The sequence below is a fragment of the Streptomyces sp. NPDC004838 genome (genome assembly GCF_053600955.1).
Genome location: NZ_JBSGAW010000012.1, coordinates 52,352 through 110,022, shown reverse-complemented (window position 1 = coordinate 110,022; position 57,671 = coordinate 52,352). Strand labels below are relative to the sequence as shown.

The window sequence follows — 57,671 nt, the reverse complement described above, 5'->3', positions numbered from 1 at the left end:
CAACCGCAGGCGCGAGAAGCAGATCGCGTACAACACCGAGCGGGGCATCGACCCCCAGCCGCTCCGCAAGAAGATCAACGACATCGTCGCCACCATCGCGCGCGAGGAGATCGACACCGAAGAACTGCTCGGCACCGAGTACCGCAAGCCCAAGGGCGGGACAGCGGCCAAGGGCGGCAAGGGCGCCAAGGCCCCGGTTCCCTCGCTCGGCGCCAAGGGCACGGTCCTCACCGACCGGCCCGCAGCCGAACTGTCGGGAATCATCGAGGAGATGACCGAGCGGATGCGGGCCGCGGCGGCCGACCTCCAGTTCGAGGTGGCCGCGAGATTGCGGGACGAGGTCGGTGAACTGAAGAAGGAGTTGCGCCAGATGAAGGAGGCGGGTCTCGCCTGAGCCGGGTGCGCCCGATGTGATTCGGGACCCCGATCCGGTGTGCACAGGGCCGCACACCTGGTGTGTTGCAAGACCGACACAAAAACCAGCCAATCGTGCCGCAGCATTGACGTGACTGCGTAGGGTGCTGACCAGCCGCTCATATGGGCGCGGCACTTTCAGTGAGAAGGGGACAGCGCGTGACGGTCAATATGACCAAGGGTCAGGCCATCAGCCTGCAGAAGAGCGACGGGGGCACCCTCACGGCAGTGCGGATGGGGCTCGGCTGGCAGGCGGCTGCCCGCCGCGGTCTGTTCGGCTCGCGCACCAAGGAGATCGACCTGGACGCCTCGGCGGTGCTCTTCGCCGACAAGCAGCCCGTGGACGTGGTCTTCTTCCGCCACCTCGTCAGCGACGACGGCTCGGTGCGGCACACCGGTGACAACCTGGTCGGCGGCGCCGGCTCGGGCGGGGACGACGAGGCCATCCTGGTGGACCTCCAGCGAGTACCGGTCCACATCGACCAGATCGTCTTTACGGTGAACTCGTTCACCGGCCAGACGTTCCAGGAGGTGCAGAACGCCTTCTGCCGCATCGTCGACGAGACCAACGGCCAGGAACTGGCCCGCTACACCCTCGACGGCGGCGGCAAGTACACCGCGCAGATCATGGCGAAGGTACACCGCGTCGGCGATGGCTGGAAGATGACGGCCCTCGGCAACCCCGCCAACGGACGCACCTTCCAGGACCTGATGCCGGCGATCCTGCCGCACCTGTAGGCACGGCCGGGGTCACGGACGTACACGCAGCTCCCGGAGGCAGCCAGGCCGCCGGGAGCTGCACCACTACCACCATCGGGCACCGCGCGCCCCGAGTGTCGGCGGCGCGGCACCCGACCGACTACAGCATCGAGGGGACAAGGCGATGACGGCCGAGCTGGTCCGTGGGCAGAACCATCCGCTGCCCGACACCCGCCTGGAGATCCGGGTGTCCGCCGGTCATCCGGTCGTGGCCTGCGCCATCTGCTCCGACGAGCACAGGTCCGTACGCGACGACGGGCTCGCCCACCCCGGCGCACCGGTGCTGCCCGGCGTCGAGGTCCCCCGCGGGGCCACCGAAGCGCCCCGCTTCACCGTCGACCTCGACGCGGTTCCCGCCACGGTGCACCAGATCAGCATGGTGCTGGCCCTCCCCAGAGCCGCCGGCGGACCCGCCCACTTCGGGGCCACCGCCTCCCCGTTCCTCGCCGTCACCGACCGGGACGGCACCGAGGTCGCCAGCTTCACCATCACCGGCCTGGACAGCGAGACCGCGCTCGTCGCCTTCGAGCTGTACCGCCGCCAGAGCGCGTGGAAGGTACGCGCCGTCGGACAGGGATACGCGGGAGGACTCGCCCAGCTGCTCGGCGACCAGGGAGTCGCGCGGGCGGGGGAGCAGGCCGCCGAGATCCAGCGTTCGGTCGCCGTACGCCCGCCCAGGACGGAACCCGCCCAGCTGCGCACGGGAAGCGCCGCCGACGGCGCGTACATCCGCCCCTCGTCCGGCGCACGGCCCGGCCAGACGCCTTCCCCCGGCCCGGACAGCACGGTCCCGGACGGGCTCACCGGCTCGGGCGGAGCGCAGTCCGGACCCGCCGACACCCAGCAGGACGACACGGCCGGCGCCCCCACGGTGCCGGGCGGACCCATCGACTACGCGCACCCGCGCCGCAGCTCCGCACCGCCCCCGCCGCCCCCGGTCGCTCCCGCCGCCGAGCCGGGCCGGCCCGCGCGGCCCGTCGCGGGCGACGCCACCGGCTGGTCCATGGAAGAGCGGCTCTACAACCAGATCTGGGGCATGTTCGAGGACCTCGCCCGCACCGTCGCCGCCTACCGCAGCGCCGTGGAGTTCGCCGAGTCCCGGATGGACCAGGAGCTGGACCGGGCCCTGTCCGACCCGCGGAACCGGATCGGCCGGGCCGGCGACGCCGCGCGCGAGACGGCGCGCGCCAAGTGCGAGCAGCTCACCGCACAGGCCCGCCAGTCGCTCGACCGGGACCTCGCCCAGCTCTCCGCCGAGTCCGATGTGGTCGAACCCGCCCTGCCGCCCTCGTTCGCCCGCTGGGACAACCCCGTCTGGCACGCCTACCGGGTGCCCATGGAGACCCCGATGGCACTGCGCCTGGGCGATCTCCAGCTGCCCGAGAGCCCGGAGCTGCGCATTCCGTTCCTGATCAGGCTGCCGCTGGAGCGCGGTCTGTGGGTGGACGCCGGACGTGCCGGCTCCGAGGCCGCGATCATGCTGGACGAGGCACAGCTGCGGAAGCTCGCCATGGACTGCGCGGTCACCCACGCGGCCCGGCTGCTCGCCGTCTACCCGCCCGGCGACTTCACGGTCCATGTGATCGATCCGGCGGGCACGGCGGCCGCCTCACTCGCACCGCTGGTCCAGTCCGGTGTCCTGGCAGCACCGCCCGCGGCAGGAGCCCGAGGTGTGAGCGAGACCCTCGCCAAACTGACCCAGCGGGTGGACCTGGTGACCATGGCGGTACGCGGCGGCGCGCCCGACGCCCTGCCGCCCGACCTGGACACCTCCGAGCAACTGCTCATCGTCAACGACTTCCCGCACGGCTTCGACGACCGTGCGGTCACCCAGCTGCGCTACCTCGCCGACGAGGGCCCCTCGGTCGGCGTCCACCTGATGATGGTCGCCGACCGCGAGGACGCGAGCGCGTACGGGCCGGTGCTCGACCCGCTGTGGCGCTCGCTGCTGCGGATCACCCCGGTCCCCGACGACCATCTGGCCGATCCCTGGGTCAGGCACTCCTGGACCTATCAGCCGCCTTCGGTGCCGCCGGGCAGTGACATCCTGCGCCAGGTGCTGGACCGGGTGACCGCCGCCCGCAGGACCTGGGGGCGTTGACCTAAGTAGGCCGCTGACCTGCATATTTGAATAGCTCTTTACCTTGCCCTTTACCTTTCCTTGGGCTGTCCTGTACGCTCCTTGCGAGCGGAGGGGAGTACTCCCGGATGCGGCGTGCCCGTCAATACGGACCAGAAGGTCCCGGGGCGCCGGCCCGCGGTGGCAAGGCCACCCGGGTGGAGGAGACCTCCGGCAGCGACGACGCTGATCAAGTAGCCGTACGACGCCGGAGGCGCAGTGGACGTTTCATTGACCCTGTGGGTGCTGACCGTTCTCGGTCTGTGTGCCCTGATCGCAGTCGACTTCCTCATCGGGCGCAAGCCCCATGACGTGTCGATCAAAGAAGCCGGAATCTGGACGATCGTCTGGATTGTTCTGGCCGTGCTCTTCGGCATCGGTCTGCTGATCTTCGGGAGCAGCCAGTCGTCCGGGGAGTTCTTCGCGGGCTTCATCACCGAGAAGTCGCTCAGCGTCGACAACCTGTTCGTCTTCGTGCTGATCATGGCGAAGTTCTCGGTGCCGTCCCACCTCCAGCAGCGGGTGCTGCTCGTCGGTGTGCTGATCGCCCTGGTCCTGCGGGCCATCTTCATCGCCGCGGGCGCCGCGATCATCGCCAGCTTCTCGTGGGTCTTCTACATCTTCGGCGCGTTCCTGATCTACACCGCCTGGAAGCTCATCCAGGAGGCGCGCTCCGACGAGGAGGAGGAAGACTTCGAGGAGAACCGTCTCCTCAAGTCCATCGAGAAGAAGTTCGGCGTCGCGGACAGGTACCACGGCACCAAGCTCTTCATCCGGAACAACGGAAAGCGCATTCTGACCCCGCTGATGGTGGTCATGCTCGCCATCGGCACCACGGACGTCCTGTTCGCGCTGGACTCCATCCCCGCGATCTTCGGCCTGACCCAGGACCCGTACATCGTCTTCACGGCCAACGCCTTCGCGCTGATGGGTCTGCGACAGCTGTACTTCCTCATCGGCGGACTGCTCAGGAAGCTGGTCCACCTCAGCTACGGTCTGTCGGTGATCCTCGGCTTCATCGGCGTCAAGCTGGTGCTGCACGCCCTGCACGAGAGCGGGGTGAGCGTCCCCGAGATCTCGATCCCGTTCTCGCTGACGGTCATCTGCGGTGTGCTGATCGTCACCACGATCACCAGCCTCATCGCCTCCAAGAAGCAGTCCGAGCGTGAACTGGCCGAGGCCGCCGCCGGCGAAGGGGCGACCGGCAAGGGCGAGGGCAAGGACGGCGGGACGTCCGAGAAGGACAAGGACAGCGTGGAAGCCTGACGCTGTCGACGACGGTGGGTGCGACGGCTCGAAGCCGTCGCACCCACCGTTTCGTTCTTTCCGCTCCTCGTGGGGCCTCCTCCGCTCCTCGCGGGGCGGTGAACGATCGCGGTCACGGCGTCAGGGCGTGGCCAGTGCCTCGGTGGGGGAGAGGCGGGAGGCGCGTACGGCCGGATAGAGACCGGCCAGCGCGCCGATCGCCAGCGTCGCCCCGACGCCGCCGAACACCGCCCACGCCGGGACCACCGACGGCCAGCCCTGATAGACGGCGTAACCGGCTGTCACACCGGACCCCAGCACCGCCCCGCCGAACCCGCCGAGGGCGGAGAGCAGCAGGGACTCGGCCAGGAACTGCGTACGGATCTGACCTCGGGTGGCCCCCAGCGAGCGTCGCAGCCCGATCTCCGCACGCCGCTCCAGCACCGAGATGACCATGGTGTTGGCCACTCCGACACCGCCCACGAGCAGCGCGACCGCTCCCAGGCCCAGCAGCAGGCCCGTGAATGCCTCGCCCGCCGCCTGCTGGGCGGCCAGCGCGTCCGAGGGACGGGACACATCGGCCTCATTGGGCGATTCCGGGCTGGCGGTCGCCCCCAGCACATCCCGTACGCTCTCCACCGCGGACTCCTCGGACCGGGTGTAGACGGTCGTCGGATGTCCGTCGAAGCCCAGCTCGGACCTCGCTGCCGGCCAGCCCACCAACGCGGCCGAGTCCAGTTCCGGCGCCAGGGGAGCCGGCTTGAGGACGCCCACGACGGTGAACAGCTTGTCGCCGATCAGTACCCGGGTGTTCGGATCGACCCGTCCGATGCCGAGACGCTCGGCGGCGGACGCACCCAGGACCGTCGCCGGGTATGTGCCCGTCGCCGCGTTCAGCCAGGCGCCGGTGCGCAGTTCGGCGGCGACCGTTTCGCGCAGATCGGTACGGACGGCGAAGGCGGAGAGACCGTTCGTCTCCACCTTCGGGATCTTCGTGCTGCGGAAGACGTTCGTGTCGGGGATCTCGCCGATCGCCGACACCGACTCCACGGGGCCGATCCGGCCGACCATGGACTCGGACTCGAAGGGCAGCTTGGCCTTCTCGCCGGTGAAGGTCGAACCCGCCGAGACCGTCAGCAGATTGGTGCCCAGTGCGTCGAGCGTACGGTCGAGCTCGGCGCGGGACGAGGACGAGATCCCCACCACCGCGACCATCGCGGCGATGCCGATCGCGATGCCCAGCGCGGAGAGAAAGGCCCGCAGCGGACGAGTGCGCAGCCCCACCGCACCGACCTTGAGCACATCGCGCGGCCTCATGCGCGCCGGCCGGAGAGCGCGGGCGTCCGCCTCTGCCGAGTGCCGCACATCCGGCGGCTGCACCAGAGTGCCGGAAGTCATCGGCGTACCCCCTGCGCTCCCGTGCCCGCCCCCGCCGTGCCGCTCGCGACCGTGCCTGCCTCGGCCGTGCCGCTTCCGGCTGTGCCCGCCCCCGCCATGCCGCTTGCGTCCGTGCCCGCCCCCGCAGTCCCGCCTGCGGCCGTGCCCGCCGCGTCCTCGACTATGAGGCCGTCCCGCATCCGTACCTGCCGCGGGAGCGACCCCGCGATCTCCCGGTCATGCGTGATGATCAGCACGGTGGTCCCCGTCGCGTTCAGCTCGCGCAGCAGCCCCATCACGCCTTCCCCTGATACGGAGTCGAGTGCTCCGGTCGGCTCGTCGGCGAGCAGCAGCGGCGGATCACCCGCTACCGCACGGGCGATGGCCACGCGTTGCTTCTCACCGCCGGACAGCTCATGGGGCTCGTGGTCCACCCGGTGGCCCAGCCCGACCCGCTCCAGCGCGGCCGTGGCCCGCCGCCGGCGCTCAGCCGGGCGGAGCCCGCAGTACAGAAGCCCGTCGGCCACGTTGTCCAGGGCCGTGGTACCGGACGACAGATGGAACTGCTGGAACACAAAGCCGATCCGGCTCGCCCGCAGCGCGGACAGCTTGACGTCGGAGAGCGCGCCCACGTCGTACCCGTCGATGCGCACCATGCCCGAGGTCGGCCGGTCCAGCGTGCCCAGCACATGGAGCATGGTCGACTTCCCCGAGCCGGACGGGCCGACGATCCCGACGAGTTCACCCCGTGCGATCCGGAGCGAGACGCCTCCGAGCGCGGCCACCCCGCCCGCGTAGACCTTGGTCACATCCGTCAGGGAGATCACTTGGGCATCCCCACGATCGTGCCCTCGGAGACGCCGTCGCCGGAGATCTCGACCCGTCCGTCGGCGAACAGACCTGTCTTCACCGGGACGTACGAGGTCGTGGTGCCCTCGACGACCTCCAGACCGAACCCTCCCTCGGAGAGCGCCAGCAGCGCGGCGACCGGCACGGTCAGCACGTCCTCGCGCGTCTCCGCGGTGAAGTTCACGTTCACCGCGGCCAGGGCGTACGGTTCGGCGGCCTGCTGGGCCTTCTTGTCCTTGAGGCCGACGACCACCTCGACCTTGGTCGACGCCTCCTCGTCCTGCCCGCCGGCCGGTTTGATGATCGTGGAGACCTTGTTGATCACGCCGTCGACCACCGTGTCGTCGGGCAGGGTGACGGTGACCGCCCTGCCCACCTTCGCCAGCCGCTGATCGGCCGCGTCGAGCTCCACCGTGACGGCTTTCGAGGTCCCCGTGTACGAGAGCAGCTTCGCGCCCATCTGGACCGCGCTGCCCTTCACCGCCTCCAGGGCGTCCACCCGTACCTCGGCGGGCGCGAACACGACCCGGCCCAGATCCACGGTCCCGGTCTCCTCCAGACCGATGTCCTCCTGCCACTCCCTCACCGCGTCCGCCGTCGCGTCGGTGAACTCCTCGTCGACGGTGAAGCCGGTGTAACCGAGCGCCCGGAGATTCTGCTCAAGCTGTTTCACGTCGGGGCCCTCGACTCCTTCCGCGAGGGCGCGATACGCGGGCAGAGAGCCGTACATCAGCGTCACCGGCCGGTTGTCGACCTCGAACAGCGACTTGCCGCGGGTGACGCGCTGACCCGTCTCGGGTATCCCGGTGACCGTGCCGCCCAGGCGGCTGGAGACATCGGTGGAGGGGCCGTAACCCAACTCGCCGTCGGTGGTCTCCACATCCTCGAGGCTCTGCTTGGTCACCTCGGTCGTGTTCGGCGGCAGGCCGTCCGCCGCCTTGCCGTCGGCCGAGTCCCCGTCACCGCCGAGGCCGAGCGTGGTGGCGGCTACGGCACCGCCCGCGGCCAGTACGGCGAGGGCGACGGCCACTTTACGGCCGCGCCTTCTGCGGCGGCGCGAACCACGTGCCGGGGCGGTCGCCGGGTCGGTCGTCCCGGCCCCGGCTGCGATTCCCTCCCCGGCCATGGCTCCGGTTCCCTCGCCGGCTCCGCTCATGGCCCCGATCCCGGCGGCGTCTTCGGGTCCGGTCTCCGCCGGGGCCCCGGAGGCCGCCTCCGCGTGCGCGTGGGCACGCGGGCCGAAGGGCGATGTGCTCGTCCGACTGTCGGCGGCCGATGTACTGGCTGATGCACCGGCCGACGCACCGGTCGGCCCTCCTGTCGGCGTGACCGGCGCATCGGCGTGCGACTCGCTCGGCAGCCCATTCCTCAGCTGTCCCATGGACGGTTCATCCCTTTTCATTGAGGCTGCCGTCGGGCCTCTTGGGCATGGAGTCCTTGCACTTCTGCTCGGCATCCTTGAAGTTGGGATCGTCGCGCATGCTCCCGTCGATCCTGATGCCGCCGGCGTGCGGGTCGGGGAACTCCTCCACGCCGTTCTCCCGCATGCACTTGGCGTAGTTCCGCATGCCTTCCATGATCTTCGGGTCGGCCTTGCCCTTTCCCATGCCCTGGGGCTGGTACTGCTGGCACGCCTTCATGGCCTTGTCCATCTTGGCCTTGTCGCCGCCCTGGATGGTGATCCTGCCGTCCTTGGGATCCTCCATGTCGATCCCGTTCTCCCGCATGCACTGCGCGAACTTGATGATCTTCTCGTCGCCGTCCGCATCTGTGCCCGAACTCCCACCGTCCTTGCCGGTGCCGCCGGTCTTCGCGTCGCCGTCCTTGCTGCTGTTGGCAGAGGCCACCTGTTTGTCGTCGTTGCCTGATCCGCATCCGGTCAGCGCGAAGGCCATCGCCAGCGGCAGGACCGCCACAGCGGCCCGTATCCCGCGGGTCCTCGTTCGCATCGGGTCGTCTCCTCATGCTGCGAGCCGGTGAAGTCCCGGCCGTTTGAGAAGTGATGGAACGCCGCGCCGCGTTTCCTCCCCGTTTCCTTGTGGCCGCGGTCCGCGCGGGGCGCACAGCTAACGCCGGGGAAACGCGGCAGGCGTCACCATGGCCTCCAGGGGGTGCTGCGTCGCGGCGCGGCACCTGTACCGGAGGCCGTGTGCCGGACGACCTCACGGGAGCCCGACGCAGTCCCCTCCGAGTCCCCTCCGAGTCCCGTCCGAATCCCCTCCGAACCCCGTCCGAGTCCCCTCCGGGAACGCCGGGATGGAACAGCCGAACGAAGGAAGGCCGCAGATGCGAGTGCTGGTGGTGGAGGACGAGCCGATGCTCGCCGACGCGATCGCCGAGTGGCTGCGCGGTGAGACGCACGCCGTCGACGTGACCCACGACGGCGCGGCGGCGCTGGAGCGCATCGGCGTCAACGACTACGACGTGATCGTCCTGGACCGGGATCTGCCGACCGTGCACGGCGATGACATCTGCCGCCGACTGGCGGCGTCCGACGCCGTCGCCCGCGTGCTGATGCTGACCGCGTCGGCCGAGATCGCCGACCGCGTCGACGGGCTGGGCCTGGGCGCCGACGACTACCTCACCAAGCCGTTCGCCTTCGCCGAACTCGCCGCCCGCGTCCAGGCACTCGGTCGGCGCGCCCGTCCCGCCGCCCCGCCCGTGCTGCGCCGTGCGGGCATCACCCTGGACCCCGCCCGACGCGAGGTGTTCCGGGAAGGACGGTACGTACCGCTGTCGCGGAAGGAGTTCGCCGTACTCGCCGAACTGCTGCGTGCCGACGGGGCGGCGGTCTCGGCCGAGCATCTGCTGGAGAAGGCGTGGGACGAGCACGCCGACCCGTTCACCGGCGCCGTCCGGCTCGCCGTGCTCAAGCTGCGCCGCAAGCTCGGCGGCCCGCCCGTCGTCCAGACCGTCACGGGAGTGGGGTACCGGATTCCATGAGTCGCGCCATGACCAGGAGGAGAAACCGTTCGAAGCCGGGCACCCCGTCGAAGCCCAGGGCCCGATGGCTGCGGCTGCTGCTGCCGAGCAATCTCCCCCTGCGCGCCAGGCTCACCTTCATCTACGGCGGGCTCTTCATGGCCGCCGGGGTGGTGCTGCTCGGCGTGACGTACGTCCTGTTCAACAAGCAGGTCGGCACAGGAGCCGCCGCCAAGCTCATCGAGGTGCAGAAGGCGCCGGACAACGCGCCGAAGGGAACCGCCGCGACGGCCACCCCGTCCCCGCTCCCCCCGACACCGCCGACCGGCGTCTACACGACGATCGACGGCAAACGGGTCGCCGTCAGCGACACCAGCAAACTCCTGCAGGCGCAGCGTGAGGCGCTGAACGAAGCCGCGTCCACCTCCCTGCTCAGGCAGGGCGGCGCGGTGCTGGTGGTCGTGGGCGGGGTCGCCGCCGGCTTCGGCTGGCTCGTCGCGGGGCGAGTGCTGGCCCCGCTGCACCGGGTGACGGAGACCGCCCGGCGCATCGCCGCGGCTCCGGCCGCGGGCAGGGGACTGCACGAACGCATCGCGCTCGCGGGCCCCAACGACGAGGTCAAGGACCTCGCCGACACCTTCGACACCATGGTCGAACGGCTGGACCGCTCCTTCGACGGCCAGCGGCGCTTCGTCGCCAACGCCTCCCATGAACTACGTACCCCGCTCACCCTGGGCCGCGCCCTGGTCGAAGTGGCCATGCACCGCAAGTCGGCCTCCGATGATCTCCGCCACCTCGGCGAGAACCTTCTGGAGATCAACCTCCGTCATGAACGGCTGATCAGCGGGCTCTTGCTGCTCGCCGACTCGGAGAACGAGATCACCGACCGGCTGCCGGTCGATCTGGCCGATGTCGTCTCGCATGTCGTCGCCCAGACCGGACAGGAGGCGAAACTGGCCGGGATCACCGTCCATGAGCAGGCGGCCGAGGCCCCGACCACGGGCAACGCCCTGCTGCTGGAACGCCTGGTCCACAACCTCGTCGAGAACGGCATCCGCCACAACTCCGGCGAGGGCGGCTTCCTCTTCGTCACCTCCCGTACCCGCCCCGACGGCGTCGCCGAGGTCGAGGTCAGCAACTCCGGGCCCGCCGTGCCCCCGTACGACATCCCCTCCCTCTTCGAACCGTTCCGCCGGCTCGGCACCGACCGGCTGGTCAGCGCGAAGGGCGCGGGCCTCGGGCTGTCGATCGTCCGAGCCGTGGCCCGCGCCCACGGAGGCACGGTCGTCGCCAGCCCCCGCGAGGGGGGCGGGCTGGTGGTGACGGCGGCACTGCCGTCGTGACGCGGCCGTCGCGACACCCCGGACCGAGGGCCGGCAGCCCGCGCCCCGCCCCGCCCGGTGACACGACGCGCTGTGCCCCACAACGCCCCGGACGTACGACGTCGGCCGCACGGCCTCGATGCGGTACCGCCCCGATCCGTCGCGGCTTCCGCCGGTGATCCGGTACGACGCCGATCCGCCGTGGGCGTGGCGACGCGGCGTACGGCAACGGATCCGGTACGGCTCCTACGGCTCCGATGGGGCACCGGCGACCCGCCAGAGCCGACCGGCGGAGCGCGCCGACCCGGTACGCCTTCCAGGCGGGCCAGGCGGGCCAGGCGGGCCAGGCAGGCCAGGCGGGCCAGGCGGGCCAGGCGAGTAGGCACCCGGCCCGGTACGCACACGGCGACAATGGACGGTGCCGGACACGGGCCCCGCGCAGGGGCCGTACGCGACCCGAAAAGGACGTGACCCCATACGTACCCCCGCACCGGAGTCATCGGCGCTCCCCGCACTCCGGCTCGACCGGGCCCCTGAGCAGATCAGGGCGGCCGTACTCCTGCTGCACGGAGGCCGCGCCGACGCCCTGGAACCGCCGCCGCTGCTGAACCTCCCCGGCGCCCGGATGCGTCCCTTCGCCCGTGCGATCGCCCGCGCCACCGAGAACGGGGGCGTGGCGCTCGGCGCGGTCCGCTACCGCCGTCGCGGCTGGAACGGAGAGCTGGCCGACGCGGCCGCGGACGCCCTGCGTGCCCTGGACGAACTGGGCCTGCGGACCGGACCCGTCCCCGTCGTCCTGGTGGGCCATTCGATGGGCGGCCGTGCCGCCCTGCGCGCCGCGGCCCACCCCTTGGTGCGCGGCGTCGTCGGACTCGCTCCGTGGTGCCCGGAGGGAGAGCCGGTCGAGCACCTCGCGGGCAAGCGGATCGTCCTCGTCCACGGCGACCTCGACCGGGTGACCGACCCGGACGACTCGTGGGCGCTCGTCGAAAGGGCCCGCGGCGCGGGCGCGAAGTCCTGTGGGCTGCGCATGCCGGGCGGCGATCACGCCTTGATGCGCCGAGCCTCGGCCTGGCACAGGCTCACCACGAGCCTGGTCACCGGGCTGCTGGAGCTGGGCCCTCTGCCGGCCACAGTGACACTGAGCTTCGACGCGAGCCCCGAGGAGGGCGCCCCGACGCCTGCCGACGCGCCGTCCGCGGAGGGCGGGTGAGCCGCGTCACCAGCCGCGTTCGCGCCACTCGGGCAGATGCGGACGTTCGGCGCCGAGCGTCGTGTCCCTGCCGTGGCCGGGATAGACCCAGGTCTCGTCCGGCAGCCGGTCGAAGAGCTTGGCCTCCACATCGCCGATGAGGTCGGCGAAGGCATCCGGGTCCTTGCGGGTGTTCCCGACCCCGCCCGGGAAGAGGCAGTCGCCCGTGAACACATGTGGATGCCCGTGCGGATCGTCGTACACGAGGGCGATCGAACCGGGGGTGTGACCGACCAGACGGCGGGCGGTCAGCTCGACCCGGCCGACGCGGATGACGTCACCGTCTTCCAAGGGCACATCGGTCGGGACCGGGATGCCCTCGGCGTCGTACCTCCCCGCGTACGTACGCGCTCCGGTCGCGGCGACGACCGCGGCGAGCGCCTGCCAGTGGTCGGCGTGGCGGTGGGTGGTGACCAGCGACGCGATCGAGTCGTCCCCGATCAGCCGGAGCAGGGTCTCAGGGTCGTTGGCGGCGTCGATCAGCAACTGCTCGCCGGTGGCCCGGCAGCGGAGCAGATAGCTGTTGTTGTCCATCGGGCCGACCGCGACCTTGGAGATCACCAGGTCCTTCAGCTCATGCGCGTCCGCGGGTCCGCCGACCTTCACCACTCCGCTGTACGTCATGAGGGAAGCCTATCCCCGAGGTCCGACACCGGGCGGCGAGGACGTCGCCCGGTGGGCACGGCAGGCTGGTCAGTGCGGTCTGGTTGCGGGGGTCTGGTTACGCGGGCGTTCGGCCCCGGCGTCGTACCGCCTCGTTCGCGGTCGTCGCACTGCCCCTCGGCCACGGCGCGGGCCGCGCGGGACTCACAGCGGGGGCAGCGTCGGCAGCGGGCCGCCCGAGACCCGGAGCGCGGAGCCGTCGCGGCGTCCGGCGAGCCAGCCCATGAGGTCGGGCCCAGGGCCCTCGACCCCGATCGGACCGCCCCCGGCGCCGCCACCCGTCGTCCAGGTCCGTCCCGCGTCGGTCCTCAGCCCGGTCGACGGCACGCCCCGGTGGCCGCCGAACCGCTCCGCGAGGAAATCGATCTCGCGGAGCACGAACTCCTCCGGCAGATCCTCCAGCTCATAGCCGATGTCGAGGTCGACATGGTGCAGCTCGACCTCGACGAGCCTGCGGAAGGGCAGCCGCGCGGCCCGGTCGGTGACGCCGTTGCGCAGCTCGATGGTGCGGCTCCAGTCCGCGGGGAGTGAGGCCACGGCCCGCAGCCGGGCCGCGCTGTCGCGGAGGTCGGCGAGCTGGACGTCGACGGGCCGGTGCGCGTCCCGCTCGATGTCCGCGTCCCGCGCCTCGGCGTTCGCGTACATCGGGCGGCCGTCGAGAACATTCACGAGCGCGTCGGCGTTACGGGAGAGATGGGCCAGCACATGACCGCGGCTCCAGCCGGGCAGCCGTGACGGCCCGGCGGCACGGGCGTTGTCCATGGCGTCGGCTGCGGTGAGCAGCCGCTCGGTGGCTTCATGCAGTGATGCCAGGTCGCGCGATGGATCGATCATGGGCTCGACGATAGTCGTGCCACACGTTCGGGTGAAGGTGGCTTTCACCGGCCGTAAATCGAATGCGCGTGCTATAGCCTGGGGCGAGGCATCCTTGGTTGTCGGGCACTCTTCGGTCGCCCGGCATTCATCGCCCAGGCCCTCATCGGCCTGGCGGCTCCGCGGTCCGGATGGTCCGGGTCGCGGGCGGTGCACCATCTCCGCCAGAACCTCTTCAAGATCTTTTCGACACCTCCCAGGAAAGACAACCAAGACCTCTCAGGACAGAAAGGTGCGGACCCGGCGTGGCCGACCGTCTCATCGTTCGTGGCGCTCGCGAGCACAACCTCAAGAACGTCTCGCTCGACCTTCCCCGTGACTCCCTCATCGTGTTCACAGGGCTCTCCGGGTCGGGCAAGTCCTCGCTCGCCTTCGACACGATCTTCGCCGAGGGCCAGCGCCGCTATGTGGAATCCCTGTCGTCGTACGCCCGCCAGTTCCTGGGGCAGATGGACAAGCCGGACGTCGACTTCATCGAGGGCCTCTCCCCGGCCGTCTCCATCGACCAGAAGTCGACTTCGCGCAACCCCCGCTCGACGGTCGGCACGATCACCGAGGTGTACGACTACCTCAGGCTGCTCTTCGCCCGCATCGGCAAGCCGCACTGCCCCGAGTGCCGCCGGCCGATCTCCCGGCAGTCCCCGCAGGCCATCGTCGACAGGGTGCTCGAACTGCCCGAAGGCAGCCGCTTCCAGGTCCTGTCTCCGCTGGTGCGCGAGCGCAAGGGCGAGTTCGTCGACCTCTTCGCCGATCTGCAGACCAAGGGATACAGCCGGGCGCGCGTCGACGGGAAGACCATCCAGCTCGCCGAGCCGCCCACGCTGAAGAAGCAGGAGAAGCACACCATCGAGGTGGTGGTGGACCGCCTCACGGTGAAGGAGGGCGCCAAGCGGCGGCTCACCGATTCGGTCGAGACCGCCCTCGGGCTCTCCGGCGGCATGGTCGTGCTCGACTTCGTCGACCTCCCCGAGGACGACCCCGAGCGCGAGCGGATGTACTCCGAACATCTGTACTGCCCGTACGACGACCTGTCGTTCGAGGAGTTGGAGCCGCGCTCCTTCTCCTTCAACTCTCCCTTCGGCGCCTGCCCCGACTGCACCGGCATCGGCACCCGTATGGAGGTCGACCCCGAGCTGATCGTCCCGGACCCGGAGAAGTCCCTCGACGAGGGCGCGATCCACCCCTGGTCCCACGGTCACACCAAGGAGTACTTCGGACGGCTGATCGGCGGGCTCTCCCAAGCGCTCGGCTTCTCCACCGACATGGCCTGGGCCGGGCTGCCGCAGCGCGCCAGGAAGGCCCTGCTGCACGGTCACAAGACCCAGGTCGAGGTCCGCTACCGGAACAGGTACGGGCGGGAGCGCGCGTACACCACGCCCGCGTTCGAAGGGGCGGTCCAGTTCGTCCGGAGGCGGCACCAGGAGGCCGAGAGCGACGCGAGCAGGGAGCGCTTCGAGGGCTATATGCGCGAGGTGCCGTGCCCGACGTGCGAGGGCACCCGGCTGAAGCCGATCGTCCTCGCGGTCACGGTGATGGAGCGGTCCATCGCCGAAGTCTCCGCGATGTCGATCAGCGACTGCGCCGACTTCCTCGGCCGGCTGAAGCTCAACGCGCGGGACAAGAAGATCGCCGAACGGGTGCTCAAGGAGGTCAACGAACGGCTGAAGTTCCTGGTCGACGTCGGCCTCGACTACCTCTCGCTGAACCGCGCGGCGGGCACGCTCTCCGGCGGCGAGGCCCAGCGCATCCGGCTCGCCACCCAGATCGGCTCCGGCCTCGTGGGCGTTCTGTACGTCCTGGACGAGCCGTCCATCGGCCTGCACCAGCGGGACAACCACCGGCTCATCGAGACCCTCGTCCGTCTGCGCGACATGGGGAACACCCTGATCGTCGTCGAGCACGACGAGGACACCATCAAGGTGGCCGACTGGATCGTCGACATCGGCCCCGGCGCGGGGGAGCACGGCGGCAAGGTCGTGCACTCCGGTCCCTTGAAGGGGCTGCTGGCCAACAAGGAGTCGACGACCGGGCAGTATCTCGCCCGGAAGAAGTCCATCCCGACGCCCGACATCCGCCGCCCCTCGGATCCGGGACGCCGGCTCACCGTCCACGGGGCCCGGGAGAACAACCTCCGGGACATCGACGTCTCCTTCCCGCTCGGAGTCTTCACCGCCGTCACCGGCGTCTCCGGCTCGGGCAAGTCGACCCTGGTCAACGACATCCTCTACACGCACCTGGCGCGCGAGCTGAACGGCGCGAAGTCGGTGCCCGGCCGCCACACCCGGGTGGACGGGGACGACCTCGTCGACAAGGTCGTCCATGTCGACCAGTCGCCCATCGGCCGTACGCCCCGCTCCAACCCCGCCACGTACACCGGTGTCTTCGACCATGTGCGCAGGCTCTTCGCGGAGACGATGGAGGCCAAGGTCCGGGGCTACCTCCCCGGCCGGTTCTCCTTCAACGTCAAGGGCGGCCGGTGTGAGAACTGCTCCGGTGACGGCACGATCAAGATCGAGATGAACTTCCTTCCCGATGTGTACGTTCCGTGCGAGGTCTGCCACGGAGCGCGCTACAACCGGGAGACCCTGGAGGTGCACTACAAGGGCAGGTCCATCGCCGAGGTGCTGGACATGCCGATCGAGGAGGCGCTGGACTTCTTCGAGGCGGTCCCGACGATCGCCCGGCATCTCAAGACGCTCAACGAGGTGGGGCTCGGCTATGTGCGGCTCGGCCAGTCCGCGCCGACGCTCTCCGGCGGTGAGGCACAGCGGGTGAAGCTGGCCTCCGAGCTTCAGAAGCGTTCCACCGGGCGCACGGTGTACGTGCTGGACGAACCGACGACGGGACTGCACTTCGAGGACATCAGCAAGCTCATCACGGTGCTGGCCGGTCTGGTCGACAAGGGCAACACGGTCATCGTCATCGAGCACAACCTTGATGTGATCAAGACCGCCGACTGGGTCGTCGACATGGGTCCGGAGGGCGGCAGCGGCGGCGGTCTCGTCATCGCCGAGGGCACCCCCGAGCAGATCGCGGGCGTCCCCGCGAGCCACACCGGCAAGTTCCTGAGGGAGATCCTCGACCCGGAGCTCATCAGCGACGCGGTGGTGCCGAGGGCCCGGTCGGCGGCGAAGCGGGCCGCCGCGAAGAAGAAGGCGGTCGCGGCGAAGGGCGCTGTGGCCGAGGGCACCGCGGCGAAGGCCACGACATCCCGAGCCCGGAAGGCGTAGCGACCGCGTCCCGGCTCCCCTCGGGTCCGGCGGCTCTCCGGCCGCCGGACCCGAGCATGCCCCGCACTGCGGCACGCCCTCCGCTGAGCGGGCGGCCCCGCACCGCCGAGCCGTCCGGGCCCGCCCGGCGAGCGGGCGTTCCTCAGCGGGCTCGGTGAGGTGCGCCTCCGTTGCGACGCCGCTGGTGCTCGTCGCGGGCGTGGCCCGGCAGAGGGAAGCGGACGCCGGATCCGCCGTAACCGCTCAGACCTCCAGTTCCCAGGCGTACGGGGGTTCCGCGCCCGTCCGGGAGCAAGTGACCGCCGCCGCGCGGGAGGCGAAGCGGAGGATGTCGTGCCAGGCGTCGGTGCCCAGGTCCGCCATTCCGTCCGGTGAGAGGGCGTCGCGGGCCGCGAGGGCGTGGAGGAGGGCCGCGTTCACCGTGTCGCCCGCGCCGATGGTGTCGGCGACGGTCACCGCGGTGGCCGGGACCGAGACCGCCGCCCCGGCGCGGGTGCGTACCGTCATACCGCGCGCGCCCCGGGTCAGGACCACCGCCGCGGGACCCTCGGGGACGCCGCCTCCCAGCCAGGCCGCGTCGTCCTCCGACAGCTTCAGCAGCGAGACATACGGCAGCCAGGCCGCGAACCGCTGACGGTAGGCGTCCGGGCCCGGGATGAGGCCCGGTCTGATGTTGGGGTCGAGAAGGGTGAGGAGCCCGCGTCCGGCCTCGCGGCGCAGCAGCTCCTCGTACGCGCTCGCGCCCGGTTCGAGGACCAGGGAGCAGGTGCCGAACGCCACCGCGCGCGCCTCGTCCGGCAACCGGGGCGGCAGAGTGAAGAGCCGGTCCGCGCTGCCCTGCGCGTAGAAGCCGTACCCCGCCGAGCCGTCCGCTCCGATGGACGCGACGGCCAGCGTCGTCGGCTCGGGTCCGCGTTCGACGAGAGAGGTCTCCACTCCGGCCTTGCGCAGTCCGGCCAGCAGCGCGTCCCCGAAGGCGTCCGTCGACATCCGCGAGCAGAAGGCCGCCCGTGCGCCCAGTCGCCCCAGGGCGACGGCGGTGTTGTACGGGCCGCCGCCGAGGCGGGGCAGCAGCGTCGGAAGAGGCTCGCCGTCCCCTTGGGGGACCAGGTCGATCAAGGACTCTCCGGCGACGACGATCATGGCCAGAACGTAGCCCATCACCTCACCCGACGGGAGGGAGCCCGCTCTCCGGGCACCGGATCTGCGCCGGTATCGTCGGGTCCGTCGCAGAAGACCGCACCCCGCCCCGACCAGTGGAGTTCCCATGTCCGGCCACCCCTCAGCCGCCCGCCGCACCATGCTGAAGGGCGCGGCGCTCGCCGGGGCCGCCGGCCTGGGGGTCGCCGCCTGTTCCACCGAGTCCAAGCTCGGCCGGGCCCAGAACCCCACCCCGACCGCGCCCGTCGACCTCGGCGCGGCCGACGCCGTACCGGTCGGCGGGGCCAAGCTCTACCGCGAACAGCGCCTCGTGGTGAGCTGCCCGGCAGCGGGCGAGTACAAGGCGTTCAGCGCCCAGTGCACGCACGCGGGCTGCGCGCTCGACAAGGTCGAGGGCACCGAGGCCAACTGTCCGTGTCACGGCAGCCGCTTCGACGTCACCACCGGCGAGGCGCTCCGGGGCCCGGCGACCGTGCCGCTTCCCGAGGTCCCGCTCACCCTGCGGGAAGGCAAGCTGGTGGCGGGCCCCGGAGCGTAACCGGACCGCCCGATGGGCGCGCGACCTGCACCGGTCCATCGGCCCCCGCCCCGGCTCCGTGCGGCCCTGTAGCCGGCACCGGCCCGTACGGCCCCCGCCCCGGCTCCGTGCGGCCCTGCAACCGGCCGCTCCGGCTCCGTGCGGTCTGCCTCACGCCCGCCGGTTCCGCTCGGTCCGCCCCACGCCGCTCCGGCTCCGCTCGGCCTCCTCACGGCCGTTCCGGCTCGGTCAGTCCCAGTCCCAGTCGATGCCCAGGATCCCCGGCCGTACCCCCTGCTCGACCAGATGGACCGTGCGGTGTCTGCCGCTCAGGGTCAGATCGGTCCGGGCGCCGCGCGGCGCACCCGTCGTGGCCTGCGCGAAGCGCCGGCATCTCACCGGCAGCGCGCCCTCGTCGAAGCGGACCTGCAGGACGTACTGGCCGCCCGCGTAGGTGAAGCCGCGCACATACTCGCTGCTCGGCCCTGCGGTGCCGTCCTCGATGCCGTAGCCGAAGAGATAGGTCTCCCCGGCGCGCAGCCGGGCGTCGAAGAGCAGCTCGGCGACGACCACCCCGCTCTCCCGCTGCCAGCGCACCCGTCCGGTACGGCAGTTCTCCCGCGCGCTCACCCGGACGCGTCCCGGGTCGCAGCCGGGATCCCCGTGATGGATGGCGAGATAGCGGTCGACGCCGTCGCGGTGGGCGCGTACGACATGCTGCGAATCGCGCCCCATCAGCTCACGGGCTGCTCCCACCCGTACCCGCTCGGTGTGTCCCACCGTGTGCAGCCCGCCGTCGGCGGGGGACTCCAGCTCCGCCAGCAGTTGCTCCACCGTGCCCGACACCTCCATCAGCGAGCGGTACGAGCGTGAGGCGGGGCGCTCGGCATCGGCGTTCGGGCTGCCCTCGCCGACGCCCAGCAGCCGGATGAGCGAGTTTCCGGGGAGTTCGAGTACGTCCTCCAGGGCGCGTACGGCCCGCAGGGACTCGGGACGCTGGGGCCGGCGCGCGCCCTGCTGCCAGTAACTCAGGCTGGTGACCCCGACCTTGATCCCCCGGTGGGCGAGATGGTGCTGGACGCGTTGGAGCGGCAGCCCGCGCACCGCCAGGGCCGCGCGCAGCGCCAGATGGAAGGGGCCGGTGTGCAGCACCTGCGCCAGATCGGCCTCGGTGTGACCCATGGGAACCTCCAGCGTCCGTGGGCTCCGTTCGCGCGTCGACCCGTACGGCCGCCGCCCGTACGCGTACGGGTCCGCACGCGACCCGCACGGCCCCGGTGAACGTTCACGACGGAATCCGGCCGTGCGGGCGGGTGGCGGCGGCCGTCCAGGTGGGGCCGGAAGGAGCCGTTCACATCCCGGCCGAGGCGTTCACAGCCCCGGATCCCCCGCATTGAAGCGTGTTGACCTGTCTACGACAAGGACTGATGCTCAACCAGCAGCGTCCGGACGCGCTCCTCCACCCCCACCACCCTTACGGGAGGAACGCAATGCGCGATACCAGGAGGCGGCTCGCCGGCACGGCGGCCGTTCTCGCCGCACTCGTCACCCTGCCCCTGTCCACGGCATCTGCCGCGCCCGCTGAAGACGACCGTACGTCGACTGCTCAGGCGGCACTCGCCTCGAAGCGTCTCAACATCACCATGCAGGCCCAGCTGAAGACCAACTGGTGCTGGGCGGCGGCCGGCAACACCATCGCCGCGCACTTCGGCCGCAACTACTCGCAGAACCAGTTCTGCAACGCCGCCTTCAACCGGCAGCAGGGCAGCGAGTGCCCCAACTCGCAGGCCACGCTGGCGGATGTGCAGAAGGGTCTGCGCTGGGCGGGCGTCAGTTCCGGTTCGTACATCGGCAACTGGCTGCGCTATCCAGCCGTGCAGACCGAGATCAACGCGAACCGTCCTGTCGAGACCCGTATCCAGTGGTCGAGCGGTGGTGGCCACATGCATGTCATCTACGGCTACGACACCGCCAACAACTGGGTCTACTGGGGCGACCCCTGGCCCTCCAGCCAGCGCTACAGCTGGGCCTCCCACGCCTGGTACGTGAACAACAACTCCTTCTCCTGGACCCACTCGCTCTACCGGATCGGAGCGTGAGCACGATGAGCAGGCTCCCCGGAAACACCCGAAACACCCGCAGCATCGGCACCACCGAAAGTGCCGCAGTCACGGCAGGGCCCGGAGCCGGAGCCCCGCTGCTGCGCCGGCTCCCGGCGACCGCGGCGGTCGCGGCCTGCCTCGCGCTCGGCTCCGTCGGCGCGCTCACCGGCTCGGCGGCCGCCGACACCGGCACACCGCGGCCGTCCGCCGCCGATCTGGCCGCCGCCCGTGGCGCGGCCACCGCCCCGGCGACCCTGGACACGCTCTCCCGCTTCTTCGCGAGGGACGGAGCCGTCGCCCGCTCGGCGGCCGAGCCCCGCGCCGAGGGAGCGACCGTGCCGGTGCTGACGCTGTCGCCGGACTTCGTGGCAGGAAAGGCCGGGGCGCCCGTGGCGCGTACGGAGTTCCTCGCCACGAAGGCGGTCGCGTCCGACGGCCGGTCCGCGTCGGTCTGGGCGGCCCGCCAGGGCGCGGGCTGGCAGGTGGTCAACATCGCCACCGGCGACGACGAGTTCCGGTACACGGATCTGGGCAGGAGCAAGCTCCCCGGCGGCACCGTCTTCCGTGAGCCGCAGGTCGACGCCTGGTACGTCAGCAAGGGCGACCGTGTGCTCCCGCTGGACGAGGACGCGATACGCGCGATCGGCGGCAAGGGCACCACGCTGACCGCGTACCGGGAGCGGGTCAGGGCCGCGTACGCGGACAAACTGCCCGGCTCGGGCTACGCCGAGAAGGGCATGGCGGGCGGCTACGACCGGAACGCCGGGGCAGGCGGCCCCGCCGCCCGCCCCGCGGCCGATCCCGCACCCCGCGGCCTCGCCGCCGGACAACCCGCGCAACAGGGCGGCGGCGCGGACGGCACGACCACCGCGGCCTCGGTCGCGGCGGGAGCGGGCGCGGTCCTCGCGGTCGCCCTCTGCGTCGTCGGAGCGGTCAGGCTGCGCCGCCGGGCCTGAGAAACACGGGCGCCCGCCGTTCTCCCCGGCGGCGGGCGCCCGCCGAGATCCCCCGGCCGGGGTGCCCCCTCACAGCCCCCGGCCGGGGCGCGCCCCCGACCGCGGCCCTACTGTCAGTCCCCGCCAGTAGGGTGGATGACATGGCAGACCCCTCCAGCTACCGCCCGAAGCCGGGAGAGATCCCCGACTCTCCGGGGGTCTACAGATTCCGCGACGACCACCGGCGGGTGATCTACGTCGGAAAGGCGAAGAACCTGCGCTCGCGGCTCGCCAACTACTTCCAGGACGTGTCGAGTCTGCACCCGCGCACGGCCACCATGGTCACCACGGCGGCCGGAGTCGAGTGGACGGTCGTCGCCACCGAGGTCGAGGCGCTCCAGCTGGAGTACACCTGGATCAAGGAGTTCGACCCCAGGTTCAACGTCAAATACCGCGACGACAAGAGCTATCCCTATCTCGCGGTCACCCTGAACGAGGAGTTCCCCCGCGTCCAGGTGATGCGCGGAGCCAAACGGAAGGGCGTGCGCTACTTCGGTCCGTACGGCCACGCCTGGGCGATCCGCGAGACCGTCGACCTGATGCTCCGCGTCTTTCCCGTCCGCACGTGCTCCGCCGGAGTTCTCAGGAACCATCAGCAGAAGGGCCGTCCCTGTCTCCTCGGGTACATCGGCAAGTGCTCGGCGCCCTGCGTGGGCCGGGTCACCCCCGAGGAACACCGCGAACTGGCCGAGGAGTTCTGCGACTTCATGGCCGGCCGCGCCGGCCCGTACATCCGCCGCCTGGAGAAGCAGATGACCGCGGCGGCCGACGAGATGGAGTACGAGCGGGCGGCCCGCCTCCGTGACGACATAGAGGCGCTCAAACGCGCCCTGGAGAAGAACGCCGTCGTGCTCTCCGACGGCACCGACGCCGATCTGATCGCCGTCGCCGAGGACGAGCTGGAGGCCGCCGTCCAGATCTTCCACGTCCGCGGCGGCCGGGTGCGCGGACAGCGTGGCTGGGTCACCGACAAGGTCGAGGCGGTCGACACCTCCGGCCTCGTCGAGCACGCGCTACGACAGCTGTACGGGGAGGAGCGCGGCGACGCCGTCCCCAAGGAGGTGCTCGTCCCGGCCCTTCCCGGCGATCCGGACGCGGTCAGCCAGTGGCTCGGCGAGCGCCGCGGCTCCCAGGTGTCCCTGCGCATCCCCCGCCGGGGTGACAAGAAGGACCTGATGGAGACGGTGGGGCGCAACGCACAGCAGGCGCTCGCCCTCCACAAGACCAAGCGCGCCGGCGATCTCACCACCCGGTCCCGCGCGCTGGAGGAGATCGCCGAGGCCCTGGGGCTGGACTCCGCGCCGCTGCGGATCGAGTGCTTCGACATCTCCCACCTCCAGGGAGAGGACGTGGTGGCCTCCATGGTCGTCTTCGAGGACGGCCTGCCGCGCAAGAGCGAGTACCGCCGCTTCCAGATCAAGACCTTCGAGGGGCAGGACGACGTCCGGTCCATGCACGAGGTCGTCGGCCGCCGCTTCCGCCGCTATCTGGCGGAGAAGGACAAGACGGGCGAGTGGATCGGCGCCGACACCCCCGCCGACACCCCTTCGGACCACACCGCTCCGGACCGCACCCCCTCGGACCACGCCGCCGACACCGACACCGCCGACACGCCCGGCGTCCGCGGGGACCACTCGCGGACCGCCATGGACGACGACGGCCGCCCCAAGCGCTTCGCCTACCCGCCCCAGCTCGTCGTCGTCGACGGCGGAGCGCCCCAGGTGGCCGCCGCCCGGCGCGCCCTCGACGAACTGGGCATCGACGACGTCGCCGTCTGCGGACTGGCCAAGCGGCTCGAAGAGATCTGGCTCCCCGGCGAGAGCGATCCGGTGATCCTGCCGCGCTCCAGCGAGGGCCTGTATCTGCTCCAGCGCGTGCGCGACACGGCCCACGACTTCGCCATCCGCTACCAGCGCTCCAAGCGGACCAAACGCATCCGGACCAGCCCCCTCGACGCGGTCCCCGGCCTCGGTGAAACCCGCAAACAGGCGCTGATCAAGCATTTCGGCTCGGTCAAGCGGCTGAAGCAGGCCACAATCGAGCAGATCTGCGAGGTACCCGGCATGGGCCGCAAAACCGCGGAGTCCGTCGTCGTGGCACTCGCCCGGACGGCTCCGGCCGCCCCTGCCGTGAACACGGCGACAGGAGAGATCATGGAAGAGAACGACGGGGGCGGCACGAGATGAACGAGCACGACGGAGACGGAGCAGCAGACGTGAGTACGGGCACCACGACCGAACCCGGCGGTGCCGCGGAGGCGGCCATCCCCGAACTGGTGATCATCTCCGGAATGTCCGGCGCGGGGCGCAGCACGGCCGCCAAGTGTCTGGAGGACCTCGGCTGGTTCGTCGTCGACAACCTGCCGCCCGCGCTGATCCCCACCATGGTGGAGCTGGGCGCGCGCTCACAGGGCAATGTCGCGCGGATCGCCGTCGTCGTCGACGTCCGTGGCCGGCGCTTCTTCGACAACCTCCGCGAGTCACTCGCGGACCTGGACGCCAAGCAGGTCACCCGCCGGATCGTCTTCCTGGAGTCGTCCGACGAGGCCCTGGTCAGGCGGTTCGAATCGGTCCGCAGACCGCATCCGCTACAGGGAGACGGCCGGATCGTCGACGGCATCGCCGCCGAGCGCGATCTGCTTCGCGAGCTGCGCGGCGACGCCGACCTGGTCATCGACACCTCCAGCCTGAACGTGCACGAGCTGCGCGCCAAGATGGACGCCCAGTTCGCGGGCGACGAGGAGCCCGAGCTGCGGGCCACGGTGATGTCGTTCGGATTCAAGTACGGACTGCCCGTCGACGCCGACCTCGTCGTCGACATGCGCTTCCTGCCCAACCCGCACTGGGTCCCCGAGCTGCGCCCCTTCACCGGACTGAACGAAGAGGTGTCGAACTACGTCTTCAACCAGCCCGGCGCGAAGGAGTTCCTCGACCGCTACACCGAGCTGCTCCAGCTGATCGCCGCGGGCTACCGGCGCGAGGGCAAGCGGTATGTGACCGTCGCCGTCGGCTGCACCGGCGGCAAGCACCGCTCGGTCGCCACCTCGGAGAAGCTCGCCGCCCGCCTGATCTCCGCCGGCTTCGAGACCGTCGTCGTCCACCGGGACATGGGGCGCGAGTGACCGGAAACTCCCTGCGTCTGCGGCGGCTGCGCAGGTCCGCGCACAGGCCCAGCGGACGTAAACGCGGCGCACAGCCCAAGGTCGTCGCCCTCGGCGGCGGAAGGGGCCTCTCCGCTTCCCTGACCGCCCTGCGCCGTATCACCGGGGACCTGACCGCCGTCGTCACCGTCGCCGACGACGGCGGCTCCAGCGGACGGCTCCGCGAGGAGCTGGGCGTGCTGCCGCCGGGCGATCTGCGGAAGGCGCTCGCCGCGCTGTGCGGTGACGACGACTGGGGCCAGACCTGGGCCAGGGTCATCCAGCACCGTTTCCACTCCAAGGGCGATCTGCACGACCACGCGGTCGGCAATGTGCTGATCGTGGCGCTGTGGGAACAGCTCGGCGACCCGGTCCAGGCGCTGGACCTGGTCGGCAGGCTCCTCGGGGCCCATGGCAGGGTGCTCCCGATGTCGGCCGTGCCGCTGGAGCTGCAGGCGCTCGTACGGGGCCATGACCCGGCGCGCCCGGACGAGGTGGACACCGTACGGGGGCAGGCGACCGTCGCGCTCACACCGGGGGAGGTGCAGTCCGTGCATCTGGTGCCGTCCGGTCCGCCGGCGGTCCCCGAAGCCGTCGCCGCGGTACTCGACGCCGACTGGGTGGTGCTGGGCCCCGGCTCCTGGTTCTCCTCCGTCATTCCCCATCTGCTGGTGCCCGAATTGCTGGACGCTCTGGTCCAGACGAAGGCCCGCCGGGTCCTCTCGCTCAATCTCGCCCCCCAGCCCGGAGAAACAGAAGGCTTCTCACCGCAGCGTCATTTGGAGGTTTTGGGACGACACGCGCCTAAACTCGCCCTGGACGTGGTGCTGGCCGATGAGGCCGCCGTGCCCGATCGCGACTCCCTCGCCGACGCCGCCAAGCGGCTCGGCGCCGCGGTCGAGCTGGCCCCCGTGGCCTACACCGGGGGGACTCCTTTCCGGGGCGACGCCGCCGGGGCAGGGGTTCCGAAGCACGACCCGGAGCTGCTGGCCGCCGCGTACGACCGTATTTTTCGGATGCATGGAAGGATCGGCCCATGGCGATGACGGCAGCGGTGAAGGACGAGATCTCCCGGCTTCCCGTCACCCGGACCTGCTGCAGGAAGGCGGAGGTCTCGTCGATCCTGCGGTTCGCGGGCGGGCTGCACCTGGTGAGCGGACGCATCGTGATCGAGGCGGAGCTGGACACCGGCATCGCGGCGCGCCGGCTCAAGCGGGACGTTCTCGAGATCTTCGGGCACGGCTCCGAGCTGATGGTGATGGCTCCCGGAGGACTGCGCCGCGGCTCCCGCTACGTCGTACGGGTGGTGGCGGGCGGTGATCAGCTGGCGAGGCAGACCGGCCTGGTCGACGGCCGGGGCCGCCCGATCCGGGGGCTGCCGCCACAGGTGGTCTCCGGTGCGACCTGTGACGCGGAAGCCGCCTGGCGCGGCGCGTTCCTCGCGCACGGCTCACTGACCGAGCCGGGGCGCTCCTCCTCACTGGAGGTCACCTGCCCCGGACCGGAGGCCGCCCTCGCCCTGGTGGGCGCGGCCCGCAGGCTCTCGATCGCGGCCAAGGCGCGCGAGGTGCGCGGAGTGGACCGGGTCGTCGTCCGCGACGGGGACGCGATCGGTGCACTGCTGACCCGCCTCGGGGCGCATGAGTCGGTGCTGGCCTGGGAGGAGCGGCGGATGCGGCGCGAGGTGCGCGCCACCGCCAACCGTCTGGCCAACTTCGACGACGCCAACCTCCGGCGCTCGGCCCGAGCCGCGGTCGCCGCGGGAGCCCGTGTGCAGCGCGCGCTGGAGATCCTGGCGGAGGAGGTGCCCGAGCACCTCGCCGCCGCGGGCAGGCTGCGCATGGAGCACAAGCAGGCGTCGCTGGAGGAGCTGGGCGCGCTCGCCGACCCGCCGCTGACGAAGGACGCGGTCGCGGGCCGTATCCGACGGCTGCTGGCGATGGCGGACAAGCGGGCGCAGGATCTGGGCATCCCGGGCACGGAGTCCAACCTCACCGAGGAGATGGCGGACGGCCTGGTCGGCTGATTCCACTCCAGGAACCCCGTCCGGACGGGCTGGTCGGCTGATTCCACGGCGGATCCCCGACCGGGCTCCGGTCGGGGATCCGCCGGGGCCGAAGGGCCGATCCGGACGCGGCCGAGTCGCGGGCGCCGTCCGCCGGGCGGGCCGTTTGGACGGACGACGGCGCCACGGCCCTTCCCCGCCCCTCGCGTCTCGGCCGCCTCATCGCGGTTTCCACCGCTCTCTCACCGCTGCCGGTGTCCCACGGACACCGGCAGCGGTCTTTCCGCGCGCTCATATACCCATGACCGGTGTCTTGACATGGCCATGGGGCGTGCACAGTCTGACTTCCGTTCACTTTCCTGGCAACACCCATTCCAGCAAGGGGGGCTTATGAGACGTAGAGCGAGATCGATCCTCGCCGCGGCTTCACTGCTGACCGCCACACTGGCGGCGGCACCGTTCGCCCAGGCCGACTCGGGAGAGGACGGCCGTGGGAACGGCGACGGACTCTCCGTATGGCACGCGAAAGTCACCAAGGAACAGGTACCGCTGCTGCTCGCCGCAGGGGCCGACGGTCATGAACTCAGCGAGCGGGTACCCGACAAGGGCACCGCCACCGTCGAGGTGTACCTCACCGATCAGCAGGCCGGTGAACTGCGTCAGCAGGGCGTCGGCGTCACCGAGCACACCCTCTCCGCCTCGGCGCAGAAGCGCGTGGCGGCCGCGGGCGACGGCGTCTACCGCCCGTACGGCGGCGAAGGCGGCCTCAAGAGCGAGATTCTCGCCACCGCCCAGGCCAATCCGGCCATCACCAAGGCCATCAGCATCGGCAAGACGGTCCAGGGCCAGGACATCCTCGCCCTCAAGGTCAGCAAGGACGCCAAGAAGTACCGCGACGGCTCCAAGCCCGCGACGCTCTACATGTCCAACCAGCACGCGCGCGAGTGGATCACCCCGGAGATGACCCGGCGGCTGATGCACCATTACCTCACGAACTACGGCAAGGATCCCCGTATCACCAAGATCATCGATACGACCGAACTGTGGTTCGTCATCTCCGCCAACCCCGACGGCTACGACTACACCTTCACCGGCACGGCCGAGCGGCAGTGGCGCAAGAACATGCGCGACAACAACCGCGACGGGAAGATAACCCCCGGCGACGGCGTGGACCTCAACCGCAACTTCTCGTACAAGTGGGGTTATGACAACGAGGGCTCGTCCCCCGACCCCTTCGACGAGACCTACCGCGGCGCCGGCCCCGGCTCCGAGCCCGAGACCAAGGCCATCGACGCCTTCCAGAAGCGCATCGGCTTCGAATACGGCATCAACTACCACTCCGCCGCGGAACTGATCCTGTACGGCGTCGGCTGGCAGGTCGCCACCTCCACACCCGACGACGTCATGTACAAGGCGCTCGCGGGCACGCCCCAGAACCCCGCGATCCCCGGCTACCGCCCGCAGGTCTCCTCCGAGCTGTACATCACCAACGGCGAGGCCGACGGTCACGCGGCCAACGTCAACGGCATGATGATGTACACCCCCGAGATGTCGACCTGCGCCACCGCCTCCCGGGTCGACCCCAACGACCCCTGGAACGCGGCCGACTGCGCCTCCGTCTTCACCTTCCCCGACGACGAGAAGCTGATCCAGCAGGAGTTCGCCAAGAACATCCCGTTCGCGCTCTCCATCGCCGAGACCTCCGCCACCCCCGACACGCCGGCCTCCTCGCTCGGCCTGAAGGCGGCGGACTTCACCCCCGACCCGTTCACCGTCTCCTACGCCCGCGGCGGTGACCAGGAGGTCTCCGTCATCGCGCTCAAGTCCCTGCGCGACAAGGAGTTGAAGTACCGCATCAACGGCGGCCGGGTCCAGGACGAGGACCTCGAACGCTGGAAGGGCGGCCAGACCTTCGGCGGCGAGGACAACATCCGCTTCGACGAGTACCGCGCCGAGGTGGAGGACGCCGACGTCGGCGACAAGGTCGAGGTGTGGTTCACCGGCCGTACCAAGGACGGGAAGACCACCTCCAGCGAACCCTTCACCTACACGGTCGCCGAACGGCCGCGCGCCGACACGCTGGTGATCGCCGAAGAGGGCGGTACGGCTCCGGCCCAGCACACCGCCGCGTACACCAAGGCCCTCGCCGACAACAAGAAGCGCGGCGCCGTCTGGGACGTGGCCACCCAGGGCCGCCCGCACCCGCTGGGCGTGCTCAGCCACTTCGACACGGCCGTCTGGTACACGGGCGCCGCCGCGCCGTCCTGGTCCACCACCCAGGCCGTGCGGGCGTACGTCAACGAGGGCGGAAAGCTCATCACCGCGGGTGAACGCGCGGGTGGAAGCGCCAACCTCGGCCGTGCGGTGAGCGACGACTTCGCCCAGTACTACCTGGGCGCGTCCGGCCGCGCCTCGCTCGGCGGCGTCAACGCCTTCTCCGGTTCGGGACGTCTCGCCGGCGCCTCGGCGGGCCTCGCCGACGCTCCGGGCAACCCGCTGAACGCGGCGGGGGCGTACACGATCACGTCGGACACGCTGCCGCCTGCGGAGTTCCCGCAGTTCCGCAGCGCGGCGGCGGGCGACTATCCGGGCGTCAAGATGCCGTTCTCGCCGTACGAGGGCCAGTGGTACGCGGTGGGAGCCCACCGCAACTCGTCCTGGATGCGGCTCGCCCGCACCCTCGACCTGACCGGGGTCACCGCGGCCGACAGCCCGAAGCTGAACTTCCAGCTCAGCTTCAACACCGAACCGGGCTACGACAACGCGGTCGTCGAGGTCCACACGGTCGGCCAGGACGACTGGACGACGCTCCCGGACGTCAACGGCGGTACCCGCACCACCGTGCCGACCGAGTGCGAGGCCGGGTTCTACGTCAACCAGCACCCGCATCTCAAGCGCTACCTCACCCTCGGGAACGACGGCTGCACCGCGACCGGCACCACCGGAACCTGGAACTCCTTCACCGGGGCCTCCGACGGCTGGCGGGCCACGTCGTTCGATCTGAGCGCCTACGCGGGCAAGCAGATCGAGGTCGCCGTCTCGTACATCACCGACCCCAGCGACGGCGGACGCGGCGTCTTCGTCGACGACACCAAGCTGGTGACCAGTGGGGGCGAGCAGGGGGCCGAGGGCTTCGAGACCTCTCTCGGGCCCTGGGCGGTGGCTCCGGCACCCGAGGGCAGCCCGGCCCCGCGCGGGAACTGGCTGCGCAGCCAGGACCTGTTCCCGTCCGCCTCCGCGGTCACCACGAAGGACACCGTGCTCCTCGGCTTCGGCCTGGAGCACGTGCCCGGCGCGGCCGACCGCAAGCAGCTCATCGGAAAGGCGCTGAGCGCTCTGCGGCGCTGACGCGCACCGGCCGCACGAGCGGCGGACGGTGATCGGCGGGCACGAATCGAACAGCCGGGAACAAGCGGCCGGAAACGGGCGTCCCGGCGGCGATCAGCCCGACGCGAGAAGGCCGACGGCGGCAGCCGGAGGCCGGATTCCCGGCCAATGGCGGCGGCTCGTACCCCCTACCGGGGGGTATGGGTCGCCGCCGCCGTGTACGCGCCCGCCGATGTCACTTCGGACCCTCTCGAGCGGTAGGGTCGTAAGCGGTCGGGGACATCCCATACAACTCGCCGGCAGTCAGTAAACCGGCGTACCAACGAGGAGATCGGTTCGTGACGATCCGCGTAGGCATCAACGGCTTTGGACGCATCGGGCGCAACTACTTCCGCGCGCTGCTGGAGCAGGGTGCGGACATCGAGATCGTGGCTGTCAACGACCTGGGTGACACCGCGACCACGGCCCACCTGCTGAAGTACGACACCATCCTCGGCCGTCTCAAGGCCGAGGTGTCCCACACCACCGACACCATCACGGTCGACGACCACACGATCAAGGTCCTCTCCGAGCGCGACCCCGCGGACATCCCGTGGGGCGAGCTGGGCGTGGACATCGTCATCGAGTCGACCGGCATCTTCACCAAGAAGGCCGACGCCGAGAAGCACATCGCGGGCGGCGCGAAGAAGGTCCTCATCTCGGCTCCGGCCAAGGACGAGGACATCACCATCGTGATGGGCGTCAACCAGGAGAAGTACGACGCGGCCAACCACCACATCATCTCCAACGCCTCCTGCACCACCAACTGCGTGGCACCGATGGCGAAGGTCCTCGACGAGAACTTCGGCATCGTCCGCGGTCTGATGACCACGGTCCACGCCTACACCAACGACCAGCGCATCCTGGACTTCCCGCACTCGGACCTGCGACGCGCCCGCGCCGCCGCCCAGAACATCATTCCGACCACCACCGGCGCCGCGAAGGCCACCGCCCTGGTGCTCCCGAAGCTGAAGGGCAAGCTGGACGGCATCGCCATGCGCGTCCCGGTCCCGACCGGCTCCGCCACCGACCTGGTCGTGGAGGTGGGGCGCGAGGTCACCAAGGACGAGGTCAACGCCGCGTTCAAGAAGGCCGCGGACGGCGAGCTCAAGGGCATCCTCTACTACACCGAGGACCCGATCGTCTCCTCGGACATCGTGGGCGACCCGGCCTCCTGCACCTTCGACTCCTCCCTGACCATGGTCCAGGAGGGCACGTCGATCAAGATCCTCGGCTGGTACGACAATGAGTGGGGCTACTCCAACCGTCTCGTGGACCTCACGGTCTTCGTCGGCGGACAGCTCTGACAGCTCGAAACAGATCGACGCGGATCCGTTCAACATTGATCAGCTTCGTTCAATGCCGATCGGTCCCCAGGTGATCACTGACGAGAGCAGCACGATGTGAGCGAAGGGCTCGGGCGGCGCAATGTGGCGCGGCCCGAGCCCTGTCGCACGTTCAGCCTTCCGAGGAGTCCTGTTCATGAAGACGATCGACCAGCTTCTGGCCGACGGGGTCACGGGCAAGCGGGTATTCGTCCGCGCCGACCTCAATGTGCCGCTCGACGGCGCCACCATCACCGACGACGGCCGTATCCGGGCCGTCCAGCCGACCGTCGCCAAGCTCGCCGAGGCGGGCGCGCGCGTCGTCGTCGCCTCCCATCTCGGCCGCCCCAAGGGCGCACCTGACCCGGCGTTCTCACTCGCTCCCGCCGCGGCCCGGCTCGGTGAACTGCTCGGCAGGGACGTCGCCTTCGCGACCGACACCGTCGGCGAGTCGGCCGAGGCCACCGTCGCGGGACTCGCCGACGGCGAGGTCGCGGTGATCGAGAACCTCCGCTTCAACCCCGGCGAGACCAGCAAGGACGACGCCGAGCGCGCCGCCTTCGCCGATCAGCTCGCCGCCCTGGCCGATGTGTACGTCGGCGACGGATTCGGAGCCGTGCACCGCAAGCACGCCTCCGTCTACGACCTCCCCGCCCGCCTTCCGCACGTCGCCGGATACCTCATCGCCACCGAGGTCGGCGTCCTGAGGAAGCTCACCGAGGACGTCAAGCGCCCGTACGCGGTCGTTCTCGGCGGAGCGAAGGTCTCCGACAAGCTCGGAGTGATCGACCATCTGCTGGAGAAGGCCGACCGCATCCTGATCGGCGGCGGCATGGCGTACACCTTCCTCAGGGCCCAGGGCCACGAGGTCGGCCGCTCGCTGCTCCAGGAGGACCAGATCCCGGCGGTCCAGGAGTATCTGAGGCGGGCCGAGGACAAGGGCGTGGAGTTCGTGCTCCCCGTCGACGTCCTGGTCGCGCACGGGTTCCCGGACCTCAAGACCAAGGCCCCGGCCAACCCCACGACCGTCGCCGCGGACGCCATCCCGGCCGACCAGGAGGGGCTGGACATCGGCCCCGAGACCCACAAGCTGTACGCGTCGAAGCTCGCCGACGCGGCCACCGTCTTCTGGAACGGCCCGATGGGCGTCTTCGAACATCCCGACTACGCCGAGGGCACCAGGGCCGTCGCCCAGGCTCTCGTCGACTCCCCGGCCTTCTCGGTCGTCGGCGGCGGGGACTCCGCCGCCGCGGTACGGATTCTGGGCTTCGACGAGAATGCATTCGGCCATATTTCGACCGGTGGCGGTGCCAGCCTCGAATATCTCGAAGGCAAGACACTTCCCGGCCTCGCCGCACTGGAGGACTGACAAACCCATGAGTACGCGTATCCCGCTGATGGCGGGCAACTGGAAGATGAACCTCAACCACCTTGAGGCCATCGCCCACGTCCAGAAGCTCGCCTTCGCCCTGGCGGACAAGGACTACGACGCCGTCGAGATCGCCGTCCTGGCGCCCTTCACCGATCTGCGGTCCGTGCAGACCCTGGTCGACGGCGACAAGCTCAAGATCAAATACGGTGCCCAGGACATCTCGGCGCATGACTCCGGGGCGTACACCGGGGAGATCTCGGGCTCCATGCTGGCCAAGCTGAAGTGCGCCTTCGTCGCGGTCGGTCACTCCGAGCGACGGCAGTACCACGCCGAGACCGACGAGATCTGCAACGCCAAGGTCAAGGCCGCCTTCAAGCACGGCATCACCCCGATCCTCTGCGTCGGAGAGGGCCTGGACGTCCGCAAGGCCGGCCGGCAGGTCGAGCACACCCTCGGCCAGCTCGACGGCGGCCTGAAGGACCTCCCTGCCGAGCAGGCCGAGACGATCGTGATCGCGTACGAGCCGGTCTGGGCCATCGGCACCGGTGAGGTCGCGACCCCCGAGGACGCGCAGGAGGTCTGCGGGGCGATCCGCGGACGGCTCGCCGAGCTGTACTCCCCGGAGCTGGCCGAGAAGGTACGCATCCAGTACGGCGGCTCGGTCAAGGCCGGAAACGTGGCCGCGATCATGGCGCAGCCCGATGTGGACGGAGCCCTGGTGGGCGGTGCGGCACTCGACGCCGAGGAGTTCGTCAGGATCGTCCGGTTCCGGGACCAGTGAGTATGCGGTAGCGCGGATCCGTCGTACCCTTGCGGGGACCTGCGGCTGCTGTATAGGAGCCCGGGTCCCCGCAGTCCGTAGACATTCCAGAGAATTGCCAGGAAGTAGGGTCCAGCCGTGGTTATGGGGTTCTCGATCGCCCTGATCGTCTTCAGCCTGCTGCTGATGCTGCTCGTGCTGATGCACAAGGGAAAGGGCGGCGGCCTCTCCGATATGTTCGGCGGCGGCATGCAGTCGTCCGTCGGCGGTTCCTCGGTCGCCGAGCGCAATCTCGACCGCATCACCGTGGTGGTCGGTCTGCTGTGGTTCGCGTGCATTGTGGTACTCGGTCTGCTGATGAAGCTGGACAGCTGACACACAGGTATTCCCGTCCCGCGGTGGGGTGTAACTCCAATCACTGGACGAGCGTTGGGCCTTACGTAGACTGGGGCACCGCGGCGCAGCCGCTGTGAGACGCTGTACAGCACCATCACGCAGGGAGTTACGACCGTGGCAAGTGGCAACGCGATCCGGGGAAGCCGGGTCGGAGCGGGGCCGATGGGCGAGGCCGAGCGTGGCGAGTCCGCGCCACGCCTGCGCATCTCCTTCTGGTGCTCGAACGGGCATGAGACGCAGCCGAGCTTCGCCAGCGACGCACAGGTCCCCGACACCTGGGACTGCCCGCGCTGCGGGTTCCCGGCCGGTCAGGACCGGGACAACCCCCCGGACCCGCCGCGCACGGAGCCGTACAAGACGCATCTCGCCTATGTGCGGGAGCGGCGCAGCGATGCGGACGGCGAAGCGATTCTCGCCGAGGCGCTCGCCAAACTGCGGGGCGAGATCTAGGACTTGTGATCCGGCCGGACACCCTGAGGGTGTCCGGCCGGAGCTCTGTCCGGCCTCTTTCGCCTGAATGTCAGTGCCGTCCTCGCCGTCCTCTACGGTTCTTCATCAGGTGAGCACGGAGCGTGTTCGACGTCTCCGTGATCGCCGCGCGGCCCTGCCTGATCAACTAGGTTGGGGGCGGTGGGGCAGCAGGCAGGCACGAGAAGAAGTGAGCTGATGTCCGAGTGAAGGCAGAAGGCCGTACCAGGCTCAATCAGACGCCCGAGTGGACCGCCCTCGGAGAGCATCGCGAGCAGTGGGGACACAAGCATCTGCGGGAGCTGTTCGCGGCCGACGCGGACCGCGGCAGCGCCTACACCCTGCGCGTAGGCGATCTCCATCTCGACTACTCCAAACATCTCGTGACCGACGAGACCCTGGGGCTGCTGCGCGAGCTGGCGGCGGCGACGGACGTGGCCGGGCTGCGGGAGGCGATGTTCCGCGGCGAGAGGATCAACACCACCGAGGACCGCGCCGTCCTGCACACCGCCCTGCGCGCCCCCCGCGACGCCGTGATCGAGGTCGACGGCGAGAACGTGGTGCCGGGTGTGCACGCGGTACTCGACCGGATGGCCGACTTCTCCCGGAGGATCCGCTCCGGTGAGTGGACGGGACACACCGGCAAGCCCATCCGGAACATCGTCAACATCGGCATCGGCGGCTCCGACCTCGGTCCCGCCATGGCGTACGAGGTGCTGCGCCCCTACACCGCACGCGAACTGACGTTCCGTTTCGTGTCGAACGTCGACGGAGCCGATCTGCACGAGGCGCTGAGGGACCTGGACCCGGCCGAGACGCTCTTCATCGTCGCCTCCAAGACCTTCACCACCGTCGAGACCGTCACCAACGCCACCTCCGCGCGCGACTGGCTGCTCACCGGCCTGAAAGCCGGTCAGGAGGCCGTCGCCCAGCACTTCGTGGCCCTGTCCACCAATGCCGGGAAGGTCGCCGAGTTCGGAATCGACACGGCGAACATGTTCGAGTTCTGGGACTGGGTCGGCGGACGGTACTCGTACGACTCCGCCATCGGGCTCTCCCTCATGGTCGCGATCGGCCCGGTCCGGTTCCGCGAGATGCTCGACGGATTCCACCTGGTCGACGAGCACTTCCGTACGGCCCCACCGGAGGCCAACGCACCGCTGCTCCTCGGGCTGCTGGGCGTCTGGTACGGCGGATTCTTCGACGCCCAGTCGCACGCGGTGCTGCCGTACTCCCACTATCTGGGCAGGTTCACCGCCTATCTCCAGCAGCTCGACATGGAGTCCAACGGCAAGTCCGTGGACCGTGAGGGCCGTCGGGTGGACTGGCAGACCGGTCCCGTGGTCTGGGGCACGCCGGGCACCAACGGGCAGCACGCGTATTACCAGTTGATCCACCAGGGCACCAAGCTCATCCCGGCCGACTTCATCGGCTTCGCCAGGCCGGTCGAGGATCTGCTGCCCCGACTGGTCGCCCAGCACGATCTGCTGATGGCCAACTTCTTCGCCCAGACCCAGGCGCTCGCCTTCGGCAGGACGCCCGACGAGGTGCGGGCCGAGGGCGTGCCGGAGGAACTGGTGCCGCACAAGACCTTCGAGGGCAACCACCCGACGACCACGATCCTCGCCGACGAACTCACCCCGTCCGTGCTCGGACAGCTGGTGGCGCTCTATGAGCACAAGGTGTTCGTCCAGGGCGCGATCTGGAACATCGACTCCTTCGACCAGTGGGGCGTCGAGCTGGGCAAGGTACTCGCGAAGAAGATCGAGCCCGTGCTGACGGGGGACACCGGGACAGCGGGCGGCGACGGTGAGCGGCTCGACAGCTCGACCGCCGCGCTCACCGCGAAATACCGTGATTTGCGGGGGCGTTGAGGCGATGACCACCACGGGGGATGGCGCGGTGCGACTGAGGCCGCCGAGGAACAGGGTCGCCGACCGGGCCGTGGGCTGGTGGCGGATCCAGTGGCTGATCGGCACGGTGGTCGGCGGGGGAGTGCCGGGTGTGCTGGGTCTTCTCATCACACCGGCGCGGAGCTGGCTGCTGCTGTCGGCGGCCGTGCTCGCGACGCTGTTGCTGCTGTGCACCGCCTTCTTCCCCGGCTGGTGGTTCCGGGTGCACCGCTGGGAGGTCACGGACGAGGCGGTCTACGTCCGCACCGGATCCATCTGGCAGGAGTGGCGTATCGCGCCGATGTCCCGGATTCAGACCGTGGACACGATGAGAGGTCCGCTGGAGCGCTCCTTCCGGCTCGCGACGGTCACCGTCACCACGGCGTCCTCCCGTGGCGCGATCAAGATCGCCGGGCTCGATCACGAGCTGGCGGCGGAGCTGGCGGAGCGGCTGACCCTCATCACCCAGGCGACGCCCGGGGACGCGACATGAGCGCCGCCCCGCCAGGTCCGTCCGGAGCCGGTGACCGCGAACCCCCGGCGGTCGGCCACACCGGCGGCGAGCCCGCACCGGACTCCCCCGGGCCCGCCGCGCGGGCGGCGGGCGACGAGGGCCGCCACGGCGGCGTAAGGCCGGTGCACGGCCCTTACGGCGGCGCACAGCCGGTACCGGGTCCCCTCGGGGCCGAGCCCGCCGTATCCACCGGATCCGCGGCACCGGGCGGCCCCCCGAGCGGTCCGGCGGACGGCCCCTCGGGTCCTGCGCCGAGCGGTCCGGCGGGCACCGTGCCGGGCGGCCCGCCGAGCGCTTCGCCGGACGAGGAGTGGCGGCGGCTCGACAAGCGGGCGCTTCTGGTCACCGCCGTGGTCATGATGGGCGTCGCGGGGGGCGTCTGCCTCCCGGTCCTGCTCGGTTTGTCCAGCGGAGCCTGGTTCGGCAACGGGCCCCGGCGCGGCATCGGCCTCGTGTTCCTGCTGACCGGCGCGGTTCTGCTCGTACTGGCCGGGGTGGCGGCCGAGTACGTCAACTGGCGCAAGACCCGCTACCGCATCGGCCCCGAGCGGGTCGAACTCCACACCGGGCTGCTGCTGGTCAAACGGCGTTCGCTGGGCCGCGAGCGGATCCGCAGCGTGGATCTGACCGCCAACCCGCTGCTGCGGATCCTCGGTCTCGTGAAGGTGCGTATCGGCACCGGTGAGCACACCGGAAGCGGCGAGTCCACCTTGGAGCTGAATCCGGTCTCCGGGGCGGAGGGCGAACGGCTCCGCGGCGAGTTGCTGGACCGTCCCGCCGCCGCCCGCCCCGACGCCCACCGGGAAGGCGCGCTCGCCACGGTCGACCTCGCCTGGATCCGGTACGCTCCGGCGTCCTTCGTCGCTCTTCTGCTCGGCGGTGCGGCGGCGGGTTCCGTCATGCAGGTCAGCGACTTCTTCGGAGCGCAGAGCGAGGTCGTCGACTGGATAGGGGACCGTTTCCAGGACACGTCGGTCGCCCTCATGGCCGTGGCGCTCGTCCTGGCGGCCCTTGCGGCGGGGACCGTCGGCTCGCTCGGCCTCTGGCTCGAGATGTGGTGGAACTACCGGCTGGAGCGCGAGTCCGGCGGCACCCTGCGGGTGCGGCGCGGACTGCTCACGGCCCGTTCCATATCGATGGAGGAGCGACGGCTGCGCGGGGTGGAACTGGTCGAACCGCTCGGGGCCCGACTGCTGGGCGCGGCCAGGGTGGACGCGATCGCCACGGGCATAGCCAAGGACGACAAGGACAAGCACGCCGACCTCCATGTTCTGCTGCCGGTCGTGCCCCGCGCGTTCGCGGACGACGTCGCCGGGCAGGTTCTCCGCGAGCCGCGCACCCCCACGGAGGCGCCCCTGACCCCGCACCCCAGGGCCGCCCGCACCCGGCGGCTGCGCTGGGCCGTACTGACCGTGCTCGTCCCGCTGGCCATTCTGACCGCGCTGGGGCTCTGGCTCACGCCCGTGCTGCTGTACATCGCGGCCGGGTGCGCGGTGGTGGCGCTGCCGGCCGCCGTGATCCTCGCGCTCGACGCGTACCGCAGCCTCGGCCACGGCATCAGCGGCGCGTATCTGCTCGCCCGCTCCGGCACGCTGCGCCGTGGGACCGTGGCGCTCCAGCGGAACGGGGTCGTCGGCTGGACGGTGTCACAGTCCGTCTTCCAGCGCCGGGCCGGAGTGCTGACGCTGACCGCGACGACGGCCGCCGGATCAGGGGGGTACTCGGTGTACGACGCGGGGGAGAGCGAGGGCCTCGCCTTCGCCGCCGAGGCGGTGCCGGGGCTGCTGGAGCCGTTCCTGCTGCGCGACGACGGGACGGGGGACGGCAGCGGAGCGACGATCCCCCAGTGACGGGATCCGGTGTGACGGGATCCGGACCTTCCCGCTCTCCGGCAGGACGGGCGTCACGGCCCGTACACCGTCACGGCCCGTACACGGGTCGCGCCAAGGCACCGGCCGCCCGGCCGGACCGCCCCCGGCTACTCCCGCGTCCGCGTACGACTCCGCCCGGCCAGCCCGATGACGGAACCGCCGACGGGCGCACCCGAGCCGCCCCGCCGCAGACTCCCGCGTCCGCGCCCGCGTACGCGCCCGCGTACGCCTCGGCCCGGTCCGCCGGGATCGACGGGACCGGGCCGAGGCGCACGCGGAGTGACCTCGCGCCTCTCAGGGAGAGGCCGGAGGGTACAGATCACGCGGCAGTTCGGACGCGGCGGGCGCGTCGAGGAGCCAGAGCGTCCGGGTACGGCCGTACGCCCCGGCCGCCGGAGCCTGCACTTCGCCCGCGCCCGACAGAGCGATCCGCGCCGCCTTCGCCTTGTCCTCGCCGGCCGCCAGCAGCCACACCTCACGCGCCGCCCGGATCGCCGGCAGCGTGAGGGAGATACGCGTCGGCGGCGGCTTCGGCGCGCCGTGCACGCCGACCACCGTGCGGTCCGTCTCCCGTACCGCGGGCAGCTCCGGGAAGAGCGACGCGACATGGGTGTCCGGCCCGACGCCGAGCATCAGCACGTCGAAGGTCGGCACCGGGCCATGGTCCTCGGGCCCGGCCGCCGCGGCGAGCGCGGTCGCGTACGCGGCGGCCGCGGCCTCCACATCGTTGCCGTACGGCCCGTCCGACGCGGGCATCGGGTGCACCCGTGCCGGATCGACCGGAACATCGTCGAGCAGGGCCGCACGGGCCTGGGAGACATTGCGTTCCGGATCCCCCTCCGGAAGGAACCGCTCGTCGCCCCACCACAGATCGAGGCGGTGCCAGTCGATGGCATCACGCGCGGGGGAGGACCCGAGGGCGGCCAGCAGCGCGTTGCCGTTCCGGCCGCCCGTCAGGACCACCGACGCCGAACCGCGCGCGGCCTGCGCGTCCACGATCTTGGTGATCAGGCGGGCCGCCGCGGCCCGCGCCATCAGCTCCTTGTCGCGGTGGACGACCAGCTGGGGTGCGCTCACTTGGACGCCGCCCTCTTGGCGGGGGCCTTCTTGGCGGGGGCCCGCTTGGCCGGAGTCTTCGCCGCCCCGGACTTCGTCCCGGTCTCCGAGGCCGTCTGCGCGGCGACGGCCGCACCCGGCCCGCCCGAAGGCGCGCCGACGACTCCCTCGGATGAGCCGCCCGCAGAGCCGCCCGGCGCGCCGTCGCCCAGCCGGTCGACCCCGTACCGCAGGGCCGAGGCGTAGGTGTCGTCCGGGTCGAGCCGCCGCAACTCCTCCGCGATCAGCTCCGAGGTCTCGCGGCGCTTCAGCGCGACGGCCCGGTCCGGCTGGCCCGCGATCGACAGGGTGGCCAGCGAGCCGTCCGCGCGGTCCAGCACGATCCGGCCGCAGCTCGACTCCAGCCGTACGGCTGTCAGTCCGGGGCCGGTCGACTGGGTGCGCCGCACCGGCACCTTCAGCCGGTCGGCCAGCCACATGGCCAGCAACTCCACGCTCGGATTGAACTCCTCGCCCTCCACCTCGACGGCGGTGACCTCGCACCTCGCCTGGTCCAGCGCCGCCGCGAGCATGGAGCGCCACGGGGTGATCCGGGTCCAGGACAGATCCGTGTCGCCGGGGGTGTACGCCTCGGCGCGCGCGGTCAGCTCCCGGATGGGCTGCTCGGCCGCGTAGGTATCGGTGACCCTGCGCTGCGCCAGCGCGCCCAGCGGGTCGGCTGCGGGGTCGAGCGGCGCGTTCACCGGCCACCAGACGACCACGGGGGCGTCCGGCAGCAGCAGCGGGAGCACGACCGACTGGGCGTGGTCGATGACCTCGCCGTAGAGCCGCAGCACGACGGTCTCACCCGTGCCGGCGTCCGCGCCCACCCGGACCTCGGCGTCCAGCCGTGCTTGCGCGCGGGCGCGCGGGGTCCGGGAGACCCGCTTGATCACCAGGAGCGTGCGCGAGGGGTGCTCGCGCGACGCCTCGCTGGCGGCCTTCAGCGCGTCGTAGGCGTTCTCCTCGTCGGTGACGATGACCAGGGTGAGGACCATGCCGACGGCCGGGGTGCCGATCGCCCGGCGTCCCTGCACCAGCGCCTTGTTGATCTTGCTGGACGTGGTGTCCGTAAGGTCGATCTTCATGGCCGGCGCCAGCTCCGTCCGTCTCGTGCGAGCATTTCGTCCGCCTCGACCGGCCCCCAGGTCCCGGCAGGGTACTGCGCGGGCTTGCCGTGCTTGTCCCAGTACGCCTCGATCGGGTCGAGGATCTTCCAGGACAGCTCGACCTCCTCGACCCTCGGGAAGAGGTTGGAGTCGCCGAGCAGGACGTCGAGGATGAGCCGTTCATACGCCTCGGGGCTGGACTCGGTGAAGGACTCGCCGTAGGCGAAGTCCATCGAGACGTCCCGTACCTCCATCGAGGTCCCCGGCACCTTCGAGCCGAACCGCATCGTCACGCCCTCGTCCGGCTGGACCCGGATGACCAGGGCGTTCTGCCCCAGTTCCTCGGTGGCGGTGTGGTCGAAGGGGGAGTGCGGGGCGCGCTGGAAGACGACCGCGATCTCGGTGACCCTGCGGCCGAGCCGCTTGCCCGTACGCAGATAGAAGGGCACACCCGCCCAGCGGCGGTTGTCGATCTCCAGCTTTATGGCCGCGTAGGTGTCGGTCTTCGACCGGGCGTTGATGCCGTCTTCCTGGAGGTAGCCGACGGCCTTCTCGCCGCCCTGCCACCCGGCCGCGTACTGGCCGCGGACGGTGTCGACGCCCAGGTCCCTCGGCAGTTTCACCGCGCCGAGGACCTTGGTCTTCTCCGCCGCGAGAGCGTCCGCGTCGAAGGAGGCGGGCTCCTCCATCGCGGTCAGCGCCAGGAGCTGGAGGAGGTGGTTCTGGATGACGTCACGGGCCGCGCCGATGCCGTCGTAGTACCCGGCACGGCCGCCGATGCCGATGTCCTCGGCCATGGTGATCTGCACATGGTCGACGTACGACCGGTTCCAGATCGGCTCGAAGAGGGTGTTGGCGAACCGCAGCGCCAGAATGTTCTGAACGGTCTCCTTGCCGAGGTAGTGGTCGATACGGAAGACCTCGTTCGACGGAAAGACCTCGTGGACCACCTGGTTCAGCGCCATGGCGGACGCCAGGTCGTGTCCGAACGGCTTCTCGATGACCGCGCGACGCCAGGCGCCTTCCTTCTGGTCGGCCAGGCCGTGCTTCTTGAGCTGCTGCACGACCTTGGGGAAGAACTTCGGCGGCACGGAGAGATAGAAGGCGAAGTTGCCTCCCGTGCCCTGTGCCTGGTCCAGCTCGGCGATCGTCTTCTTCAGCGTCTCGAACGCGTTGTCGTCGTCGAAGTCGCCCTGGACGAACCGCATTCCCTGGTTGAGCTGCTGCCAGACCTCCTCGCGGAAGGGGGTACGGGCATGCGCCTTGACGGCGTCGTGGACCTCCTGCGCGAAGTCCTCGTCCTGCCACTCGCGGCGGGCGAATCCGACGAGCGAGAAACCCGGCGGCAGCAGCCCGCGATTGGCCAGGTCATAGATGGCGGGCATCAGCTTCTTGCGCGACAAATCGCCCGTGACGCCGAAGATGACCAGGCCCGACGGCCCCGCGATACGCGGGAGCCGTCGGTCGGCGGCGTCACGAAGCGGATTGGCTTCGCCTGTACCGGACAAGGGTGGTCAGCCTTCCGATGGTGCGAGGCGCTTCAGCTCGGCCTCGGTCGAGTTGAGCAGGTCGTTCCAGGACGCCTCGAACTTCTCGACGCCCTCCTCCTCCAGCAGCCGTACGACATCGTCGTAGGCGATGCCGAGCTTCTCCACGGCCTTCAGTTCGGCACGCGACTGGTCGTAGGTGCCGCGAACCGTGTCCCCGGTGATCGCCCCGTGGTCGGCGGTGGACTCCAAGGTGGCCTCCGGCATGGTGTTCACCGTGCCCGGCGCGACCAGCTCGTCGACGTACAGCGTGTCCTTGTACGCCTTGTCCTTCACACCGGTCGAGGCCCACAGCGGACGCTGCCTGTTGGCGCGGGCCCGGTCCAGCACGTTCCAGCGGTCCGAGCCGAAGACCTCTTCGTACGCCTCGTACGCGAGCCGCGCGTTCGCCAGGGCCGCCTTGCCGCGCGCCGCCTTGGCCTCCGGAGTGCCGAGCGCGTCCAGGCGCTTGTCGATCTCCGTGTCCACCCGCGAGACGAAGAACGACGCCACCGAATGGATCTTCGACAGGTCGAGCCCGCGCTCCTTGGCCTTCTCCAGACCGGCCAGGTACGCGTCCATCACCTCGCGGTAACGCTCCAGCGAGAAGATCAGCGTGACATTGACGCTGATGCCCAGACCGATGGTCTCGGTGATCGCCGGCAGACCCGCCCTGGTGGCCGGGATCTTGATCAGCGTATTGGGACGGTCCACCAGCCAGGCGAGCTGCTTGGCCTCGGCGATCGTCGCCTGAGTGTTGTGCGCCAGCCGCGGGTCGACCTCGATGGAGACCCGGCCGTCCTGGCCGTCCGTGGCGTCGAAGACCGGACGCAGAATGTCCGCGGCGTCCCGCACATCCGCCGTCGTGATCATGCGGATGGCTTCCTCGACGGTCACCTTCCGGGCCGCCAGCTCCTTGAGCTGCTGCTCGTAGCCGTCGCCGCCGCTGATCGCCTTCTGGAAGATCGACGGATTGGTGGTCACGCCCACCACATGCTGCTGGTCGATCAGCTCGGCCAGATTCCCGGACCCGATCCGCTTCCGCGACAGGTCGTCGAGCCAGATCGCGACGCCTTCGTCGGAGAGGCGCTTGAGTGCGTCTGTCATGAGAGTTGCATCTCCTACTCGTCGTATACCGACGTCAGCGTGCGGCGGCTTCCAGAGATTCCCGCGCGGCCGCGGCGACCGCATCGGCAGTGAACCCGAACTCGCGGAAGAGGACCTTGCCGTCCGCCGAAGCCCCGAAGTGCTCCAGCGAAACAATCCGGCCCGCGTCGCCGACGAAGCGGTGCCAGGTGAGACCGATCCCGGCCTCGACCGCCACCCGCGCCCTCACGGCCGGCGGCAGCACCGAGTCCCGGTACCCCTGCTCCTGCTGCTCGAACCATTCCACCGACGGCATCGACACCACACGGGTGGGCACACCGGCGGCCTGGAGCTGCTCCCGCGCCTCGACGGCGAGCTGCACCTCGGAACCCGTACCGATCAGCACGACCTCGGGAGCGCCGCCCTCGGCCTCGAACAGGACATAGCCCCCACGGGCCGCGTCCTCGTTGCGCGGGTACGTCGGCACACCCTGGCGGGTCAGCGCCAGACCGTGCGGCGCGCCCACACCGAACTCCTTGGTGTAGCGGCGGAGGATCTCGCGCCAGGCGATCGCGGTCTCGTTGGCGTCGGCGGGGCGCACGATGTTCAGCCCCGGAATCGCGCGCAGCGACGCCAGATGCTCCACCGGCTGGTGGGTCGGGCCGTCCTCGCCGAGACCGATCGAGTCATGCGTCCACACATACGTCACCGGCAGATGCATCAGCGCCGAGAGCCGCACCGCGTTGCGCATGTAGTCGGAGAACACCAGGAAGGTGCCGCCGTAGATACGGGTGTTGCCGTGCAGCGCGATCCCGTTCATCACCGCGGCCATCGAGTGCTCGCGGATGCCGTAGTGGATCGTGCGGCCGTACGGGTCGGCCTCCGGCAGCGGGTTGTCCGCGGGCAGGAACGACGACGTCTTGTCGATCGTCGTGTTGTTCGACCCCGCGAGGTCGGCGGAGCCGCCCCACAGCTCGGGGATGACCGCGCCCAGCGACTGGAGGATCTTGCCCGAGGCGGCACGGGTCGCGACGCCCTTGCCCGTCTCGAAGTCCGGCAGCCTGTCCTCCCAGCCCGCGGGCAGCTCGCCCGCGCGGATCCGGTCGAACTCCGCGGCGCGCTCCGGGTTGGCCGTACGCCACGCGGCGAACGTCTTCTCCCACTCACCGCGCGCCTCACGGCCGCGGTCCAGCGCCTCACGGGTGTGCGCGAGGACCTCGTCGGTGACCTCGAAGTGCTTGTCCGGGTCGAAGCCCAGGACCGACTTCGTCGCCCTGACCTCGTCCTCGCCGAGCGCCGAGCCGTGCGCGGCCTCGGTGTTCTGGGCGTGCGGAGCCGGCCAGGCGATGATCGAACGGGCCGCGATGAACGACGGACGCCCGGTCTCGGCCTGCGCCGCCTTCAGGGCCCGGAACAGGCCCTCGGGGTCGAGGTCGCCGTTCTCCTTGGGCTGGACGCGCTGGACGTGCCAGCCGTACGCCTCGTACCGCTTGAGCGTGTCCTCGGAGACGGCCGTCTCCGTGTCGCCCTCGATGGAGATGTGGTTGTCGTCCCACAGCAGCACCAGATTGCCCAGCTTCTGGTGACCGGCCAGCGAGGACGCCTCGGCCGCGATGCCCTCCTGGAGGCAGCCGTCACCGGCGATGGCCCAGATGGTGTGGTCGAACGGCGAGGCTCCGGCGGCGGCGTCCGGGTCGAACAGGCCGCGCTCGTAGCGGGCGGCCATCGCCATGCCCACCGCGTTGGCGACGCCCTGGCCGAGCGGCCCGGTCGTCGTCTCGACGCCGGTGGTGTGTCCGTACTCAGGGTGACCGGGGGTCTTGGAGCCCCAGGTCCGGAACGCCTTCAGATCGTCCAGCTCCAGCCCGTACCCGGCCAGGTACAGCTGGATGTACAGCGTCAGCGACGAGTGGCCGGCCGAGAGGACGAACCGGTCCCGGCCGGTCCAGTCGGCGTCGGCCGGATCGTGCCGCATGAGCTTCTGGAACAGCACGTACGCGGCGGGCGCGAGGCTCATGGCCGTACCGGGGTGGCCGTTGCCGACCTTCTGTACGGAATCCATGGCCAGGACGCGGACGGTATCGACGGCCCGCTGGTCCAGATCGGTCCACTCGAGGTCGGTTGTGGTCGGCTTGGTGCTCACCCTGGGTCAGGGCTCCTCTCCACATGTCTCCACATGTCATACCCCGGTGACGATGGAGGCACCGGGCGTTGTCGAGCCTACCCTTGGGACAACGCGCGGAATTTCGAGCGCTGTCCCCATTGTCTCTTTCCTGGCCCCTTTTCATATGGGTGTCCGGCACACCCCGGCGGACACGCGGGTGACCGGCACACTCCGGCGGGCATACGGGTGTCCGGCACACCCGGCGGAGAGCCGGACAGAGCCAGCGTGCGGCCGGGAACGGGAGTCCGCCTCCCGGCACGGCCGTTCGCGGGCAGTGCGCAGGCCCGTTCGTGGAGGTGTACGCGCCGCTCGCGCCGACCGCTCAACACGATCCCACCCCCGTGCGGGGCGCGAGATGGGCAGCCTCTAGAGTGGCGTGGTACGCGCAGGTCTTCACCGGGCCTTCAGTAGTGCTGTCATACGTCCGGGGCCTGCTGGAATCTCTGTCAGGGGTGTGCGTGACGGCCGTCGAATCCCGTCCGGCGGGTGGGGGCTCAGCCCGTGCCCGCAGGTCCATGAGGGAACTCGGGACGAACCCTGGCGACCGGCCCTTCGGGGCCCGCCTCAAGGCGTTCGTGGCGCTGACCAAGCCGCGGATCATCGAACTGCTGCTCATCACCACAGTGCCGGTGATGTTCCTCGCCGCGCAAGGGGTACCCGATCTGATGCTGGTGCTCGTCACCTGCGTCGGCGGCTATCTCTCCGCCGGTGGGGCGAACGCGCTCAACATGTACATCGACCGCGACATCGACGCGCTGATGGACCGCACGTCGCAGCGTCCGCTGGTCACCGGCATGGTCTCGCCGCGCGAGGGCCTGGTCTTCGGCCTGAGCCTCGCGGTCGTCTCCACGCTCTGGTTCGGGCTCCTGGTCAACTGGCTCTCCGCCTGGCTCTCGCTCGGCGCGCTCCTCTTCTACGTCGTCGTCTACACGATGATCCTGAAGCGGCGCACCTCGCAGAACATCGTCTGGGGCGGTATCGCCGGCTGTATGCCGGTACTGATCGGCTGGTCCGCCGTCACCGACTCGATGTCGTGGGCCGCCGTCGTCCTCTTCCTCGTCATCTTCTTCTGGACGCCGCCGCACTACTGGCCGCTCTCGATGAAGGTGAAGGAGGACTACGCCCGCGTCGGCGTCCCGATGCTCCCGGTCGTCGCCTCCAACCGGGTGGTGGCCCGCCAGATCGTGGTCTACAGCTGGGTGATGGTCGGCGTCTCACTGCTGCTCACCCCGCTCGGCTACACCGGCTGGTTCTACACGGCGGTGGCGCTGGCGACCGGCGGCTGGTGGCTGTGGGAGGCCCATGCGCTGCAGGCGCGCGCCAAGGCGGGTGCGACGGGCGGCAAGCTGAAGGAGATGCGGCTCTTCCACTGGTCGATCACCTATGTCTCGCTGCTGTTCGTCGCGGTCGCGGTGGATCCCTTCCTGAGGTAGCCGAACCCGGACGAGTCCGGGGAAAGGGCCCGCGCACGTCCGGGCGGCGGGCCCGGCGATTTCCGCGTTGCCGCGGTTGATGGGGTGTGGACCCTCCAGTGGCCGACGCCACGATCACCCGCCATGGCCACGGGCCGGTACCCGTAAGTAGCATCACGCTCATGGCAGACACCAAGCAGGCAGACGACCGGCAAGCGGACACCGGGCGGGCGGACGACAAGCGCGCGGCCCGCCGGACCGCCAAGCTGGCCCGTGAGATCACCGCCTTCTCCAAGGCCCACGGCGGCGCCGAGGGACAGCTCGCGTATCTGGGCCAGATGGGCACCCGCATCGTGCTCGTCGGCGAGGACGGCGGCTGGGGCGACCTGGTCGCGCCCAGCCACGACATCGCCGCCGCGGCGGCCGAGAAGGCCGGCCTGACGCTCCACGAGTCCTTCGACGGCGACTTCGCGGCCAAGGTCCGCACCGGTCCGTACGAGTGGACCCGCATGGCCGGTATCCAACTCGGTGGCCCGTCCAACGGCTGACCAACACCTCACCGGGGTGTCACCCGTTAGGTCTGTGGAACCGCGAAACCCGTCGGCGACGCGGAATCACAGCCCACGACCGGGAGCCCGGATGATCGACACCCCGTCCCTCGTGGACCAGTACTGCCACGGAGTGCTCCGTACGGAGCTGGGGCTCGGCACCTTCGAGGCGTATTTGGGCCGTACGGGCGGGCCGCCCGCGCCGGGCACCACCTTCTTCGACACCCAGACGGGTTTCGCGGTACGCCGCTGGTGCCCGCCCCTCCTCGGCCTGGAACCGCACTGTCCGCCCGCGCTCTATCTGGCGCGGCGCCGGGAGCTGGGGGTGCTGGAGACCGGCAGAAGGCTGCTGCGGGGGAGCGGGATCTCCACCTATCTCGTGGACACCGGGCTGCCGGGAGATCTCACCGGACCGCGCGAGATCGCGGCGGCGGGCGCGGCCGAGGCGCACGAGATCGTGCGCCTCGAACTCCTCGCCGAGCAGGTGGCCGACACCTCCGGCACGGTCGAGGGCTTTCTCGCGAACCTCGCCGAGGCCGTCCAGGGGGCCGCCGCGTCCGCCGTCGCCTTCGCCTCGCTGCGGGCGGTACGCCGAGGGATCGCCCTGGATCCCGAGCCGCCGGGCCCCGGCGAGGTCCGCGGGGCCGTCGGCCGATGGCTGGCCGGACGGCCGGTCGGCGCCGAACTCACCGATCCGGTCCTGGTCCGGCATCTGCTGTGGATCGCGGTCGGCTCGGGACGGCCGCTCCAGCTCCATCTCGGCGTCGAGGACCCGGCGCCGCTGGCGGGATTCGCCGCCGCGACCGCCGGGCTCGGCACCGACCTGGTGCTGCTGAAGGGCTATCCGCACCACCGGCAGTCGGCCCTGCTGGCGAGCGTCTTCCCGCATGTGTACGCCGACCTGGGGCCCGCGCTCGCCCATACGGGCGCGCGGGCCGCGGCCGTGCTGGCGGAGATCCTGGAACTCGCGCCTTTCGGGAAGGTGCTGTACTCCAGCGGCGCGCGCGGGCTGCCCGAACTGCATGTGGTGGGCGCGCGGGTCTTCCACGAGGCGCTCGTCCGGGTCCTGGGCGGCTGGGTCGGCGACGGCGCGTGGTCCCGTACCGACGCGGACCGGGTCGCCGGAATGATCGCGGCGGGCAACGCCCGCCGGGTGTACGGGCTCCCGGACCCCCGGCACACGGGGAACCCGCACAACGCGATGGGGCACAGGGCACTCGGCCGCACGGGTTCGGGGCCCGGCGCGTTCGCGCGGCCGGGGTACATCTGAAGGTAGGCCGGAGGCGGTCCGGGCCCTGCGGTCGGCGGGACCCGAGCCCGGCCGGAGCGCACGGCACCGACCGGACTCCGGGCCCGGATCAGACCCGGGTCAGCGCGGGGTCGCTCTGGGCGGGGATCTCCGGCGACGCCGACGGGCGCTCGCGCATGCTCAGCGCCAGCCGCACGACCGCGACCCACATCAGGGCGGAGCCGAGCATATGCAGGCCGACCAGGATCTCCGGAACGCCGGTGAAGTACTGCAGATAGCCCACACCCCCCTGCGCCAGCAGCACGACCAGCAGATCGCGGGAGCGCGCACGCACGTCGGCCGGAGCGTCGACCACCCGCAGCACCAGCCACATCGCGACCGCCAGCGCGCACACCACCCACGCGGAGACGGAGTGGATCTGCGCGGCACCGACCCAGTCCCACGGCATCCGCGGCACATCGCTGCTGTCGCCCGCGTGCTTGCCCGAGCCGGTCACGGCGGTGCCCAGGACGATGACGAGTCCGGCGGCGATCACGATCGCCCAGGACAGTTTGCGGACCGGACGCGGAACGCGCGGCCGTGGCGTGGCGTCGCCCTCGCCCGCCCGGTGCCAGGTGACCACGGTGACCGTGAGAAGCGCGTTGGCGGCGAGGAAGTGACCCGCGACCGTCCACGGGTTGAGCCCCGCCCACACGGTGATGCCGCCCAGGACGGCGTTGCTCACCACGATCCAGAACTGGGCCCAGCCGAGCCGGGTCAGTGAACGCCGCAGCGGCTTGGTGGCGCGCGCCGCGATGATGGTCCAGCCGACGGCCGCCGACAGGACGTACGTCAGCATCCGGTTGCCGAACTCGATCGCCCCGTGCAGCCCCTGCTCGGGTGTGGCGAAGAGGCTGTCGTCCGTGCACTTGGGCCAGGTGTCGCAGCCGAGGCCGGAGCCGGTGAGCCGGACCGCGCCTCCCGTGACGATGATGATCACGCTCATCACGACGGCGGAGAGGGCGGCGCGCCGGAGGATTCCCGGAGCGGGCGTCCAGCGCTTGGCGACGAGGGCAAGTGGAGTCTGCACGGACTCAATCGTAGGGCGGGCCTTGTGCAAGTTTTCACGAGGGGGGTGTGACTTTGCCCGGTGCGGGTGCCGGCGCCGGTGCGATGTCCTTGCGTGCGGATGAGCCGGCGCGCGGGACCGGGTCGGGAACGCCGGCACCGGCTCGGGCGACAGGGGCGCCGGACTGAGGAACATGGGTACGCCGGAACCGCGAGCGGTCCAGGTGGCCCTCCTCCTCCCACCACACGGCGACGCGCCAGTGCACCGGCTCCGGCGGCCGGTCGGGCGCGTTCAGAAAGGCGTCGGTGAGGTCCTCGGCGACCGCCGCCGCGCTGCGGTCGGTGACCGCGTCCATACCGCGCCAGGGAAAGGCCATCGGGGTCCAGGGGGAGCCCTCCGCGTCCCGTGTGTCGAACCGCCACACCGCGCGCCAGGACCGCGCCCGCAGAATCCGCCGTACCTCCGCCGCGTCCAGCCGCAGCCCGCGGGCGATCTCCTCCGGCTCCACGCCCTCGATACGCGCGGCCACCACCGCGAGCGGCAGCAGCCTCTCCGGCAGCAGTCCCTCGGCGCGCAGCCGGGTCAGTCCGTCCGCGAAGGAGCAGTGGCGCAGCCGGCGCTGCAACTGGTCGCCGAGGTGTTCCAGCACCGCCGAGTGCAGCGCCTCGCGCCCTCCCGTGCCCGGCCCCGCTTCCTGGAACCGGCGCTCCGCCCGTACGGCCCAGGCCGCGGCCTCCACCGGATCCCCCAGCTCCTCGAGCCGGTCGCCCAGGTAGGCGTAGGACTGCGCCAGACCCTCCCGGTTCCGCGGGTCCGATCCGTCCAGCCGCTCCCAGACCTCGATGGCGCGGCGGGTCGCCGCCAGCGCCGCGAGCCCGTCGGAGCGGTCGGCCGGGCAGGGCCGGTCGCCGTTCGACCGGAACGCGTACAGCGGCAGCCCCAGCTCGTCGCTGAGCGGCTGGGCCAGATAGACGGCCTGGCTGGTGAGCGCCTCGGCGTACCAGCGGGCGTGCTCCGGATCGTGCCGGGCCGGTTCGGCACAGCGCCGTACCGCCTCATGGGCGGCGGTGAGCGCGTTCGCGCGCCGGCCGGCGTCGAAGTGGTGCCGGGCGAGATCGGCGTACCGGAGGCTGAGTCTGGCGGAGAACGAGAGATCGTCCTCGGCGTGCGGGGTGAGCGCGGCGATGAGGTCCGTCAGCAGTCGCACCCGCTCGCCCGGCGGCAGCCCGGCCCGGCCGGCTCTGACCTTCGCCCACTCCGCGTCCAATCGCATTGCGGCGGTCCGCTCCATGGTGGCCTCCCACGCGCTGATCTTGGCAGGCTCATACTGGCGCGTGGGTCAGTACCTATGGAAGACGGCGGTCGTGATCCACACCCAATGGGGGACGCGCGCGTCAACCGCGAAGCGGAGCGGCTGTGGAGCGGCGGCGGTCACTCCCAGCGGAAGAAGCGCGCCGCCAGGCCCAGCCCGAGCACCGCCCAGACGGTGAGCACGCCGAGTTCGCCCCAGGGCATCGAGGCGCCGTGCTGGAGAACGTCCCGCAGCCCCTCCGAGAGCGCGGAGATCGGCAGCAGCGAGAGCACCGACGCGACGCCGTCCGGGAACCGGTCCAGGGGCACGATGACCCCGCCGCCGACCAGGAGCAGCAGAAAGACCAGGTTGGCGGCGGCGAGCGTCGCCTCGGCGCGGAGCGTTCCGGCCATGAGCAGCCCGAGTCCGCTGAAGGCGGCGGTGCCGAGGACGAGCAGCAGCAGTACGGAGAGCACCGAGAGCGAGCCGCCCTGCGGTGACCAGCCGAGCCCGAACGCGATGGCGGCCAGCAGGAGGACCTGAAGGATCTCGGTCGCCAGGACGGAGAGCGTCTTGGCGCACATCAGGGCCCAGCGGGGAAGCGGGGACGCGCCGAGCCGCTTGAGCACCCCGTACCGGCGTTCGAAACCGGTCGCGATGGCCTGTCCCGTGAAGGCGGTGGACATCACGGCGAGGGCGAGCACCCCCGGCGCGAGGAAGTCGACCGCCTCGCCCGAGCCGGTCCCGGTGCCGGGGAAGTCGACGATGTCGACGGTCGAGAACAGGACGAGCAGCAGCGAGGGGATGACGACGGTGAGCAGCAGCTGCTCACCGTTACGCAGCAGCATTCTCGTCTCGAACACGGCCTGCGCCGCGATCATGCGCCCCAGGGGCGCGGCCCCCGGTCTGGGCGTGTACGTACCGGCAGTCATCAGCGCGGCTCCTCGCCGGTCGTCTCCGGGCGGTGCGGTTCACGGGGACACCCCGGCGGACGGCGCGGACCCCGTCGGCGGTGTGCGGCTGTTCCGGTCATCAGCGCAGCTCCCTGCCGGTCAGCTCCAGGAACACGTCCTCCAGGGTGTGGCGCTCGACCGAGATGCCGTCCGGCATCACTCCGTGCTGGGCGCACCAGGAGGTCACCGTCGCCAGGAGCTGCGGGCCCACCTCGCCCGATATGCGGTACGCCCCCGGGGTCAGCTCGGCGGCCTCCGTGCCGTCGGGCAGGGCCTTGAGCAGGGAGCCGACGTCGAGACCCGGGCGGCCGAGGAAGCGGAGGGTGTTCTCCGCGCCGCCGCGGCAGAGCTGCTCCGGGCTGCCCTGGGCGATCACGCGTCCGGCGTCGATGATGGCGACGTCGTCGGCGAGCTCCTCCGCCTCGTCCATGAAGTGGGTGGTGAGGACCGTGGAGACACCGTCCGCGCGCAGTTCGCGCACCAGATCCCAGGTCGAACGGCGGGCCTGGGGGTCGAGCCCCGCGGTGGGCTCGTCGAGGAAGACGAGTTCGGGGCGGCCGACGACGGCGAGCGCGAGCGCGAGCCGCTGCTGCTGGCCGCCGGAGAGCCGCCGGTAGGCCGTACGGCCGCAGCCGCCGAGGCCGAGGCGCTCGATCAGCGTGTCCACGTCCAGCGGATGCGCGTGCAGTCCGGCCATGTGGCGGAGCATCTCGTCGGCGCGGGCGCCGGAGTAGATCCCGCCCGACTGGAGCATCACGCCGATGCGGGGGCGCAGCTTTCCGGCGTCGGAGACGGGATCGAGGCCGAGGACCCGGACCGTGCCGGCGTCGGCGCGGCGGTAGCCCTCGCAGATCTCGATCGTGGTGGTCTTGCCGGCTCCGTTGGGGCCGAGTACGGCGGTGACCCGGCCCGGGGGCACGTGGAGATCCAGGCCGTCCACGGCTGTCCTGGACCCGTACCGCTTGACCAGGCCCCTGATTCGGACGGCGGACTCGCTTTGCATGCCGGAAGTCTAGGCGGGCGCGTGAGGGCCCCCGGCGCGGCCCCCGCGAGTCATGCCCGCGACGGGAATCGCCGCCCTCGCCGCCCCCTGCGGCCGACCTTCGGGTGACCTTCGGGCGACCTTCGGATGAAACACCTGGTCAGGGCCCGTCCGGCAGCCGCCGGGCGGGCTCCGTTATTAGGTGACCCTAAGTGATGAAGCGCACCGGACGCCCCACCGGACGGTGGTTGTCACGTCCCGAGGAATTACGCAACAATGGTGTTGTGAAAAACGTCGGCGAGGCTCCACGGGAGGAACTCGCGGCACGAGTGCGCGCAGATCACTCGACGCGCAACCGGGTCGCGCGGTCCGTGCTGAACCACGGCCCGTCCACGGTGGCCGATCTCGCGGCCAGGCTCGGGCTCACCCAGGCGGCGGTCCGCCGCCATCTGGACACCCTCCTGGCCGAGAAGATCGTCGAGGCCCGCGAGAAGCGGATCTACGGGGCACGCACCCGCGGCAGGCCCGCCAAGGTGTTCGCCCTGACCGACTACGGCCGGGACGCCTTCGACCAGTCGTACGACTCGCTGGCCGCCGACGCGCTCCGCTGGATCGAGCGCAGCGCCGGTGGCGGAGCGGCCGGGGACGCGGCGGTCGCCGCCTTCGCGCGCGACCGCATGGAGACCCAGGCCGAGCCCTACCGCCGGGCCGTCGAGGCCGCGGCCCCCGAGGAGCGCACCGAAGCCCTGGCGAAGGCCCTCAGCGCCGACGGGTACGCTGCTACGGCGCGGAGCGCCCCCGGCCACCGGCCGGGCGAGCAGCTCTGCCAGCACCACTGCCCGGTCGCCCACGTCGCCGAGCAGTTCCCGCAGCTGTGCGAGGCGGAGACGGAGTTCTTCTCCCGTGTGCTCGGGACCCATGTGCAGCGTCTGGCCACCATCGCCCACGGTGACGAGGTGTGCACGACGTTCGTCCCGCGCGCGGAACAGGACCCGCGCGGCGAGTCGCCGCACGGCCCCCGGCCGGCGCGCGGCACCCCACAGACCACCCCACCATCAGCATCTGCCAGCAAGGCCGGGAGGAACCCCGCATGACTCTCCCCACGGAGACTGCCCACCCCGAACTCGAGGGTCTGGGCACGTACGAATTCGGCTGGGCCGACTCCGACGCGGCCGGCGCGGCGGCGAAGCGCGGCCTCTCCGAGGCTGTCGTCCGTGACATCTCGGCAAAGAAGAACGAGCCGGAGTGGATGCTGAAGCTGCGCCTGAAGGGTCTGCGGCTCTTCGACAGGAAGCCGATGCCGAGCTGGGGCTCGGACCTGTCGGGGATCGACTTCGACAACATCAAGTACTTCGTGCGCTCCACGGAGAAGCAGGCGGCGTCCTGGGAGGACCTGCCCGAGGACATCAAGAACACGTACGACAAGCTCGGCATCCCCGAGGCGGAGAAGCAGCGCCTCGTCGCCGGTGTCGCCGCGCAGTACGAGTCCGAGGTCGTCTACCACCAGATCCGCGAGGACCTGGAGGAGCAGGGCGTCATCTTCCTCGACACCGACACCGCGCTGAAGGAGCACCCGGAGCTCTTCCAGGAGTACTTCGGCACGGTCATCCCGGTCGGCGACAACAAGTTCGCGTCGCTGAACACCGCGGTCTGGTCCGGCGGGTCGTTCATCTACGTGCCCAAGGGCGTCCACGTCGACATCCCGCTCCAGGCGTACTTCCGTATCAACACGGAGAACATGGGGCAGTTCGAGCGGACGCTGATCATCGTCGACGAGGACGCGTACGTCCACTACGTCGAGGGCTGCACCGCACCCATCTACTCCTCCGACTCGCTGCACAGCGCGGTCGTCGAGATCATCGTCAAGAAGGGCGGCCGCTGCCGCTACACGACGATCCAGAACTGGTCGAACAACGTCTACAACCTGGTCACCAAGCGGGCCGTGGCCTACGAGGGCGCGACCATGGAGTGGGTCGACGGCAACATCGGCTCCAAGGTCACCATGAAGTACCCGGCCGTCTACCTCATGGGCGAGCACGCCAAGGGCGAGACCCTGTCCATCGCCTTCGCGGGCCAGGGCCAGCACCAGGACGCCGGCGCCAAGATGGTCCACATGGCCCCCAACACCTCCTCGAACATCGTCTCCAAGTCGGTGGCGCGAGGCGGCGGCCGCACCTCCTACCGCGGTCTCATCGAGATCGGCGAGGGCGCGCCGGGAGCCAAGTCCAACGTTCTGTGCGACGCGCTCCTGGTCGACACGGTCTCCCGTTCGGACACCTACCCGTACGTCGACGTCCGCGAGGACGACGTCTCCATGGGCCATGAGGCGACCGTCTCCAAGGTCTCCGAGGACCAGCTCTTCTATCTGATGAGCCGCGGCATGACCGAGTTCGAGGCCATGGCGATGATCGTGCGGGGCTTCGTCGAGCCGATCGCCAAGGAACTGCCGATGGAGTACGCGCTGGAGCTCAACCGGCTGATCGAGCTGCAGATGGAGGGCTCGGTCGGATAGCACCCCGGCACCCGGTATCCCGGCGCCCCGGCGTCTTCGGTGGGGCGGGCACGACGAGTGCCCGCCCCGGCAGTGAGCGACTTTTGTGAACCAGAGGCAGAGAGAGAGCACGACGACAGCCATGGCTGAGGCTCAGAACATCCCGGTGGGATCCACCACCGCCGGCTCGATCGCGGTGGCCGCCGAGTCGACCGTCGCCACGCGTATGAGTGCGCCCCCCTCGTTCGACGTGGCGGACTTCCCGGTGCCCCACGGCCGCGAGGAGGAGTGGCGCTTCACTCCGCTGGAACGGCTCGCCGGTCTCCACGACGGCACCGCCGTCGCCGCCGGCGGCGTCAAGGTGGTCGTGGACGCCCCCGAGAGCGTCACCGTCGAGACCGTCGGCCGCGACGACGCCCGCCTCGGCAAGGCCGGCGTCCCCGTGGACCGGGTCGCCGCACAGGCGTACTCCGCCTTCGAGCAGGCGTCGGTCGTCACCGTCCCCAAGGAGACGGTCCTCACCGAGCCGATCCGGATCGCCGTGCACGGCGAGGGCGGCGTCGCCTTCGGCCACCAGGTCATCGAGCTGGGCGCGTTCGCCGAGGCCGTCGTGGTCATCGACCACACCGGCGACGCCGTGCTCGCCTCCAACGTCGACTACCTCCTCGGCGACGGCGCCAGGCTGACCGTCGTCTCCGTCCAGGACTGGGACGACAAGGCCGTCCACGTCGCCCAGCACAACGCCCTCGTCGGCCGCGACGCCTCCTTCAAGTCCGTCGTCGTCACCTTCGGCGGCGATCTGGTACGGCTGCACCCCCGCGTCGCGTACGCGGCCACCGGCGGCGAGGCCGAGCTGTTCGGCCTCTACTTCACCGACAAGGGCCAGCACCAGGAGCACCGCCTCCTCGTCGACCACAACGCGCCGCACAACAAGTCCAATGCCGTCTACAAGGGCGCGCTCCAGGGCGACGGCGCGCACGCGGTGTGGATCGGCGACGTGCTGATCCGGGTCAACGCCGAGGGCACCGACACCTACGAGATGAACCGGAACCTCGTCCTCACCGACGGGGCCCGAGTCGACTCCGTGCCCAACCTGGAGATCGAGACCGGCGAGATCGTCGGCGCCGGCCACGCCTCGGCCACCGGCCGCTTCGACGACGAGCAGCTCTTCTACCTGATGGCCCGCGGCATCCCCGAGCAGGACGCCCGCCGACTCGTCGTGCGCGGCTTCTTCGCCGAACTGGTCCAGCAGATCGGCCTCCCGGACGTCGAGGAGCGCCTGCTCGCCAAGATCGAGGAAGAGCTGGAGGCGTCGGTCGCATGAGTTTCGTCCGTGCCTGCGGGCTGAGCGAGCTGGAGGACGACACCCCCAAGCGTGTCGAACTCGACGGCACGCCCGTCTCCGTCGTCCGCACCGAGGGCGAAGTGTTCGCGATCCACGACATCTGCTCGCACGCGAACGTCTCGCTGTCCGAGGGAGAGGTGGAGGACTGCCAGATCGAATGCTGGCTCCACGGGTCCAGCTTCGACCTCCGCACCGGCAAGCCCTCCGGGCTGCCCGCGACGCGCCCCGTCCCCGTATACCCCGTAAAGATCGAAGGGGACGATGTGCTCGTCTCCGTCACCCAGGAGTCCTGAGCTACCCATGGCAACGCTTGAAATCCGCGACCTGCACGTCTCCGTCGAAGCCGAGGCCGGCCCCCGTGAGATCCTCAAGGGCGTCGACCTGACCGTGAAGCAGGGCGAGACCCACGCCATCATGGGCCCCAACGGCTCAGGCAAGTCCACCCTCGCGTACTCGCTGGCCGG

At 70.6% G+C, this 57,671-nt stretch carries 49 protein-coding genes (2 of these 49 running past the window's edge); 32 read left to right on the top strand and 17 right to left on the bottom strand.

The genetic code is table 11. The features are described 5' to 3' along the window. From uvrB to ACWEFL_RS16215, 4 genes are all read left to right on the top strand, one after another. Window positions 1–394 carry the 3' end of an excinuclease ABC subunit UvrB gene (gene uvrB, locus ACWEFL_RS16230; protein WP_451712412.1) on the top strand. It extends 1,724 nt beyond the left edge of the window, so only the last 394 of its 2,118 coding nucleotides appear in the window; its start codon lies beyond the left edge, outside the window; its stop codon occupies window positions 392–394. 179 nt (window positions 395–573) lie between these two features. Next, window positions 574–1,152 carry a TerD family protein gene (locus ACWEFL_RS16225; RefSeq protein WP_451712410.1) on the top strand — a complete coding sequence of 193 codons (579 nt, stop codon included), beginning with the start codon at window positions 574–576 and terminating at the stop codon, window positions 1,150–1,152. A gap of 145 nt (window positions 1,153–1,297) precedes the next feature. Further along, window positions 1,298–3,274, top strand: coding sequence for a TerD family protein (locus ACWEFL_RS16220; protein ID WP_451712407.1), 1,977 nt, complete (start codon window positions 1,298–1,300; stop codon window positions 3,272–3,274). 237 nt (window positions 3,275–3,511) lie between these two features. Continuing rightward, on the top strand, window positions 3,512–4,558 hold the full coding sequence (locus ACWEFL_RS16215) for a TerC family protein (protein WP_451712405.1): 1,047 nt from the start codon (window positions 3,512–3,514) through the stop codon (window positions 4,556–4,558). Between the two features lie 120 nt (window positions 4,559–4,678). Here ACWEFL_RS16215 and ACWEFL_RS16210 read toward each other — a convergent pair whose 3' ends face one another. The 4 genes from ACWEFL_RS16210 to ACWEFL_RS16195 all read right to left on the bottom strand — a co-directional run bounded on the left by ACWEFL_RS16210 (window position 4,679) and on the right by ACWEFL_RS16195 (window position 8,712). Next, a complete protein-coding gene (locus tag ACWEFL_RS16210) occupies window positions 4,679–5,854 on the bottom strand; it encodes an ABC transporter permease (protein ID WP_451712614.1) in 1,176 nt (391 codons plus the stop codon). 77 nt (window positions 5,855–5,931) lie between these two features. Next, window positions 5,932–6,741 (bottom strand): ABC transporter ATP-binding protein, encoded by an 810-nt coding sequence (locus ACWEFL_RS16205; protein ID WP_451712402.1) that lies wholly within the window; start codon window positions 6,739–6,741, stop codon window positions 5,932–5,934. Beyond that, entirely contained in the window at window positions 6,738–7,919 is a 1,182-nt protein-coding gene (locus ACWEFL_RS16200) for an efflux RND transporter periplasmic adaptor subunit (protein WP_451712399.1), read from the bottom strand. The genes ACWEFL_RS16205 and ACWEFL_RS16200 overlap by 4 nt, the downstream gene beginning before the upstream one ends. A 232-nt stretch (window positions 7,920–8,151) precedes the next feature. Beyond that, window positions 8,152–8,712, bottom strand: a complete 561-nt coding sequence (locus tag ACWEFL_RS16195; protein WP_451712396.1) for a hypothetical protein — start codon at window positions 8,710–8,712, stop codon at window positions 8,152–8,154. 337 nt (window positions 8,713–9,049) lie between these two features. On the opposite strand from ACWEFL_RS16195, the gene ACWEFL_RS16190 reads away from it, so the two are divergent. From ACWEFL_RS16190 to ACWEFL_RS16180, 3 genes are all read left to right on the top strand, one after another. Beyond that, window positions 9,050–9,706 (top strand): response regulator transcription factor, encoded by a 657-nt coding sequence (locus ACWEFL_RS16190; RefSeq protein WP_451712393.1) that lies wholly within the window; start codon window positions 9,050–9,052, stop codon window positions 9,704–9,706. An 8-nt stretch (window positions 9,707–9,714) separates the two neighbouring features. Beyond that, window positions 9,715–11,028: a sensor histidine kinase gene (locus ACWEFL_RS16185; RefSeq protein WP_451712391.1), complete on the top strand. Its 1,314-nt coding sequence runs from the start codon at window positions 9,715–9,717 to the stop codon at window positions 11,026–11,028. A gap of 397 nt (window positions 11,029–11,425) precedes the next feature. Then, window positions 11,426–12,220: an alpha/beta fold hydrolase gene (locus ACWEFL_RS16180; RefSeq protein WP_451712389.1), complete on the top strand. Its 795-nt coding sequence runs from the start codon at window positions 11,426–11,428 to the stop codon at window positions 12,218–12,220. A gap of 6 nt (window positions 12,221–12,226) precedes the next feature. On the opposite strand, the gene ACWEFL_RS16175 is transcribed toward ACWEFL_RS16180, so the two are convergent. Both ACWEFL_RS16175 and ACWEFL_RS16170 read right to left on the bottom strand, forming a co-directional pair. After that, window positions 12,227–12,883, bottom strand: a complete 657-nt coding sequence (locus ACWEFL_RS16175) for an MBL fold metallo-hydrolase (protein ID WP_451712387.1) — start codon at window positions 12,881–12,883, stop codon at window positions 12,227–12,229. A 183-nt stretch (window positions 12,884–13,066) separates the two neighbouring features. Then, on the bottom strand, window positions 13,067–13,756 hold the full coding sequence (locus ACWEFL_RS16170; RefSeq protein ID WP_451712384.1) for a maleylpyruvate isomerase family mycothiol-dependent enzyme: 690 nt from the start codon (window positions 13,754–13,756) through the stop codon (window positions 13,067–13,069). Window positions 13,757–14,040: 284 nt separating this feature from the next. Here ACWEFL_RS16170 and uvrA point away from each other — a divergent pair, with 284 nt between their 5' ends. After that, window positions 14,041–17,025, top strand: coding sequence for an excinuclease ABC subunit UvrA (uvrA, locus tag ACWEFL_RS16165; RefSeq protein WP_451712382.1), 2,985 nt, complete (start codon window positions 14,041–14,043; stop codon window positions 17,023–17,025). A 243-nt stretch (window positions 17,026–17,268) separates the two neighbouring features. Here the strand turns inward: uvrA and ACWEFL_RS16160 are convergent, their stop codons facing one another. After that, window positions 17,269–18,168, bottom strand: a complete 900-nt coding sequence (locus ACWEFL_RS16160; RefSeq protein WP_451712611.1) for a carbohydrate kinase family protein — start codon at window positions 18,166–18,168, stop codon at window positions 17,269–17,271. A 124-nt stretch (window positions 18,169–18,292) separates the two neighbouring features. On the opposite strand from ACWEFL_RS16160, the gene ACWEFL_RS16155 reads away from it, so the two are divergent. After that, window positions 18,293–18,724, top strand: a complete 432-nt coding sequence (locus tag ACWEFL_RS16155) for a Rieske (2Fe-2S) protein (RefSeq protein WP_451712380.1) — start codon at window positions 18,293–18,295, stop codon at window positions 18,722–18,724. A gap of 228 nt (window positions 18,725–18,952) precedes the next feature. On the opposite strand, the gene ACWEFL_RS16150 is transcribed toward ACWEFL_RS16155, so the two are convergent. Further along, on the bottom strand, window positions 18,953–19,885 hold the full coding sequence (locus tag ACWEFL_RS16150) for a hypothetical protein (RefSeq protein ID WP_451712377.1): 933 nt from the start codon (window positions 19,883–19,885) through the stop codon (window positions 18,953–18,955). Between the two features lie 308 nt (window positions 19,886–20,193). Here ACWEFL_RS16150 and ACWEFL_RS16145 point away from each other — a divergent pair, with 308 nt between their 5' ends. The 15 genes from ACWEFL_RS16145 to ACWEFL_RS16075 all read left to right on the top strand — a co-directional run bounded on the left by ACWEFL_RS16145 (window position 20,194) and on the right by ACWEFL_RS16075 (window position 38,887). Then, on the top strand, window positions 20,194–20,802 hold the full coding sequence (locus tag ACWEFL_RS16145) for a papain-like cysteine protease family protein (protein ID WP_451712375.1): 609 nt from the start codon (window positions 20,194–20,196) through the stop codon (window positions 20,800–20,802). 5 nt (window positions 20,803–20,807) lie between these two features. Continuing rightward, window positions 20,808–21,761 (top strand): hypothetical protein, encoded by a 954-nt coding sequence (locus ACWEFL_RS16140; RefSeq protein WP_451712373.1) that lies wholly within the window; start codon window positions 20,808–20,810, stop codon window positions 21,759–21,761. A 140-nt stretch (window positions 21,762–21,901) separates the two neighbouring features. Next, window positions 21,902–23,986 (top strand): excinuclease ABC subunit UvrC, encoded by a 2,085-nt coding sequence (gene uvrC, locus ACWEFL_RS16135; RefSeq protein WP_451712372.1) that lies wholly within the window; start codon window positions 21,902–21,904, stop codon window positions 23,984–23,986. Beyond that, on the top strand, window positions 23,983–24,921 hold the full coding sequence (gene rapZ / locus ACWEFL_RS16130) for an RNase adapter RapZ (protein WP_451712369.1): 939 nt from the start codon (window positions 23,983–23,985) through the stop codon (window positions 24,919–24,921). Before uvrC ends, rapZ begins: the two co-directional genes overlap by 4 nt. Then, complete coding sequence (locus ACWEFL_RS16125) at window positions 24,918–25,985, top strand: gluconeogenesis factor YvcK family protein (RefSeq protein ID WP_451712366.1); 1,068 nt, start codon at window positions 24,918–24,920, stop codon at window positions 25,983–25,985. Before rapZ ends, ACWEFL_RS16125 begins: the two co-directional genes overlap by 4 nt. Beyond that, on the top strand, window positions 25,976–26,965 hold the full coding sequence (gene whiA / locus ACWEFL_RS16120) for a DNA-binding protein WhiA (RefSeq protein ID WP_451712364.1): 990 nt from the start codon (window positions 25,976–25,978) through the stop codon (window positions 26,963–26,965). The genes ACWEFL_RS16125 and whiA overlap by 10 nt, the downstream gene beginning before the upstream one ends. Before the next feature lie 369 nt (window positions 26,966–27,334). Next, the gene (locus ACWEFL_RS16115) at window positions 27,335–30,292 is read left to right on the top strand and encodes a M14 family zinc carboxypeptidase (RefSeq protein ID WP_451712361.1); all 2,958 of its coding nucleotides are present in this window, start codon (window positions 27,335–27,337) and stop codon (window positions 30,290–30,292) included. A 317-nt stretch (window positions 30,293–30,609) separates the two neighbouring features. Further along, window positions 30,610–31,617, top strand: coding sequence for a type I glyceraldehyde-3-phosphate dehydrogenase (gene gap, locus ACWEFL_RS16110; RefSeq protein ID WP_451712358.1), 1,008 nt, complete (start codon window positions 30,610–30,612; stop codon window positions 31,615–31,617). A 175-nt stretch (window positions 31,618–31,792) separates the two neighbouring features. Next, window positions 31,793–33,004 (top strand): phosphoglycerate kinase, encoded by a 1,212-nt coding sequence (locus tag ACWEFL_RS16105; protein WP_451712355.1) that lies wholly within the window; start codon window positions 31,793–31,795, stop codon window positions 33,002–33,004. A 7-nt stretch (window positions 33,005–33,011) separates the two neighbouring features. Continuing rightward, window positions 33,012–33,788: a triose-phosphate isomerase gene (tpiA, locus tag ACWEFL_RS16100; RefSeq protein WP_451712353.1), complete on the top strand. Its 777-nt coding sequence runs from the start codon at window positions 33,012–33,014 to the stop codon at window positions 33,786–33,788. 123 nt (window positions 33,789–33,911) lie between these two features. Beyond that, window positions 33,912–34,142 carry a preprotein translocase subunit SecG gene (gene secG / locus ACWEFL_RS16095; protein WP_018848634.1) on the top strand — a complete coding sequence of 77 codons (231 nt, stop codon included), beginning with the start codon at window positions 33,912–33,914 and terminating at the stop codon, window positions 34,140–34,142. A 135-nt stretch (window positions 34,143–34,277) separates the two neighbouring features. Then, window positions 34,278–34,613, top strand: coding sequence for an RNA polymerase-binding protein RbpA (locus tag ACWEFL_RS16090; RefSeq protein ID WP_003957010.1), 336 nt, complete (start codon window positions 34,278–34,280; stop codon window positions 34,611–34,613). Window positions 34,614–34,837: 224 nt separating this feature from the next. Further along, entirely contained in the window at window positions 34,838–36,505 is a 1,668-nt protein-coding gene (pgi, locus tag ACWEFL_RS16085) for a glucose-6-phosphate isomerase (protein WP_451712350.1), read from the top strand. Window positions 36,506–36,509: 4 nt separating this feature from the next. Next, window positions 36,510–37,016 (top strand): PH domain-containing protein, encoded by a 507-nt coding sequence (locus tag ACWEFL_RS16080; RefSeq protein WP_451712347.1) that lies wholly within the window; start codon window positions 36,510–36,512, stop codon window positions 37,014–37,016. Continuing rightward, window positions 37,013–38,887, top strand: a complete 1,875-nt coding sequence (locus ACWEFL_RS16075; RefSeq protein WP_451712345.1) for a PH domain-containing protein — start codon at window positions 37,013–37,015, stop codon at window positions 38,885–38,887. The genes ACWEFL_RS16080 and ACWEFL_RS16075 overlap by 4 nt, the downstream gene beginning before the upstream one ends. 315 nt (window positions 38,888–39,202) lie before the next feature. Here ACWEFL_RS16075 and pgl read toward each other — a convergent pair whose 3' ends face one another. From pgl to tkt, 5 genes are read right to left on the bottom strand one after another with little or no spacing between them, the layout of a single operon-like run. After that, complete coding sequence (pgl, locus tag ACWEFL_RS16070; protein WP_451712343.1) at window positions 39,203–39,985, bottom strand: 6-phosphogluconolactonase; 783 nt, start codon at window positions 39,983–39,985, stop codon at window positions 39,203–39,205. Continuing rightward, window positions 39,982–41,091 (bottom strand): glucose-6-phosphate dehydrogenase assembly protein OpcA, encoded by a 1,110-nt coding sequence (opcA, locus tag ACWEFL_RS16065; protein WP_451712340.1) that lies wholly within the window; start codon window positions 41,089–41,091, stop codon window positions 39,982–39,984. The genes pgl and opcA overlap by 4 nt, the downstream gene beginning before the upstream one ends. Then, window positions 41,088–42,620 carry a glucose-6-phosphate dehydrogenase gene (gene zwf / locus ACWEFL_RS16060; protein WP_451712337.1) on the bottom strand — a complete coding sequence of 511 codons (1,533 nt, stop codon included), beginning with the start codon at window positions 42,618–42,620 and terminating at the stop codon, window positions 41,088–41,090. Before zwf ends, opcA begins: the two co-directional genes overlap by 4 nt. Before the next feature lie 6 nt (window positions 42,621–42,626). Continuing rightward, window positions 42,627–43,745, bottom strand: coding sequence for a transaldolase (gene tal, locus ACWEFL_RS16055; RefSeq protein WP_451712335.1), 1,119 nt, complete (start codon window positions 43,743–43,745; stop codon window positions 42,627–42,629). A gap of 34 nt (window positions 43,746–43,779) precedes the next feature. Continuing rightward, complete coding sequence (tkt, locus tag ACWEFL_RS16050; RefSeq protein WP_451712333.1) at window positions 43,780–45,867, bottom strand: transketolase; 2,088 nt, start codon at window positions 45,865–45,867, stop codon at window positions 43,780–43,782. Between the two features lie 479 nt (window positions 45,868–46,346). Between tkt and ACWEFL_RS16045 the strand changes: the two genes are divergently transcribed. The 3 genes from ACWEFL_RS16045 to ACWEFL_RS16035 all read left to right on the top strand — a co-directional run bounded on the left by ACWEFL_RS16045 (window position 46,347) and on the right by ACWEFL_RS16035 (window position 49,118). Next, window positions 46,347–47,321: a heme o synthase gene (locus ACWEFL_RS16045; protein WP_451712330.1), complete on the top strand. Its 975-nt coding sequence runs from the start codon at window positions 46,347–46,349 to the stop codon at window positions 47,319–47,321. Between the two features lie 161 nt (window positions 47,322–47,482). After that, entirely contained in the window at window positions 47,483–47,848 is a 366-nt protein-coding gene (locus ACWEFL_RS16040; RefSeq protein WP_451712327.1) for a hypothetical protein, read from the top strand. A gap of 91 nt (window positions 47,849–47,939) precedes the next feature. Next, entirely contained in the window at window positions 47,940–49,118 is a 1,179-nt protein-coding gene (locus ACWEFL_RS16035) for an amidohydrolase (RefSeq protein ID WP_451712326.1), read from the top strand. 88 nt (window positions 49,119–49,206) lie between these two features. Here the strand turns inward: ACWEFL_RS16035 and ACWEFL_RS16030 are convergent, their stop codons facing one another. The 4 genes from ACWEFL_RS16030 to ACWEFL_RS16015 form a co-directional block, all read right to left on the bottom strand. Continuing rightward, window positions 49,207–50,175: a COX15/CtaA family protein gene (locus ACWEFL_RS16030; RefSeq protein WP_451712609.1), complete on the bottom strand. Its 969-nt coding sequence runs from the start codon at window positions 50,173–50,175 to the stop codon at window positions 49,207–49,209. Between the two features lie 25 nt (window positions 50,176–50,200). Continuing rightward, a complete protein-coding gene (locus tag ACWEFL_RS16025; protein ID WP_451712323.1) occupies window positions 50,201–51,418 on the bottom strand; it encodes a hypothetical protein in 1,218 nt (405 codons plus the stop codon). 158 nt (window positions 51,419–51,576) lie between these two features. After that, window positions 51,577–52,368, bottom strand: a complete 792-nt coding sequence (locus ACWEFL_RS16020; protein WP_451712320.1) for an ABC transporter permease — start codon at window positions 52,366–52,368, stop codon at window positions 51,577–51,579. Window positions 52,369–52,468: 100 nt separating this feature from the next. Then, a complete protein-coding gene (locus tag ACWEFL_RS16015) occupies window positions 52,469–53,392 on the bottom strand; it encodes an ABC transporter ATP-binding protein (RefSeq protein WP_451712318.1) in 924 nt (307 codons plus the stop codon). A gap of 263 nt (window positions 53,393–53,655) precedes the next feature. Between ACWEFL_RS16015 and ACWEFL_RS16010 the strand changes: the two genes are divergently transcribed. From ACWEFL_RS16010 to sufC, 5 genes are all read left to right on the top strand, one after another. Continuing rightward, complete coding sequence (locus tag ACWEFL_RS16010; protein ID WP_451712316.1) at window positions 53,656–54,465, top strand: helix-turn-helix transcriptional regulator; 810 nt, start codon at window positions 53,656–53,658, stop codon at window positions 54,463–54,465. Beyond that, window positions 54,462–55,883, top strand: coding sequence for a Fe-S cluster assembly protein SufB (sufB, locus tag ACWEFL_RS16005; protein WP_451712314.1), 1,422 nt, complete (start codon window positions 54,462–54,464; stop codon window positions 55,881–55,883). The genes ACWEFL_RS16010 and sufB overlap by 4 nt, the downstream gene beginning before the upstream one ends. A gap of 121 nt (window positions 55,884–56,004) precedes the next feature. Continuing rightward, window positions 56,005–57,186 (top strand): Fe-S cluster assembly protein SufD, encoded by a 1,182-nt coding sequence (sufD, locus tag ACWEFL_RS16000; protein ID WP_451712312.1) that lies wholly within the window; start codon window positions 56,005–56,007, stop codon window positions 57,184–57,186. Beyond that, window positions 57,183–57,500 carry a non-heme iron oxygenase ferredoxin subunit gene (locus tag ACWEFL_RS15995; protein ID WP_451712310.1) on the top strand — a complete coding sequence of 106 codons (318 nt, stop codon included), beginning with the start codon at window positions 57,183–57,185 and terminating at the stop codon, window positions 57,498–57,500. The genes sufD and ACWEFL_RS15995 overlap by 4 nt, the downstream gene beginning before the upstream one ends. 7 nt (window positions 57,501–57,507) lie before the next feature. Continuing rightward, window positions 57,508–57,671, top strand: partial view of a Fe-S cluster assembly ATPase SufC gene (sufC, locus tag ACWEFL_RS15990; protein ID WP_451712308.1) — the beginning only. It continues 601 nt past the right edge of the window; the window shows 164 of its 765 coding nt (coding positions 1–164); the start codon lies at window positions 57,508–57,510; its stop codon lies off the right edge, out of view.

Excerpts from the sequence above, each read along its gene's own strand:
- ACWEFL_RS16220 (WP_451712407.1), top strand. The coding sequence starts at position 1,298 with ATGACGGCCGAGCTGGTCCGTGGGCAGAACCATCCGCTGCCCGACACC.
- ACWEFL_RS16210 (WP_451712614.1), bottom strand. The coding sequence starts at position 5,854 with ATGAGGCCGCGCGATGTGCTCAAGGTCGGTGCGGTGGGGCTGCGCACT.
- ACWEFL_RS16200 (WP_451712399.1), bottom strand. The coding sequence starts at position 7,919 with ATGAGCGGAGCCGGCGAGGGAACCGGAGCCATGGCCGGGGAGGGAATC.
- ACWEFL_RS16195 (WP_451712396.1), bottom strand. The coding sequence starts at position 8,712 with ATGCGAACGAGGACCCGCGGGATACGGGCCGCTGTGGCGGTCCTGCCG.
- ACWEFL_RS16190 (WP_451712393.1), top strand. The coding sequence starts at position 9,050 with ATGCGAGTGCTGGTGGTGGAGGACGAGCCGATGCTCGCCGACGCGATC.
- ACWEFL_RS16185 (WP_451712391.1), top strand. The coding sequence starts at position 9,715 with ATGACCAGGAGGAGAAACCGTTCGAAGCCGGGCACCCCGTCGAAGCCC.
- ACWEFL_RS16175 (WP_451712387.1), bottom strand. The coding sequence starts at position 12,883 with ATGACGTACAGCGGAGTGGTGAAGGTCGGCGGACCCGCGGACGCGCAT.
- ACWEFL_RS16170 (WP_451712384.1), bottom strand. The coding sequence starts at position 13,756 with ATGATCGATCCATCGCGCGACCTGGCATCACTGCATGAAGCCACCGAG.
- ACWEFL_RS16160 (WP_451712611.1), bottom strand. The coding sequence starts at position 18,168 with ATGATCGTCGTCGCCGGAGAGTCCTTGATCGACCTGGTCCCCCAAGGG.
- ACWEFL_RS16155 (WP_451712380.1), top strand. The coding sequence starts at position 18,293 with ATGTCCGGCCACCCCTCAGCCGCCCGCCGCACCATGCTGAAGGGCGCG.
- ACWEFL_RS16150 (WP_451712377.1), bottom strand. The coding sequence starts at position 19,885 with ATGGGTCACACCGAGGCCGATCTGGCGCAGGTGCTGCACACCGGCCCC.
- ACWEFL_RS16145 (WP_451712375.1), top strand. The coding sequence starts at position 20,194 with ATGCGCGATACCAGGAGGCGGCTCGCCGGCACGGCGGCCGTTCTCGCC.
- ACWEFL_RS16140 (WP_451712373.1), top strand. The coding sequence starts at position 20,808 with ATGAGCAGGCTCCCCGGAAACACCCGAAACACCCGCAGCATCGGCACC.
- uvrC (WP_451712372.1), top strand. The coding sequence starts at position 21,902 with ATGGCAGACCCCTCCAGCTACCGCCCGAAGCCGGGAGAGATCCCCGAC.
- rapZ (WP_451712369.1), top strand. The coding sequence starts at position 23,983 with ATGAACGAGCACGACGGAGACGGAGCAGCAGACGTGAGTACGGGCACC.
- whiA (WP_451712364.1), top strand. The coding sequence starts at position 25,976 with ATGGCGATGACGGCAGCGGTGAAGGACGAGATCTCCCGGCTTCCCGTC.
- ACWEFL_RS16115 (WP_451712361.1), top strand. The coding sequence starts at position 27,335 with ATGAGACGTAGAGCGAGATCGATCCTCGCCGCGGCTTCACTGCTGACC.
- ACWEFL_RS16105 (WP_451712355.1), top strand. The coding sequence starts at position 31,793 with ATGAAGACGATCGACCAGCTTCTGGCCGACGGGGTCACGGGCAAGCGG.
- tpiA (WP_451712353.1), top strand. The coding sequence starts at position 33,012 with ATGAGTACGCGTATCCCGCTGATGGCGGGCAACTGGAAGATGAACCTC.
- secG (WP_018848634.1), top strand. The coding sequence starts at position 33,912 with ATGGGGTTCTCGATCGCCCTGATCGTCTTCAGCCTGCTGCTGATGCTG.
- ACWEFL_RS16080 (WP_451712347.1), top strand. The coding sequence starts at position 36,510 with ATGACCACCACGGGGGATGGCGCGGTGCGACTGAGGCCGCCGAGGAAC.
- ACWEFL_RS16075 (WP_451712345.1), top strand. The coding sequence starts at position 37,013 with ATGAGCGCCGCCCCGCCAGGTCCGTCCGGAGCCGGTGACCGCGAACCC.
- opcA (WP_451712340.1), bottom strand. The coding sequence starts at position 41,091 with ATGAAGATCGACCTTACGGACACCACGTCCAGCAAGATCAACAAGGCG.
- tal (WP_451712335.1), bottom strand. The coding sequence starts at position 43,745 with ATGACAGACGCACTCAAGCGCCTCTCCGACGAAGGCGTCGCGATCTGG.
- ACWEFL_RS16040 (WP_451712327.1), top strand. The coding sequence starts at position 47,483 with ATGGCAGACACCAAGCAGGCAGACGACCGGCAAGCGGACACCGGGCGG.
- ACWEFL_RS16035 (WP_451712326.1), top strand. The coding sequence starts at position 47,940 with ATGATCGACACCCCGTCCCTCGTGGACCAGTACTGCCACGGAGTGCTC.
- ACWEFL_RS16025 (WP_451712323.1), bottom strand. The coding sequence starts at position 51,418 with ATGCGATTGGACGCGGAGTGGGCGAAGGTCAGAGCCGGCCGGGCCGGG.
- ACWEFL_RS16020 (WP_451712320.1), bottom strand. The coding sequence starts at position 52,368 with ATGACTGCCGGTACGTACACGCCCAGACCGGGGGCCGCGCCCCTGGGG.
- ACWEFL_RS16015 (WP_451712318.1), bottom strand. The coding sequence starts at position 53,392 with ATGCAAAGCGAGTCCGCCGTCCGAATCAGGGGCCTGGTCAAGCGGTAC.
- sufB (WP_451712314.1), top strand. The coding sequence starts at position 54,462 with ATGACTCTCCCCACGGAGACTGCCCACCCCGAACTCGAGGGTCTGGGC.
- sufD (WP_451712312.1), top strand. The coding sequence starts at position 56,005 with ATGGCTGAGGCTCAGAACATCCCGGTGGGATCCACCACCGCCGGCTCG.
- ACWEFL_RS15995 (WP_451712310.1), top strand. The coding sequence starts at position 57,183 with ATGAGTTTCGTCCGTGCCTGCGGGCTGAGCGAGCTGGAGGACGACACC.